The organism is Rhizobium sp. Root1334, assembly GCF_001426665.1.
Classification (GTDB): domain Bacteria; phylum Pseudomonadota; class Alphaproteobacteria; order Rhizobiales; family Rhizobiaceae; genus Pararhizobium.
In genome coordinates, this window is record NZ_LMEY01000006.1 from 57,672 (window position 1) to 115,342 (window position 57,671).

Annotated in this window: 44 protein-coding genes (2 of these 44 cut by a window edge); 25 read left to right on the forward strand and 19 right to left on the reverse strand. The window is 56.7% G+C overall.

Annotated elements, in window-relative coordinates; genetic code table 11:
- The 6 genes from ASD36_RS11015 to ASD36_RS11040 form a co-directional block, all read right to left on the reverse strand.
- On the reverse strand, positions 1 to 2,242 hold the 5' portion of the coding sequence (locus ASD36_RS11015) for an exopolysaccharide transport family protein (RefSeq protein ID WP_060510267.1). The gene continues 17 nt to the left of window position 1, outside the view; the window shows 2,242 of its 2,259 coding nt (coding positions 1-2,242); its start codon is at positions 2,240 to 2,242; the stop codon falls past the left edge of the window.
- Positions 2,243 to 2,550: 308 nt separating this feature from the next.
- Positions 2,551 to 3,777: a glycosyltransferase family 4 protein gene (locus ASD36_RS11020; protein ID WP_082562743.1), complete on the reverse strand. Its 1,227-nt coding sequence runs from the start codon at positions 3,775 to 3,777 to the stop codon at positions 2,551 to 2,553.
- A 38-nt stretch (positions 3,778 to 3,815) separates the two neighbouring features.
- A complete protein-coding gene (locus ASD36_RS11025; RefSeq protein ID WP_082562760.1) occupies positions 3,816 to 5,921 on the reverse strand; it encodes a nucleoside-diphosphate sugar epimerase/dehydratase in 2,106 nt (701 codons plus the stop codon).
- A 739-nt stretch (positions 5,922 to 6,660) separates the two neighbouring features.
- Positions 6,661 to 7,779: an acyltransferase gene (locus tag ASD36_RS11030; RefSeq protein ID WP_060510271.1), complete on the reverse strand. Its 1,119-nt coding sequence runs from the start codon at positions 7,777 to 7,779 to the stop codon at positions 6,661 to 6,663.
- Between the two features lie 75 nt (positions 7,780 to 7,854).
- A complete protein-coding gene (locus ASD36_RS11035; protein WP_060510273.1) occupies positions 7,855 to 9,177 on the reverse strand; it encodes an O-antigen ligase family protein in 1,323 nt (440 codons plus the stop codon).
- A 447-nt stretch (positions 9,178 to 9,624) separates the two neighbouring features.
- Positions 9,625 to 10,212 carry a sugar transferase gene (locus ASD36_RS11040; RefSeq protein ID WP_060510676.1) on the reverse strand — a complete coding sequence of 196 codons (588 nt, stop codon included), beginning with the start codon at positions 10,210 to 10,212 and terminating at the stop codon, positions 9,625 to 9,627.
- A 428-nt stretch (positions 10,213 to 10,640) separates the two neighbouring features.
- Here ASD36_RS11040 and asnB point away from each other — a divergent pair, with 428 nt between their 5' ends.
- Positions 10,641 to 12,605, forward strand: a complete 1,965-nt coding sequence (gene asnB / locus ASD36_RS11045) for an asparagine synthase (glutamine-hydrolyzing) (protein ID WP_060510678.1) — start codon at positions 10,641 to 10,643, stop codon at positions 12,603 to 12,605.
- Positions 12,606 to 12,778: 173 nt separating this feature from the next.
- Here the strand turns inward: asnB and ASD36_RS11050 are convergent, their stop codons facing one another.
- Together ASD36_RS11050 and ASD36_RS11055 are read right to left on the reverse strand one after the other, a co-directional pair.
- Positions 12,779 to 13,969 (reverse strand): calcium-binding protein, encoded by a 1,191-nt coding sequence (locus ASD36_RS11050; protein ID WP_060510275.1) that lies wholly within the window; start codon positions 13,967 to 13,969, stop codon positions 12,779 to 12,781.
- A 287-nt stretch (positions 13,970 to 14,256) separates the two neighbouring features.
- A complete protein-coding gene (locus tag ASD36_RS11055) occupies positions 14,257 to 15,342 on the reverse strand; it encodes a glycosyltransferase (RefSeq protein ID WP_060510680.1) in 1,086 nt (361 codons plus the stop codon).
- 453 nt (positions 15,343 to 15,795) lie between these two features.
- Between ASD36_RS11055 and ASD36_RS11060 the strand changes: the two genes are divergently transcribed.
- The gene (locus ASD36_RS11060) at positions 15,796 to 16,701 is read left to right on the forward strand and encodes a formyltransferase family protein (protein ID WP_060510681.1); all 906 of its coding nucleotides are present in this window, start codon (positions 15,796 to 15,798) and stop codon (positions 16,699 to 16,701) included.
- A gap of 131 nt (positions 16,702 to 16,832) precedes the next feature.
- Here the strand turns inward: ASD36_RS11060 and ASD36_RS11065 are convergent, their stop codons facing one another.
- From ASD36_RS11065 to ASD36_RS11085, 5 genes are all read right to left on the reverse strand, one after another.
- Positions 16,833 to 18,203: an FAD/NAD(P)-binding protein gene (locus ASD36_RS11065; RefSeq protein ID WP_060510277.1), complete on the reverse strand. Its 1,371-nt coding sequence runs from the start codon at positions 18,201 to 18,203 to the stop codon at positions 16,833 to 16,835.
- Positions 18,204 to 18,364: 161 nt separating this feature from the next.
- Positions 18,365 to 19,555: a calcium-binding protein gene (locus ASD36_RS11070; protein ID WP_060510279.1), complete on the reverse strand. Its 1,191-nt coding sequence runs from the start codon at positions 19,553 to 19,555 to the stop codon at positions 18,365 to 18,367.
- A 436-nt stretch (positions 19,556 to 19,991) separates the two neighbouring features.
- Positions 19,992 to 20,195 carry a hypothetical protein gene (locus tag ASD36_RS11075; protein WP_060510281.1) on the reverse strand — a complete coding sequence of 68 codons (204 nt, stop codon included), beginning with the start codon at positions 20,193 to 20,195 and terminating at the stop codon, positions 19,992 to 19,994.
- Between the two features lie 64 nt (positions 20,196 to 20,259).
- Positions 20,260 to 21,201: a sulfotransferase domain-containing protein gene (locus tag ASD36_RS11080; protein WP_244489789.1), complete on the reverse strand. Its 942-nt coding sequence runs from the start codon at positions 21,199 to 21,201 to the stop codon at positions 20,260 to 20,262.
- A gap of 487 nt (positions 21,202 to 21,688) precedes the next feature.
- Positions 21,689 to 22,777 (reverse strand): glycosyltransferase, encoded by a 1,089-nt coding sequence (locus ASD36_RS11085; protein WP_060510283.1) that lies wholly within the window; start codon positions 22,775 to 22,777, stop codon positions 21,689 to 21,691.
- Positions 22,778 to 23,376: 599 nt separating this feature from the next.
- Between ASD36_RS11085 and ASD36_RS11095 the strand changes: the two genes are divergently transcribed.
- From ASD36_RS11095 to ASD36_RS11120, 6 genes are all read left to right on the forward strand, one after another.
- Positions 23,377 to 24,330, forward strand: a complete 954-nt coding sequence (locus ASD36_RS11095; RefSeq protein WP_060510288.1) for a thiamine pyrophosphate-dependent dehydrogenase E1 component subunit alpha — start codon at positions 23,377 to 23,379, stop codon at positions 24,328 to 24,330.
- A 3-nt stretch (positions 24,331 to 24,333) separates the two neighbouring features.
- Entirely contained in the window at positions 24,334 to 25,266 is a 933-nt protein-coding gene (locus tag ASD36_RS11100; RefSeq protein WP_060510291.1) for a transketolase C-terminal domain-containing protein, read from the forward strand.
- Positions 25,267 to 25,272: 6 nt separating this feature from the next.
- Entirely contained in the window at positions 25,273 to 26,376 is a 1,104-nt protein-coding gene (locus tag ASD36_RS11105; protein ID WP_112834504.1) for a NeuD/PglB/VioB family sugar acetyltransferase, read from the forward strand.
- Between the two features lie 199 nt (positions 26,377 to 26,575).
- Positions 26,576 to 28,138: a glycosyltransferase family 39 protein gene (locus ASD36_RS11110; RefSeq protein WP_060510295.1), complete on the forward strand. Its 1,563-nt coding sequence runs from the start codon at positions 26,576 to 26,578 to the stop codon at positions 28,136 to 28,138.
- Between the two features lie 30 nt (positions 28,139 to 28,168).
- Complete coding sequence (locus ASD36_RS11115) at positions 28,169 to 29,176, forward strand: UbiA family prenyltransferase (protein WP_082562744.1); 1,008 nt, start codon at positions 28,169 to 28,171, stop codon at positions 29,174 to 29,176.
- On the forward strand, positions 29,173 to 29,892 hold the full coding sequence (locus tag ASD36_RS11120) for an HAD family hydrolase (protein WP_060510297.1): 720 nt from the start codon (positions 29,173 to 29,175) through the stop codon (positions 29,890 to 29,892). Before ASD36_RS11115 ends, ASD36_RS11120 begins: the two co-directional genes overlap by 4 nt.
- Here the strand turns inward: ASD36_RS11120 and ASD36_RS11125 are convergent, their stop codons facing one another.
- The gene (locus ASD36_RS11125) at positions 29,893 to 30,921 is read right to left on the reverse strand and encodes an NAD(P)-dependent oxidoreductase (protein ID WP_060510299.1); all 1,029 of its coding nucleotides are present in this window, start codon (positions 30,919 to 30,921) and stop codon (positions 29,893 to 29,895) included.
- A gap of 32 nt (positions 30,922 to 30,953) precedes the next feature.
- Positions 30,954 to 32,426 (reverse strand): GMC family oxidoreductase, encoded by a 1,473-nt coding sequence (locus ASD36_RS11130; RefSeq protein ID WP_060510302.1) that lies wholly within the window; start codon positions 32,424 to 32,426, stop codon positions 30,954 to 30,956.
- A gap of 503 nt (positions 32,427 to 32,929) precedes the next feature.
- Here ASD36_RS11130 and ASD36_RS11140 point away from each other — a divergent pair.
- The 3 genes from ASD36_RS11140 (at position 32,930) to ASD36_RS11150 (ending at position 36,866) form a co-directional block, all read left to right on the forward strand.
- On the forward strand, positions 32,930 to 33,334 hold the full coding sequence (locus ASD36_RS11140) for a GtrA family protein (protein WP_060510303.1): 405 nt from the start codon (positions 32,930 to 32,932) through the stop codon (positions 33,332 to 33,334).
- A 578-nt stretch (positions 33,335 to 33,912) separates the two neighbouring features.
- On the forward strand, positions 33,913 to 35,262 hold the full coding sequence (locus ASD36_RS11145) for an aspartate aminotransferase family protein (RefSeq protein ID WP_060510305.1): 1,350 nt from the start codon (positions 33,913 to 33,915) through the stop codon (positions 35,260 to 35,262).
- A 35-nt stretch (positions 35,263 to 35,297) separates the two neighbouring features.
- The gene (locus ASD36_RS11150) at positions 35,298 to 36,866 is read left to right on the forward strand and encodes a glycosyltransferase family 39 protein (protein ID WP_060510307.1); all 1,569 of its coding nucleotides are present in this window, start codon (positions 35,298 to 35,300) and stop codon (positions 36,864 to 36,866) included.
- A 103-nt stretch (positions 36,867 to 36,969) separates the two neighbouring features.
- Here ASD36_RS11150 and ASD36_RS11155 read toward each other — a convergent pair whose 3' ends face one another.
- Genes ASD36_RS11155 through ASD36_RS11165 form a run of 3 tightly spaced genes read right to left on the reverse strand, consistent with a single transcriptional unit; the run spans position 36,970 to position 40,326 of the window.
- Complete coding sequence (locus ASD36_RS11155; RefSeq protein ID WP_060510308.1) at positions 36,970 to 38,019, reverse strand: lysylphosphatidylglycerol synthase transmembrane domain-containing protein; 1,050 nt, start codon at positions 38,017 to 38,019, stop codon at positions 36,970 to 36,972.
- Positions 37,988 to 38,623, reverse strand: coding sequence for a response regulator transcription factor (locus ASD36_RS11160; protein ID WP_060510310.1), 636 nt, complete (start codon positions 38,621 to 38,623; stop codon positions 37,988 to 37,990). Before ASD36_RS11160 ends, ASD36_RS11155 begins: the two co-directional genes overlap by 32 nt.
- Positions 38,623 to 40,326, reverse strand: a complete 1,704-nt coding sequence (locus ASD36_RS11165; RefSeq protein WP_060510312.1) for a histidine kinase — start codon at positions 40,324 to 40,326, stop codon at positions 38,623 to 38,625. Before ASD36_RS11165 ends, ASD36_RS11160 begins: the two co-directional genes overlap by 1 nt.
- A 997-nt stretch (positions 40,327 to 41,323) precedes the next feature.
- Here ASD36_RS11165 and ASD36_RS11170 point away from each other — a divergent pair.
- The 14 genes from ASD36_RS11170 to ASD36_RS11235 all read left to right on the forward strand — a co-directional run bounded on the left by ASD36_RS11170 (position 41,324) and on the right by ASD36_RS11235 (position 56,411).
- Positions 41,324 to 42,025 (forward strand): peroxiredoxin-like family protein, encoded by a 702-nt coding sequence (locus ASD36_RS11170; protein ID WP_060510314.1) that lies wholly within the window; start codon positions 41,324 to 41,326, stop codon positions 42,023 to 42,025.
- Positions 42,026 to 42,676: 651 nt separating this feature from the next.
- The gene (locus ASD36_RS11175) at positions 42,677 to 43,384 is read left to right on the forward strand and encodes a hypothetical protein (protein ID WP_156393830.1); all 708 of its coding nucleotides are present in this window, start codon (positions 42,677 to 42,679) and stop codon (positions 43,382 to 43,384) included.
- A 27-nt stretch (positions 43,385 to 43,411) separates the two neighbouring features.
- Positions 43,412 to 43,921: a hypothetical protein gene (locus tag ASD36_RS11180; protein WP_244489790.1), complete on the forward strand. Its 510-nt coding sequence runs from the start codon at positions 43,412 to 43,414 to the stop codon at positions 43,919 to 43,921.
- A gap of 7 nt (positions 43,922 to 43,928) precedes the next feature.
- Positions 43,929 to 44,594 carry a response regulator transcription factor gene (locus ASD36_RS11185; RefSeq protein ID WP_060503262.1) on the forward strand — a complete coding sequence of 222 codons (666 nt, stop codon included), beginning with the start codon at positions 43,929 to 43,931 and terminating at the stop codon, positions 44,592 to 44,594.
- On the forward strand, positions 44,591 to 45,958 hold the full coding sequence (locus tag ASD36_RS11190; protein WP_060510320.1) for a HAMP domain-containing sensor histidine kinase: 1,368 nt from the start codon (positions 44,591 to 44,593) through the stop codon (positions 45,956 to 45,958). The genes ASD36_RS11185 and ASD36_RS11190 overlap by 4 nt, the downstream gene beginning before the upstream one ends.
- Before the next feature lie 121 nt (positions 45,959 to 46,079).
- Positions 46,080 to 46,424: a metalloregulator ArsR/SmtB family transcription factor gene (locus ASD36_RS11195; RefSeq protein WP_060503260.1), complete on the forward strand. Its 345-nt coding sequence runs from the start codon at positions 46,080 to 46,082 to the stop codon at positions 46,422 to 46,424.
- Positions 46,425 to 46,465: 41 nt separating this feature from the next.
- A complete protein-coding gene (locus ASD36_RS11200; protein ID WP_060510322.1) occupies positions 46,466 to 46,999 on the forward strand; it encodes an SRPBCC family protein in 534 nt (177 codons plus the stop codon).
- A 26-nt stretch (positions 47,000 to 47,025) separates the two neighbouring features.
- Entirely contained in the window at positions 47,026 to 47,505 is a 480-nt protein-coding gene (locus tag ASD36_RS11205) for an SRPBCC domain-containing protein (protein WP_060510324.1), read from the forward strand.
- Positions 47,506 to 47,693: 188 nt separating this feature from the next.
- Positions 47,694 to 48,911 carry an MFS transporter gene (locus tag ASD36_RS11210; protein WP_060510326.1) on the forward strand — a complete coding sequence of 406 codons (1,218 nt, stop codon included), beginning with the start codon at positions 47,694 to 47,696 and terminating at the stop codon, positions 48,909 to 48,911.
- 153 nt (positions 48,912 to 49,064) lie between these two features.
- Positions 49,065 to 50,936 carry a sigma-54-dependent Fis family transcriptional regulator gene (locus ASD36_RS11215; protein ID WP_060510328.1) on the forward strand — a complete coding sequence of 624 codons (1,872 nt, stop codon included), beginning with the start codon at positions 49,065 to 49,067 and terminating at the stop codon, positions 50,934 to 50,936.
- 161 nt (positions 50,937 to 51,097) lie between these two features.
- On the forward strand, positions 51,098 to 52,171 hold the full coding sequence (locus ASD36_RS11220; protein WP_060510330.1) for a 2,3-butanediol dehydrogenase: 1,074 nt from the start codon (positions 51,098 to 51,100) through the stop codon (positions 52,169 to 52,171).
- Between the two features lie 68 nt (positions 52,172 to 52,239).
- Positions 52,240 to 54,039 carry an NAD(P)/FAD-dependent oxidoreductase gene (locus ASD36_RS11225; protein WP_060510332.1) on the forward strand — a complete coding sequence of 600 codons (1,800 nt, stop codon included), beginning with the start codon at positions 52,240 to 52,242 and terminating at the stop codon, positions 54,037 to 54,039.
- A gap of 418 nt (positions 54,040 to 54,457) precedes the next feature.
- Positions 54,458 to 55,483: a YeiH family protein gene (locus ASD36_RS11230; RefSeq protein WP_244489791.1), complete on the forward strand. Its 1,026-nt coding sequence runs from the start codon at positions 54,458 to 54,460 to the stop codon at positions 55,481 to 55,483.
- Between the two features lie 49 nt (positions 55,484 to 55,532).
- Positions 55,533 to 56,411, forward strand: coding sequence for a LysR substrate-binding domain-containing protein (locus ASD36_RS11235; RefSeq protein WP_060510334.1), 879 nt, complete (start codon positions 55,533 to 55,535; stop codon positions 56,409 to 56,411).
- A gap of 94 nt (positions 56,412 to 56,505) precedes the next feature.
- Here ASD36_RS11235 and metB read toward each other — a convergent pair whose 3' ends face one another.
- Positions 56,506 to 57,671, reverse strand: the 3' portion of a protein-coding gene (gene metB, locus ASD36_RS11240; protein WP_060510336.1) for a cystathionine gamma-synthase. 13 nt of this gene lie beyond the right edge of the window; 1,166 of the gene's 1,179 nt are visible here — the last part of the coding sequence; the start codon falls outside the window, past its right edge; it ends in the stop codon at positions 56,506 to 56,508.

The window sequence follows — 57,671 nt, forward strand, 5'->3', positions numbered from 1 at the left end:
ATCCCGACGCCTTGTAACGCCGCCTCGAAAACCACGAGAACCAGGAGGGGCGATCTTGATTTTCGGGTTTCCCGAAGAAATTCACCACGCTGCCCAAAATGACAGGATGATTGACCGATAGCCTGTTCAGCGCGTCAACGAGGTTTCGTTCCTTGGTGCGCACGGCTGCAACAACCATGATGATGGAATCGACCCGGGATGCCAGCCAGACAGAATCCTCTTCGTTCTGCAGCGCGGGTGAATCGATGATGATCAGGTCGTATAGTCCCCGCAATTCCGTGTAGAGAACTTCAACGCCGTACAAATTCGGCCTGGAGGAGATGACCTCCAGGAACGGGTACGAGGGGGAGGCAAAGATAACGCTCTTCAGATCCCCCTTGTTCTCGAGGAAGTTGGAAAGTGCCGTGTCTGCTTGTGGCGCACCCAAAAGGAAGCCGGCCCCCTTCGAGTTCGGGTCGAAGTCCAGAATAAGTGCACGCAATCCCTGCGCTCTCGCAGCCGCGGCCAGACCAAGCGCTATGGTCGTCTTTCCGTCGCCATTTGATGGCGAGCAGATCATGACGATCTTGCCTCCTGCAGAACGGTCTATCGCCTCCCAGGCCATACACAAGTTTCGCATCGCCTTGGAAAACACCGAGCCGGGGCTACTCACTACAAGCTGATGGGGCATCTGCAACGAATGTAACGGTGCCTTCAAATTTGGGATGGTGACGAGGTTCGGCCGGTTGAGCACCTCTTCGACATCACGTGGCCCATGAAGCCTGTTATCAAGAGCCTCAGCAACCATCAGGCCGATGATAGCCAGAATAAAGACACCGAAAGAACCGGTTGCGATGACAAAGCTCGGGGTTGGAAAAGAGGGGCTGGTTGGAACTTCTGCGTAGGAGGCGACAGTCGCCGACGCCTTGCGCTCGCCGCGCTCAGGATCTAGGTCCCCCAATCGCAATACGATCTGATCATAGCGCTTCTGTTCAGCCAGCAAATCCCGCTCAAGCTCCCGCCTGCGGATTTCAGCCAAATTGCGGCCTTCCATCCTCTTTTGCAGAAGGGCCACTTCAGTGCTGAACTTCTCGGTCCGGATTGAAGCAACCTTGGAATTGTTTGCCAATTCCTGAACAATTCTCTGAGCTTCATCCCCTATCATGGCGCGAGTGGCCTGAAGCTCGGCATCTGCATCGATGACGAGCGGGTGATTTTTACCAAACTTTGAACTGAGTTGCGCGCGGACCCGTTCGAGACGCGATTGCTCGGTCCTCAGGCGGTCAAGCTGGTCTGACGTCAGAACACGGCCCAATGCTTGTTCGTCCGTCGACGCAAGAAGCCCTTTTGCCTCATTATATCGCGCGACCGCCCCAGCCTCATCAACACGCGCAATCGTCAATTGCTCGTTCAACTGCTCCATGCGCGCCCGCAAGAGGTCGTCCTGTGGATCAAAAGTGAGATCACTGTTCGTGGCGAAGTTGGCGATCTCCCGCTCCATGTTCGCAATCCGGCCAGCAAGCTCCGCTTGCTGGCTGCGCAAATATGCGATGGTGTTCTTGGTGGCCTCGTCAGTAAGTTTGGCAGTCCATTCGACATAGCGCTCCGCAATGGCATCAGCGATCGTGGCTGCCTTCAATGGGTTGGGCTGCCTCACGCGAATGCTCATCGCAAGGCTGTCGCCGCGGCGATCCACGGTATAAGAATTCAGGAGCGTAGAAATCGCACGGTTACGCTGCACACTTTCTGAAATAAGACGACGGCGAACCATTTCCGGACCGCTTCCTTCGTTGGAAAACAATACGCCGACGATGGGCGCGAACATTGATCCGATAAGGCTATTCCCCTCCGTCCGTATTGGGTGCAGGTAGGTATTGTAGTCGGGGTCCTCGACAAGATTGAGCGCATCAACAACGGTTCCGGCAAACACACGCGACTGAATGACATCGAGTTCTGTTTCCATTACCGACTTATCGCGCTCCTGCTTGCGCAGCTCGACCACCGCTTCATAAGGGCGGGCATCATTGCGATCGAACACAATAGCAGAGGTAGCGGTGTAGATTTTTGTATAGAGAAGCGATGCCAGAATCGTCAGCGCCAGGCCCGTCAATATAAAAATACCAAAGAAGACAATGTACCTGCGTAGCAACTCAGCGATGTCCTGCAGACCGTAGGTGTACGGCCGGCGCGGAGGCATCTGATATATCGTCGTGCTTTGAATTTTATTTGTAGAATGGTCAACTGCGCGATCGGTGGTCAGCATTTAACCTCCAGACAACTTCCCCAAGATTTCCTTGCTGCAGCGCACAATATACGCCAAATTTAGCAACCCAATTTAAATAGAAACAATAATTGAAATCGCAAAGATATTAAACAACTAAATTATCATTTAACATTAACAACGTCGCTTATATGAAAATACAACTCGAATATTGCGGTCTATAAAATGCTATTACTCGCAACGATACATTCGCATTTGCCCGAAAATGGCAGGCTGCGTCAAAATTATACATAAATTTCACCGTCTAATGTGTGGCCATAGCTTGCCAACCATCAGATAAAATCCATCACCTATGGGCTTGCCAATGCCATCCGCTCGATGAGAATGTCATTGACCACGTGAACGTCGAATTTTGCTTGCGCCAACTCTCGCGACTTCATCCCCATATCGGCAGCGAGAGGAAGATTGCCCGCAAGCGTCACCATGGCACGCGCCAGGTCATCAACATTCCTGGGCTCGACCAGATAACCGTTAATGCCAGGCTGGACCGTATCGCTACACCCAGCAAGGCTGGTGGTAATAACAGCGCGCCCGACGGACATAGCCTCAAGGATGCTGCGCGGAATACCCTCCCGATAGTAGCTCGGCAGTACGAAAACATTGCATCCTGCGAGGTAAGGCCGGACGTCCAATGTGTCGCCGAGAAAGTTCAGAAGCCCCTCATCAACCCATTTCTGGATATCGTCACGGGACACGCCAGTGACGGGATTGGGATCAAAATGTCCCAAAATTTGAAATTCCGCATTGGGGTAGAGATGCCGCACCCTCCGCGCCGCCTCAATATATTCAAGGATACCCTTGTCCTTGAGCAAGCGCGCGATCAACAGGAAAACCGGTCGATCGGAAGGGGGCGGTGCAAAGGCATAATGATCAAGATCCACACCCGACCCGGGCACAATCCTGATCAAGGATTCGTCCCTGACCATACGATGCTCGCGAATGTCCGCGGCATCAGCCTCGTTGTAGGCGAAGACAACGTTCGCGCCGGCAAAGGCGCGACGGTAAAGCCAAACGCTGATCTGCTTGACCACCCGGCCTTTAAAAGTTGCCGACCCGTTTTGTGAAAAGACGTGGCCAAGCCCTGTTACCAAGAAGCAACGGGAACGCACTCCAGCAAGCCGCGCGGCAATCCCACCGTAGATTATCGGTTTCATCGTGTATGGAACGACCAGGTTCGGCTTCAACTTTCGCAGCAGGCGCCAGAGCGACCATATGGTGGCGAGATCGGCAACTGGGTTAAGCCCTACGCGCGCCATTGGTATCTGTGCAAAATCGACGCCTATTCGTGACAACGCACTCCTGGTTCTTGCGTCATCTTCTGGACCAACGGCTGTGACAATGTGCCCGGCATCCACCATCCGCTTAAGCAGTTCCAGCCGAAAATTGGTCAATGACTGGCTATAGCTGGACAGAACGACAATGCGTTGTCTGCGATGCGCCGGCATCGTCTGCGGCAGCGGACGGATAGCGTCCTCATAAACAGCGTGTGTCGCTAAATACTCGCTAAAGACCGCCATAATAACTCCCAAGGAAACGAACCGGCAATGCAGGCGCGTTAGTTGATCTGCGATCCCGCTGCAGGGTTCCGGCCGATATCGCTGACGAGCGCGTTGAACAGCGCTTCAGGAAGCTCCGAAAGCTGATCCCGCGCACCATCCTCGTCTGTGTCGGCACTTTGGGGATGTACATCCTTCAAATGTGTGGCCGCACATTGCTGCTTCACATAGCCGGGAATGAGGCTGCTCATTAATGCAAGGACCATGGCTTCGTCTCCCAGTTCGGCGAAGCGCTCCAGTCGTGCAAACGTCACCATGAGCTTGGAGAGGTCCACCGGATGAGGGATAGCGCCCAGAACCCCAGGCACCGGCGACGCTACCCGCATTTCTTTGCTGTCGAAGAGTTCCTCAAATCGCTTTTCGCCGGGGCGTAGGCCGATGATCTTAATTGCAATATCTTTTTCGGGCGTAAATCCGGCCAGACGGATCATCCTGCGGGCTATCTCGATGATTTTTATGGGCTCGCCCATATCCAGCACGAATATCTCGCCTTTGCCGATATCGCCCTCCAAGCCATAAGCGGATGCCTGCAACGTCAGTTCCACGGCTTCGCGAATGGTCATGAAGAACCGCGTCATCTCGAGATCCGTTACGGTCAGCGGGCCGCCACAGGCAATCTGCTTCTTGAAGAGCGGGATAAGTGATCCGCTCGAACCAAGGACATTGCCGAACCGAACCGTCATGAAGCGGGGCCCTGACCCCGTCTTGAACCTGTTCAGGTCAAGAGCCTGGCAGTAAAGCTCGGCAAGGCGTTTGGTGCCTCCCATGACACTGGTTGGGTTGACAGCCTTGTCCGTTGAAATTTGAACCATCGCCAACGCGCCGCACTGCCGCGCCGCGTTGGCGACGTTCATCGTGCCGATAACGTTGGTAAGCGCTCCTTCACAAGGATTGAGCTCCACCATCGGCACATGCTTAAGCGCCGCTGCGTGAAAAACCAGCTCGGGCCGATGCAGTGAAAACATATCGTTGACCCGGTTTGCCCGCCGCACATTGCACAAATGTGCCGAACGCGGAACGCTCTGGAAACGCTCGTTCAACTCCATATCGATCGCATAGAGATTATATTCGCAGTTCTCCAGGAGCACGAGTTCCGCGGGCTCGCACGCTGCGATTTGCAACGCCAATTCGCTACCGATCGAGCCTCCAGCACCGGTGATGAGCACCCGCCGACCCTTGACCAGGCGCGAGATCGCTTCCCGGTCCAACGAGGCCTGCGGTCTTTCGAGCAGATCGGTCAGTTCGATAGACTTGAGTTCGAAGCGGTTTTCCCGCTTGGTATTTTTAAGCTCCGTCATCTGAGACAGGCGGGAAACGGTCATGCCAAACGCCTCAGCCGCCGCGATCAACCGCTCCGACGCATCCTCCCCGAATACGGATGGCGCTTCCGTAAATATGAGGTGGCGCGGAGAAATCCTTTCGCCTTTGAGCTGCGCAACAATATCCCGGAAATCTTCCACAGCCCCAAGGATAGGGACGTTACGAAGCATCATGTTTTGATGCTCATTTGTTTTTTCCAGGCATCCGACGGGCCAATGCGTGCAGTTGCGATCGCGGCTCAGTGCGCGCAGGTAAAGGTCGGCAGCATCCCCTGCACCAACGAGGAGCGTGGGAATTTGCTTCTCGGTATTTCGGGGGCCTTTGAGCCCCATCCCGCGGCGTGTCAAAGGGAACTCGTCCAGCCGGAAACTCAACCTGGAAGCAGACAGAAAAGCCAGGAGCAGAAGAGCCTCCAGCAACAACGTGCTGCGCGGCATATCTGTAAGCCTGGTTGCGAAGAATAAAACGCAGACAAGCATCAGTGTGGTTATGAAAACCGCACGGATGATCGTCCACAAATCAGACACGGATCCATACCGCCAGTTTCGGCTATACAATCCGGCGAGTGGGAACACGACAGCGCAAACGAGCAGATATTGGGGACCAGCGATCAACAATGCCCTTAGCAACTCGGGCCGTGCTTGCACCGTGTCGAACCCGTAACGGGTCACGTAAGCAATACCCAGAGCTGAACCTGCAGAGAGCATATCCGCCAAAAAAAGCCCGAGCGACTGCCGGACTTTTCGCACCTGCGAATATACTATCCTTTTCGCAAGGCCCAACATCCAATTGGCGGCAGAAAGCACAACCGTGACGGCGGTAGCGAGCGTTATGCCGGATAGCCGCTTCTTGGCGGAAGAATTGTTGGTGTTTAAAACGACGTCACCGCGATCCATTATAGCCCCCGCCAACTACTCGCACGGAATCATATCGTCGAACCCCAGCGGTTCGAGCGCTCAAATTAATCTATAAGAAATATATACTATTCTCCCAGAGGCATCGCATGAGCGAAATACCTCCGCATCGCCGCAGCACAAAGCTACGTCGAAGAAATCCCCGATATGTAAGAGCTTTCTTTCGTTAGAAGGTTTGCATAAAATGAATAATCTGTAAAGCTTATTTTAGCCTCAGCTATTCTAACGCATTAAATTGGCAATCTATACCTTCTTCGTTGCATCCATCGAAAACATATACTTAATGCCATAAATCCCAGTGCTAAATCGTTTGAAACTTCCATTCTCAAAACGAAAAACATCAACGATCTGAAAAAAGAGGCCACACTTTCCAGCAACAGTTCATACTGTGCAACGCTGGTTCAGCAGAACAATTCCACCTGGCCGAAGTGGCCATTTTGCTGGGCGCACCAACATTCGACCAGCGTCGACGAAAACCGCAGGCTTCAAAGATTGAAAGTGCTCACCCCATATCGATCAAACAAGCAACGCGGTTGCGCAGTAGGCTCAGCATCATCGGCCTCCAGATGCCCCGCCAAAGAGTACCGTTTAAGGCTCTGCTGAATAGGTGCTATTCAACGGAATTGGTCCGATAAACTCGTTGATGGAAATACCAGTTGTAGGGCCATCGCTCAAGCAAGATATGCGCAACGTGACTGAGGCCGGCAGACGCAACGAAAACCGCCGCTCCAAAGATTGCGATCGAAAGCCAAATATCACTGGTGAAAAGCTGCAACTGGATGAAAACTCGCCTTACAAAGTAATAGGCGTAAGGATGCACGAGATACAAGCTATAGCTTATGGCGCCTATGTATTTTGAAAATCTATTATTAAATATAATACTGGTTAGGCTGCGTGGATCTACCGCAAGACAAAAGTAGGACACGGTAAAAACCAAAGCTCCCAGAGCGGCCGGATTAGAGAAATCGGAGAGTGTATAGTCAAAAACCCCCCGGCTTGCTGAATAGACAGTGGCAAAAAACAGAGTTGCCTCGAGCGTCCGCAACAAGGCTGTCCCCATCGCTATCCGTGAGCCAAAGAGGCGGATCAAGGCGCCTGCCAGGAAGAAAATCGATATGGGAAAAACGGCGAGAAAAACCAGCGATACCGCCCACGCCAACGCAGCCGCTACCGCGCTTGGTCGTTTAACCGACGTATAGACGACCCAGCATGTAAGCGCATAGAAGATGACCTCGTAGCTCAGGCTCCATGCATTGGGGGTGAGTTGTTCAGTTCCAGTGAAGAGATTTATGAACAGGAGGCCAGAAACGATGCTTTCTACATTATTCGTTTTTGGATATTCGTTGGTTAGATAGTTCAATGTTATAAATACTACGGAGGCCACAAAGAATAACGGATAGATACGCAGAAACCGACGCTGCGCGAACTCGTGAATGGAGTATCTCAGGGCGCTTGGAAGGATCACATAGCCGCTGATCACAAAAAACAATTTAACACCAAAGACACCCAGAAACCATGGCGCCTCTATGGCATGCACGTAGCTCTCGTTCGCCGGGTAGATATGGCGAGCTGTCCCGCCGAGAATATGCGCCCCAAGCACCATGATTGAGGCCAAACCACGCAAACCATGCGCAGCAACGTTGAATTCGCCTGCCTTTTCAACCGAGTTTAAGGCAACACGCCTGACAGGCTCGCTTGCCGACGGTCGCGCTAGTATTTCATCAACCATTGGAGGCCCCGCCAAGTTGCTCAAGGGCAGAAGCCGTCTGCCGCCGGTCAAAAGACATCTAAATAGTAGCGTGGCTTAGCCCAGCGCCCCGAGTGGGATGGGCGCTCGATCAGTATCGGCCCTCCCTCGCAGCAAGCCACGCTCCTTGTCTGCAAAAGTCGAGGCAAGGAATATCGGGAGAAGAACCGGCAAAACCCAGAACCGGCTATAAATATGCGGAAGAGCATTAGCTGCCAGTAAGAACACCGTGACATTTGCAAGGATTGCCGCAGCAAACGGGCGCCCGCCCGGCACTTTTAAAACCGAAATAGCCGGACCCAGCCCGCCCAACACCATCACAAGGAACCCGATCGCGCTTATCAATCCGCCTTCTATCCACAAAAGCAGATAGACGTTGTGAACAGGCGCATGATATTGGCTGCCCACGCGATACTGATCAGCTCCGACGCCGATAAAGATAGTGTCTGACGTCATCTCCAAGGCTTCGTTTATCAGCTCGACCCGCCCGTCAAAACTGCCGGCTTTCCCGAGGTCACCAGTTTCCAGCGCGCCAAGAACTCTTTTCTGGAAGGTGGCAGGAAGATATTCGGTCACAAGACCGCCACTGAGAGCCAAGATCGTCACGCCGATGGCTAACGGCAGCAGCATACGCTTCCAGCTCACCCCGAGAAGCGCAAAAATCCCTACTCCACACACAAGCGACATAAGGCCGGAATTGGAGCCTGTCAGCAAAATACCATAGGTCATGATTGCTACCGCCAGAAATCCGGTTGTCTTTCTCATGTGACCTGTCGTGCAGAGTACGAGGACAATTGGTACACACAGCGCTATGACGGTCGCGCATTCATTTGTGCGCTCCATTAGACCGGTGAGGCGTCCGCTGCCGGTTACGAACACCGTATCCCTCTGCCCGTCATAATGGATGAGATACACTCCATGGAGGCAGATCACCGAAATTGACAGGATATAAACTTTAGCAAAGGTGACGATGTTTTTTGCGGATTGACTGCTGAAAATCAACATTATTGCCAAGTATGCATAGGCATATTGCGCAACGACAGCCATCGCGCGCATTGGATCGGGAGATTTCATGCTGCTTATCGTCAGGCCCGCGAGCAATGTGGAGAGCCCCACCAACCAGACCGCCGCACTCATTCTTCCGAAGGGATAAAATGAAATCCGCCCACTCAATAAAAGTACAACCAGGGCGGCCGCGAACATAATATCAGAAAATGTAATGTTTCCTGCGGTGGGCCGTATATAAACCATAGAGCACAGAAAAACTCCGCCGACGACAAGCGGATAATCAAAGAACATGATGATCTTTGATCTTCTCATTTCGGCGGAGTAGTTTCCCCCTCGCCATTCCTGATCAAGATCGTTCGGAATATCTGTCATATTGCGATCTCGCTGCGTCGATACAGCTGTGTTGAGATTTTTTGGTAGGGTGCGAACCTCCGCACTAAATTGTATTTCCTGGCAAACTATTCTGATGGCAGATCATTCGTCCGGGTTCTTACGCAAACACATTCCCATCCAGACCCAGACGTGACATCCTGCGTGATGCCGTCCTAAGGCCTGCGGCCGTCAACCGCGCCGGGCGTAGCCAATGCCCGATGCCTCGGCTATCTGGCGAAAGCTCACGATACACGGCAATGATCCTAAAATCGAGATAAACAAAATCAAATGTCACTCGCAACGGAACGCTGCTCGAAATAATCAGAAAGCAAGTTCGATCTGCTCTCGTCTGCAAAAGTATATTTTCCGGTCGAACACCAGAATGAGTGTGCAGCGCCGGTGTCTACGCACAATAGATTCCATGATGGCAACCATAGCCGGAACCCCTTACCCTACGTCTTTCCGCTTCGCTGCGGCCAGCCGGCTTTCACTTAGCCTTTCTCCAAAAATCATCACTGAAGCCGTCATGATCAGAATTTGAAGGTCAATCCAGAAGGATCTGTTTCGGATATACCATAAGTCGAGGTCTATCTTGTCATCATCCGTAAGGATGGCATTGCCGCTGATCTGCGCCCACCCCGTCAACCCCGGCTTGACCGAACAGCGCAAAACCCCACGCTCGCCAAGGCCGCGTATCGTTTCTGGGAGAATGGGACGGGGACCAATCAAGCTCATATCGCCGACAAGGATGTTCCAGAACTCAGGAAGTTCGTCCAGGCGGGATCGGCGCAGAATTCGGCCAAATGTGGTTGTACGTTTCTCGTCGCTGAGGAGTTTACCCTTGCTGTCCCGCGTATCCGACATGGACCGGAACTTGATCATTCTGAACGGGCGCTCGTCCTTGCCTGCCCTGGATTGAACGAAAATTGCCGGGCGGCCGAGAAGGATGATAACGGCAATTGCAACCAGTATCATGACAGGCAACATTAACAGCCCAGCGGAAAGTACGAATACGATGTCAAGAATACGGTTCATAATATTTGCCCCAGCAAACATTCGACCTTTTATTTTTATCCACACGGAAGAGATCCGGCAAGAAATTTCATCTTCTTATTTTCAATAACTTCGCATTGACGGCAACGGTCTGTTCGTTCCATCATCAAAGACGGAAGAGTATATGCTGTAAAGAAACTGCCATACTTCATATCGACATGATCACATGGCCAGCACTCCACCACCCATAGGCCTCGATCGTATTTGATGACAGCCCTGTTGAACGATGATTTTCCTGGTCACCAGTCGAGGGGGTGGCATCCGGGAAAACCAGATTTTTAAATGGTACATTTGAGGATCGGCTGGACCCGTGAGCAAGGCAGCGGACGACAAGCGCCTGCTCCCGATACATCTGCAAAGGGTCCTTCGACCGCCATCAGACGACAATCATTCGACCGAAGGGACCAATGATGTGTGGAATTGCCGGGCTTGTAAACTATGCGGGACGCCAACGCGAAGCATCGACTGCCACCCTGAAACTGATGGCCGGCGCACTTGCGCATCGCGGCCCAGACGCCGATGGAATATGGCTTGCCGACGATGGCCATGTCGGCCTTTGCCATCGCAGGTTGTCGATCATTGACCTGTCTCCGGGAGGTGCGCAGCCGATGCACTCCGCCAGCGGTCGCTACTCGATTGCCTACAATGGGGAGATTTATGGGTTCCTGGGATTGCGCGCCGAACTGGAAGCGCTCGGGCTACAATTTCGCGGCCATTCAGATACAGAAGTGCTTCTGGAAGCAATCGAAGCATATGGACTGGAAAAAGCGTTGGCGCGCTGCAACGGCATGTTCGCCTTCGCCCTATATGACAGTGTCGAACGCAAAGTCATATTCGCCCGGGATCGACTTGGTAAAAAGCCGCTTTATATCGGAGTGTCCGGTGATGCGATTGCTTTTGGTTCCGAACTAAAGAGCATCAGAAAACACCCGTCTTTTCACTCTCCCGAGATAGATCGCGACGCAGTTACGCTGTACCTGAGATACAACTACATCCCCACTCCTTATTCGATTTATCGTAATGTTTTCAAATTGCCGCACGGTTCGTGGGTCAGCATCTCGGTCGATCAGCCTCCCGCCTCTCTTGCGGTAGTTCTGGCCTCTGCAAGACCCTACTGGGACGCATTCGAAGTTGCCGAGCACGGATATGCGAACCGTATCGGATCCGAAGAGGAGGCTTTAGATCTTCTCGACAACGCGCTGAAAACAGCGGTCAGCGAGCGCCTGGTGTCGGATGTGCCTGTCGGTGCGCTTCTTTCCAGCGGCATTGATTCCTCCCTGGTTTCCGCCGTGATGCAGGAAGTCTCGGCAACGCCCGTCAAAACCTACACAGTCCGCTTTATGGAGGAACAGTACAATGAAGCGGATGCCGCCGCCGCCGTAGCTCTTCATCTGAAAACGGATCACACTGAAATCACGGCGGAACCCGAAATCGCTCTTGGGCTTATCTCCGATCTGCCTGATGTCTATGACGAGCCTTTTGCCGACCCATCACAAATCCCGACCTTGCTCGTTTCAAAACTCGCGCGAAGAACGGTAACCGTTGCTCTATCCGGCGACGGCGGCGACGAATTTTTCGGCGGCTACAAGCGCTATCAACGAATGATGACCTTTGACCGCCTGGAAAAAATGACCCCCGCATTCGCGCTGAAGGCAGCGAAATTCGCACCCGAATGGCTGCTTGACGCTGCAGCGCCGCTTGGCCGTCACGCCCTCCCCCCGGCTTTGCGCGACGAGGCCACCGGCAGCCGTGTGAAGCGGCTTGCAGAACTGCTCCAGATTCGCAACAGAGACGACCGATATCTGAATTTTGTCTCTCAATGGCCGGATGCGGCCGACATCGTCATCGGCGGACGCGAACCACCGTCTGCAATGTCATCCAAGCGAATTCCAGCCGTTCTGGAGCCAGTCGACAGGATGATGTACAGGGATATGATTGCCTATCTCCCCGACGATATTCTCGTCAAACTGGATCGTGCCTCAATGGCTGTCGGTCTTGAAATGCGCGCCCCCCTCCTCGACTACCGCTTCGTCGAACTGGCTTGGCGCTCGCCTCGCGCCTTATGTTTTTCCGAAGGTCAAGGCAAGCGCGCACTGCGCAAACTGCTAGCCCGCCGATTGCCCGAGAAACTCCTGACTCAATCAAAACGAGGGTTCGGCATCCCGCTTAATGCCTGGCTTCGCGGCCCCTTGCGTGCCTGGGCAGGCGACATGCTGTCTCCGTCTCGCTTGCGTCGAGACGGCATTTTCCGCGTAGAACCCATAGAGGCACGCTGGAAGGAACATCTTTCAGGCAAGCGAGATTGGGGCGCGCACCTTTGGACGATCCTCATGTTCAACTCCTGGCTGGACCGCTGGGCCAGCCAGGAACATTAACTGCGCCGGTAAGGCTATATGCCTCGCTGGCTCTTAATGTTGAAGCCTGCCTGGCCTCCTTCCCGCAACTCGCGAGAGAAGAACCAGATGGGATGATTGGGTGCAGATGTCTTAGGCGCGGGGCATCAGCATTGATTTTCCAAGCCTGCGACACAGCGCCAGGTGAGCCATGCCTATGACAGCATAAAGTCCGACTGACTGAAATTCGCTGCCGTAAGATTGCCCAACGGGTCATCGATGAGAACGGAGAATGCGTTGCCCGAAGAGTCATGCCCCTTGATGATGACATCGCCACTGGCATCGTCGTAGGCATAAATTGTTCCGTTGGCGCCCGAACTCGAATATTTGGTCAGTCCGAGCCGTTCGAAGCTCAGCGTATCGATACCGTCCTGGAAATCCTTGACGGTATCACGGCCGGTCAGGACACTGGCACCCTTGAAAGAGAACTGGTCGGCGCCTGCGCCACCCCAAAGCGTGTCAGCGCCGGAATCGCCAATCAGAACGTCATTTCCAGCGTCGCCGTAGAACGTGTCATTTCCATCGCCGCCATAGAAACGGTCGTTTCCGTCGCCACCTCTCAAGGTGTCCGCGCCGGCTTCACCGCTAATGGTATCGGCACCGGCATCTCCAAACGCCACGTCGTCTCCGCCGCCAAGTTCGATACTGTCGTTGCCATTGCCGCCATGTGCTTCATCCTTACCCCCCTCGGAATCGATCATGTCGTTACCATCGCCACCGCTGAGGTAGTTGTTGCCGTCTCCGCCATCGACCCGGTCATCACCGTTTCCGCCGAACACTTTATCGTCGCCCGACTGCCCCTTAAGCGCGTCGTTACCATCCTCGCCATAGATGGTGTCATTGCCAGCGGCTCCGCTTACGGCCTGCTGTGTCAATTTCCCCGTCGCGGGATCAATGCGGTTGGTGAAACCGTCATTTCCGCTACCCGCATAGATGATATCGTCTCCGTCACCGCCATCGATGTATTCCTCGCCAGCACCGCCATAAATCGTATCGTTTCCGGCACCGCCCAAAAAGTGGTCGTGACCGTCGCCGCCCTCCAGAATGTCGTCCCCGAGGCCGGCATCGAAAATATCGTTTCCAAGGCCTCCAAGAAATCTGTCATTTCCCGCGCCGCCGTCGAAAGTATCGTTACCGTCGCCGCCTTCGGCATAATCGTTGCCAGCCCCTGCCTTGAAAAAGTCGTTCCCCAGCCCGCCGTAGAGCTTGTCGTTGCCAACTCCGCCGTCGAGAAAGTCATCGCCTGCGTTGCCGTACAGGATGTCATCGCCATCATAGCCGTAGATTTTGTCTGTAGCGCTCGTTCCCGTCAGCTTATTTGCCAGGGTGGTTCCTTTGAGAATCATGATTACCTCTTCGCTTGGTAGGAGAGGCGCTGGTAGGAACGGAATGAGGCGCAAAGGAGGCTCGCAGCGATTTCACAACCATAAGAGGAAATAAAACCGGCCACTACTAATGTATATCTGTGGATAAAGATTGAAAATACATCGAATATAACAATACAAAATCATTAAATTTCAGCGATTTAATTCAAGCGTCGAGCAATATCCGTTCATGACAATATTTAAGCTTGAGACAAACTTTATAAATCTCACCATCATGCGATGTAATTCGATTACTCAACGACATATCCTCATTTTTTATTCAAAAAATCCAGATACTTGGCTTCTACAGCAGCCAGCGTATATTCATTCTCGATTCGCTCTCTGGCGTTGCGGGCATATCGCGCATAACCGCCTGGGCCTGCATCGAGCAGTGTACGCATAGCCCCCGCAAGTGCGTGCGGATCTCTCGCCGGCACGGCAATGCCACCATCGCCGACAACAATGGCGGCGTCACCGACATTGGTCGTGACCACCGGCTTGGCAAAGCTCATCGCCTCGGCGATGACATTGGGAAACCCCTCCGTCCGCGAAGACAGCGCCAGTATATCGATGCCTTGATAGAATCCGGCCATGTCTGCGACCTCCCCCTGCAACTCGATCCGGCCCGGCGGCAGCGCGGCGTCGGCAATCAGCCGCACGACGGCGGGATTGTCCCAGGACAGTCCATGCCCGGCGGCTGTAAACGTCACATCTGGATGTGTTTGAGAAACCAGCGTGGCTGCATGGAAGAACGTGGCGTGATCTTTTTGAGGATGAAAGCGGGCCGCTATGCCGATCCGTTTCGCGACGCGGGGCACCGGCGCGGAAAGAGGCGGAAGGTCAAAACCGTTCGGAATAACAACGGCATTATGATTGCTGTAGCCATAGGCACCGTGCATTTCGAGAGCGCGTGAGGAATTATAGATAAAGCCGGCAGCACGGCGCGACAGCAATTTGGAGACAGCAATGGCGATACGTGAGCTGCGCGACAATGACGATGGATCGTCCAGCGACTGACGGACATTCCAGAACACGCGCGTATGTTGGCGCGAAAGGCACGCAGCGATCGTGCCGGCAATCATTGCATGATACATCCAGCACAACACGACCGTGGGCTGCTCCTGGCGGATCAACTTGGTCAATGTGAAGATCGCCCCGACCAGCGCCGTCGGCACTCCGGCTTCCAGCGCGACATAGGTAACTCGGGGATTATTAGCGAGGGCGCGATTACGCCCCGATATCCCCATAAGAGATACAACAACGATCCGTTGGCTGTCTGAAATCCGCAACAACCGAGTGAGCATAGTCTCGGCACCGGCGCTCGCAGTGAAATTGGTAATGACATGCATGATCATCATGGCGGTCCGTTTAATACTCAAGCGCGTCGTTTGGCTGCGATAACCCCGATTTGCAATTGCCAGAACCGTTAGCTTTGCTTCAGTGGAAGCCAACCAGATACCGCCGGCGAAAGCCATTGTCATCCAAACAAAGCCACCGGTCCACTCGATCGCACAGCCGGTTGTTTCTCACACTGGCCGGTATGCGAATGGCATTCTGTTTTAGTTGGAGTTGATATCGTAGCATATTGAAATATTCGTTGGCGGCCCGGCATTGTTAACTGCTGGACAGTGTCCCGCACGTGGTGTTCTATATCTCTAAATTACAGATATTTTAAATCTGGAACCTTTTGTATCGTTGTCAAGTCTGCCCCACCGAAGCTTTCGCGGTGATGCGTTCAGAAGACGAATTTGTCTCTGCTGATTGGGAGACGGATTGAAGCGCCTGGAAACTTTTCGGGATGAGAAATGATGCGTATTGTTCTTGTTGGCGCCGTTGAAAGTTCGAACGTCGCATTTAATGCGCTCGTGAAAGCCGGAAAACCTCCAGTTCTCGTGGTGACCCTCCCGCAAGACGCCGCTGATCGGCATTCGGATTTCACCGACATCGGTTCACCGGCCGCCGCGATCGGAAGCGCAGTGTTCCGCACGACGAATACAAACGCGCCGGAAACGATAGAGGCGATAGAAAATGCAGAACCGGATGTCACTTTCGTCGTTGGCTGGTCCCAGATCTGCAAAGCGCCTTTTCGCGCCATTGCTCGTATCGGGAGCATCGGTTTTCACCCAGCCGCCTTGCCTCGATTGCGGGGGCGAGGCGTCATTCCCTGGACAATCCTGCTTGGCGAAAAGACGGCGGGATCTACATTGTTCTGGCTCGACGAAGGCACGGATTCCGGCCCTGTCCTACTGCAGAAGATCTTTCACGTCGGAGAAGAGGAGACAGCGCGCAGCCTCTATCTCAAACATATGCGCAATATCGAAGAGATGATCCCGGAAGCCGTGCACCGGCTTGAGACGGGCGACGCCCCGAGAATAGAGCAGGATCACCGCCAGGCATCCTATTGTGCGAAACGTACGCCTGAAGATGGCTTGATCGATTGGCGCATGCCGGCTGCGCAGATACTGACCCTCATTCGAGCCGTGGGCGATCCGTATCCTGGCGCTTACACAAGCTGCAACGGGCTCAAACTTCATATTGACACTGCTGCGCCAGCTTCCCCCATACCCCGTTATATTGGCATTACCGGTCAGGTTCAGGCACACACTCCACGCGGCTTTGTCGTCATGTGCGGTGATGGCCTTTGCATTGAAGCCCATAATTGGCGCTCACCGAGTGGCAAGCCACCCCCTGTGCACAGCAAGCTGCAGGGGTAAAGCCCAACACGCAAGCGCCTTTACTTGCACTTGACGTTCCGAGCCTTTCCCGCACCGTGGAAACCCGCAACCAAGAGCCAACGGCGCTCACCTGACGGAATTTAGCCCGAGACGGCCGATAAAATCCGCCGCTACACTGCAGACGTAGGGCAGGACGCGATGGCTGCTGCAACCAGCTTCGCCTGGACCCGGATATCGGGAACCGCCGTGATTTCCCAGAATTGTCCCGCCGTCAGAGCGCCAACGGCAAACATACGTGGCTGGGCGTGGCCGTTTGAATCAAGCACGCGGGATGCCTTGTCGATCGCAATCCCGAGACCAAGCGCGTCGGCGCTGATCATACCTGCCTTCAACATCTCCTTCAGGAGCGGGGAGTGGTTGACGCCAGCCCGCTCCATCCCCGTACAGTTCACGATCCAGTCCGTCTCGAACGACGCCGATCGATCACATAAGCGCGGGCGATAGGTGACTGCGACACCATTTTGGCTCTCCAAGATGGATTTCACAAATCCGGCATGCAGCTGGACAGTGCCATTTTTGATCAAGGAATCGAACCCTTCGAACACCGCCGGTGAAATGCGATGACGGTGGACGTTCCACCAGGGCAGAGCATGCCGAAGAAAACGTGCACGCTGCTCGCGAGACAACTCCTGCCATAATGCCTGAGTGTCCGGCCTCAGGCCGTCCATCACAGCGCGCCAGTCTGCTCCCTCCCTAATCTGCCGGCGCAGGGCACCGAGAATTGCACTGATCTGCCGTTGGCCAGCCGGCAATGCAGGCTTGATGGGAGACACCCGGTGCGAGTGATGGGGATGCGGCACGAGGCCCCTTCGCGACAAGACGCGAATCTCGCCTCGATGGCCGCGAGCGCGCAATGCCAGGACTTGATCGATCATCGTCAAACCTGAGCCCAGAACGCAAACCCGGTCCCTCTCCCCTACCCTCAGCAACCAGTTCAAGCGCCAGGGATTCTTGATGATGTGGCGTTTGGCGCCGGCCGCTAACCCATCAGGCGAGACCGGCAGTTGCGCGTTACCGACACCGAGACAGAACACGACCGTCTGTGCAATCAGTTCCGCAGCATTGTCCAGTTGAAAGACCGTGCCGACCCGGTACTGCTCAACGCAGCCTGTTGCCTTGGCCTTGATGAAGCTGACTTTCGCTCTGTCGTGACCGCGCAGCAGGGACGCCAGCGTGTCTCTCAAATACAGCCCGTAATCGCCGCGGGAGGCAAAATCGTCGCCAGATTTCCCCTTGCCCTTTGCTTCCAGCCACATCAGGAAATCGTCTGGCTTATCTGGAAAGACACTCATGCGACCAGCGGGCACATTCAAGCGATGAAGATGGAATTCGGTCCGATAGGCCGTACCGCGGCCAAATCCGCGGTTGTCGCCAATGATTGCGATCGAACTCGACGTTGGAAGCAGTTGTAGAAGATTGATTGTCACGGCTATTGCCGAGAAACCGGAGCCAACAACAACGATATCGTAAACCAACCACATCTCCGATCAATCGTCTGTCATGCGTACTGACATGGCACGAACGGAAAATTCGATGAAGTTCAATCTCTGCCGAGCCTATCCTATCAATTAAGAAAGGCAATCAGCGACAGCATGTGACGCGCGCGTTCAAGGATTCATATAGCCTCCTCGCGGCACCATAGCTAAGCGAACAAGAAATCAGCACTGCTGAAATTGGACGCGCTCAAACTATTGGCTGGATCATCGACAAGCACCGAGAACACTTTCCCAGCGGCATCGTAGCCTTTAATCAGAACACCTCCGGTTGGATCATCGTAGGCATAAACCGTACCGGCCGCACCCGAGCTCGAATATTGCCGGATGCCAATTTTTTCCAGAACAAGAATATCGACGCCATCTTGAAAATCCATAATGGTATCCTGCCCAAGAAAAGCGCCGGCGCCCTTGAATACAAACCTGTCGGCATCTGCACCGCCCCACAGCACATCCACCCCTGAATCGCCGATGAGAGTATCCTGGCCCGCATCGCCGTTTAGAACGTCATCTCCGTCACCGCCGTAGAACAGGTCATTGCCGGCGCCGCCATTCAGGACGTCATTGCCGCCCTCACCGCTTAAACTATCTGCGCCGGCATCCCCGAATGCAATGTCGGCCCCGCCGCCCAGTTCGATCCTGTCGTTGCCATCGCCGCCGCGCGCCTCGTCGATGCCGCCTTCGGAATCGATGATATCATTTCCATCACCACCGGAGAGAAAGTTGTCACCATCTCCACCATCAACCTTGTCGTCGCCGTCACCGCCGAACATCCGGTCGTTACCGGCCTGCCCTTTCAAGAGATCCTTTCCGCCTTCGCCGTAGATCAGATCGTTACCAGCTCCGCCGCTCACTGCTTGCTGCGTCATCAGGCCGGTGGCTGGGTCGATACGTTCACCAAATCCATCATTTCCTGAACCGGCATAGATCACATCATCGCCATCGGCCGCGTCGATATATTCCTCACCGGCTCCACCATAAATCGTGTCGTTACCAGCGCCACCGAGAATATGGTCATGACCATCGCCTCCATCGATGAAGTCGTCGCCCTGACCGCCCTCGAAAATGTCGTTACCTAGGCCGCCGATAAAATGGTCGTCGCCCGCGCCACCATCGAAACTATCTTTCCCGTCGCCCCCTTCGGCGTAGTCGTTTCCGGGGCCAGCCTTGAAGAAATCGTCTCCGAGGCCTCCGTAAAGCCTGTCGTTACCATCGCCGCCATCGAGGTAGTCGTTGCCGTCATATCCCCACAACACGTCGTCGCCGGCGTAGCCATAAATCGTATCTGCGTCATTGGCGCCGAACAACACGTCTGCCAGCAGAGTTCCCTTGAGAATCATTGCTTCATCCCCCTGATATTTTAGGACGGAAGGCGCCACGATGGCGGTTCAAGCCCCGTCTAGGCTTTCAATCGGCGAAAAAATGCTTCGAGAAATCACGGCGCTGAGTGCTGAATTCGAAAAATATGAGAGGAGCCTAAAATAACACTGTGGACCTGGTTTTACAACGTGGAACGGTAATCGCACATTCCTGGATGTTGAAGAGAATATGAGATAGGACGCGCCCTGCCAAATTGGGCCTTCACCAAATAACCGATCAGTTTACAGGCGAGCGGGATACCGTCGGGCAAGTCAACGCGCATGAGCATCATTGCATAAACAGTAGCAATACCTACATTAGGTCTTTATTAATCTCTGGCCATTAAACTTGCCACCGCCTAGATAAATCAGGCGTGGGGAGGGCATGATGCCATGCGACCTTTGGACCGTCGCGCAATCACTCGCAGACGATAGAGGGATTGCTGATTTCGAACTCGCGATAGCGATTGAATATATCGACCGGAATCTTCAGGTAGCCCAAAGAAGCGGTAGGCGGACATCGCCAGATATTGACCGCTTGAAGCGGGTGCTTGAGTTGGCGATCCAGCATCGCCGCCACGAACTGTAAATGGCCGATCGCAAAATGAACATCGCATGCCAAGTGCGAGCGGTCGACAGAACTCCGGGAAATTCCAGTTCGCGCCAGCCAAAAATCGGAGAGCCAATCAAGCAGGCAGCCGGAAATTGGGCGTATTGAAATCTGCGCTGGTCGCAGCCAAGAGTTTCTTGGCATCAGGTGTCAGATCGCGGCGGCAGTATTCTTCAATGCGCGCAATCTCGTCATCGCTCAGATAATCGTGAAATCCGCCCACAAGGCCTTTGCGCATGCGCATGCTCTGCAGGTCAGTACGATCGTATTCGTGTGCTGGGATGCCTTCGGCGACTTCCATTTCCTGCATCTTTTCGAACTGGCCCGCATCTACGGCAGCTTTAAGAACGGCAGGCTTGACCTCACATCCCAGGAAATTGAGTATCCCTTCGATCTCCTTCAGCGGGACGGCCGAAAGGTTTTCGTAGCTCACAATGTGGTGACGTCTGCCGGAGAGACCGCCGGCCCATCCGTTCAGATAGGAGATCATCTTGGGCATTCCGTAGTCGGCATCGTCGATGAAGTCCGACAACGAACCCGAAAAACGCCCCTTGTGCCGCGTGGCATGGAAAAAGCCCGAGACGAGGACATCCCTCGGATCGCGAACCATGATGATAATCGGCAGCTTGGGCGGGACCTGTGATCTGGCTTCGTGGCTGACAACCACCATTGGCATCTTGCCATGTGCACCTTGGGATATAAAGGCAGGAATCCCGCGTATCGCGTCCAAGTCGAAATTCGGCACAAGCGCAAACATATTATGCAAGTTGGTTTTGGCGTTGTCGCCAAAGGCCGCCGCGAAATAAAACGACAATATATAGCGCAGCCAAGTTCGCCCAGATTTCGGAAAAGAAACCAGACAAGCATCTGCTTTTTCCGCATGCCGCGTGAGAGCGGCCCCCTTGCGCCGCTTGCGTAGAAATTTCCAGAAATATCGCAATGTCTCGTACGGTTCCTTCAACCCTCTCCAAATCCCATGTGGTTTCTTTCCGTTGGATTCATATGAAACGGGCATCATGGATGGAACCCTTGTTGATTGGCAAAGCCATATCCGCAACTGATAGTTTTACACCGCAATTCTACAGAATTTAAAAATCAACTCCCATAACGGAAGTATTTACATTCAACGACGACGATGTTTCTAATATAAGAGAGGTTATATTTCATAACATCCTGGAATGCATCGCATCGATGCTGCATTCCCTGCATTTTATATATTACTAAATGTACAAAGTGCCCACAAGTGATAATTTCACTTCTCTCTGGCGCTAGTCTGCCCCCGAAATGAAACCACACTCAGGCATTGAGCGGAAGGTAATCCGACGCCTGCAGTTGCTTCGCCGCAGGTCAATTTCGCGCGGCTTCAGAACCCACGTGGACGGTTCAGTTCTCATGGCCGGCCCTTCTGCAAGGGAGAACGCCAAATCGCCGATGCTCAGGATTTTCTGAGATGAGCATCCAAAAGCAGGCGCGCGCAACGCGCACTCTCAAAATGGAAAGTGCGCCTACAAAAGAACTTCCTTGCGAATCCTGTCATGTTCCAGCTGCACCGCGGAAGTTCCAGCTTTTTGCTGGACAATGGCCTGACCTGCTTTCCTGCGAGCGTAAATTATATGCGGCCGCGTGTGGATGAGCTCCATTATAGCTTGAGCCACCGAACGGGGTGTCGTGTCCATCAAGACGATCGCATTGCTGTCATTTGCGTAGCCCGGTATTCCACCGACAGGTGCCAATATTGCCGGAATCCCCTTCCACAGCGCCTCCAGCGCAACAAAGCAAAGCCCCTCATGCTTACTTGTCAGGAGGAAACAGTTAAAATCCGGCTGGTCATACCAGTTCTCTACGAAGCCGGGAAAGAACACCCGATCCGCCACGCCCAGATTTTTACACCGCTCCATCAGCGAGGCTTTTAAATAGCCCTCCCCGTAGATGTGGAGTTCAACATAAATTTCCCGTTGCTTTAATGCCGAGATCGCTTCGATTGCCACTACATGGTTTTTAACGTGCGTAAACCGTCCAGCCATCACGATCCTGAGCTTCGAATAGTCCGAAACCATTTCAAGTTCAGGGGATGCTTCGAAAGAAATGAGCGGAACGACATAGTGCCGAGCTGGCTTCTTTAAATAGTAATTTTCCAATGAAGAGCGGCCCGTCTCAATACAATCGAAGAACGCCACATCGACGAGCGGCGATGTGGCCAAAAACAGGTACTTATATGCCAGCTTCGCGAGCTTGGTGTTGTGCTCGAAAGATATAATCGTGCGAACGCCACACAGCGACCCAACGATCCTTCCAATAATGTTGGCTTGAGGCAGCGAGAGGATCAAAATATCCGGCGCTTTGAGCCTGACCAGCTGGAGCAGCCGGACGCTTGCTACAGCCATACTGAACATTGACGGCTTTTGTCTCGGGACCAGCACGGTTGTCCGAATGTTCAACAGCTTGAGTTCTTCCAGAAGCTCGCCGCTTCCCGCAACAAGGGAAATTACATACAGAACGCAGCCATTGTAAAATCCGCTTTCGATCAGCTTCTTCAGACCAATCTCGGCACCGCCGCGGTTCAACGCCGTGATTACGTAGAATATCGTCTTCAATATCCACCTCTACTGACGCTATGCGACCATCTCGCGATGAACAATTTTGGAAAAAACAAGAACAAACCAAAAATTTTTCGCCTGCAAAAAACACATCGCAACAGTGAAGGTTACAATCCGGAAAACATATGAAACCAATTCCATTTCCAGCAAAATCATTTCAATTTCGCTGTGCCGGATGTGGCTTGACGGGGACATCGTCGGTATTCTCGAGGACGATAGTCTATCACACGCGCAATTCAACGGTAAAGCTGCGCTTCCACAAGGCACAAGATCAGCGGCAACAGAGTTGCAATCCAAGCGGTCGGCGGAGATGGTTTTCCAAGACTGCTGCATTCGGCAACTGAATTGAAGCTGTCGCTTGAAGGGCCAAGCCTAACATCCTTTGCCCTCTCTCGGGAAATGTCGCCCTCCCCAAAATGGTGTCTTCACTGTCAAAATCAGCTCCAACACCCCGGGGCCAAAGTTACCAAAAGGAGTACTAACAGCCGCTGGTATCGCAGTTTCCTTCCCCCTTTCGAAGTCTATTGCCGCTCGAGATGAGAGGGTGTAGCTTGATATCCACCAGACGTTCTAATCTTCTTTGGGGAGCTGAAGTAGTGGCGTCGTCAACAGCACCTGATTTTGCGTTTTCGCAACTGGAAGTTCATAAGGGAACTTCGTCTCTCGGGCTCGAGCTACCGACTGTTGTCCGGTTTTATCAGCAAATGATGCTGATACGCCTCGTGGAAGAGCGTTTGCTTGATCTCTTTTCCCAGGGTCTTCTGTTTGGCACGACACACACCTCAATCGGCCAGGAGGCAAATGCTGTGGGCGTGGTCAACGCGCTCGATCGGGAACGGGACATCGTGTGGAGCAACCATCGCTGCCATGGGCATTTCATTGCGTACTCGGGTGAAGTCGAAGGCTTGATAGCCGAAATCATGGGACGTGTAACCGGCGTCTGCGGAGGACGCGGCGGCAGCCAGCACCTGTGCTTCCGCAATTTCCACTCAAATGGCATCCAGGGGGGCTTAACCCCCGTGGCCGTTGGCGCCGCTCTGGCACGCAAGCACGAGGGCGCTGTTGCCGTCGCTTTCCTCGGCGACGGCACGATGGGCGAGGGCGCCGTCTACGAGAGCCTGAACCTCGCGTCCGTTTTCCGCGCTCCCGTTATCTTTGTGATCGAGGACAACGAAATCGCCCAAACGACTCCCAAAGCGATGACTGTCTCGGGTTCGATCGTTGCCAGGGCCGAACCTTTCGGCATCCGTACGTTTGCATACGATGGTAACGATCCCGTTGAGATATTTGAACTTACCCGGGAAGCCGTAAGCTATGCCCGCGCTGAATCCCGCCCCTGCTGGCTCTATTTGCGAACCGAGCGAATAGGCCCTCACAGCAAGGGAGACGACACGCGGCCGGCCTTGCGCCTTGAGCAGGCGCGGGCGCGCGATCCTATCCCCCCAATGCAGCGGCGCGTTGCGAATTTCGAGGAGATCGACGCCTTTTGCCGATCCGTTGTGGACCGCGCCGTGGAATCTGCGAGTTCCGCTCTTCTGGCGCGAGGGTGACCCATGCGCGTCGTCGAATCCATTAATCGCGCGCTTCACGACCTCATGGAAGCCAATCCCCGCCTCATGATCCTGGGAGAGGACATTCTCGATCCGTATGGCGGCGCCTTCAAGGTCACCAAGGGGCTTTCCTCAGCCCATCCGGATCGCGTCTGGACAACACCGATTAGCGAGGGGGGCATCGTCGGCATGGCCACGGGCCTCGCCCTCAAGGGTAGTCCCGTAATTGTCGAACTCATGTTCGGAGACTTCATTGCCCTGGCTGCCGACCAGATCATCAACCATGCGGCCAAGTTCCGCTGGATGTACAACGATCAGGTTGAGGTCCCCATCATTATTCGCGCTCCCATGGGCGGGCGTCGTGGCTACGGGCCTACACACTCGCAAAGCCTGGAAAAGCACTTTTGCGGCGTGCCCGGTCTTACCGTGCTTGCCACGCATGAATATGCGGATCCTGGCGCGCTACTGCACCGGGCTTTTGCTGCCCGGTCCCCTCACCTGATCATCGAGAACAAGGTCATGTATGCCAGGCCCGTCTTGGGCACACCAGCTCTTCCTCGGCCGCCGGATGCGGACATCGTGATCCTGACCTATGGTGGCTGCGTCGAGCACGCGGTCGCTGCTGCAAGCAAACTCGCCACGGAAGAGGAGATCGCGACCCGTGTTGTGGCTATCGAACAGCTATCCCCCTTTCCTTACGAGGATGTCCGCGACCAGGTCGGAAATTGCACCCGCGTGCTCAGCGTAGAGGAAGGCTCTCCCGGCTGGGGTTTTGGGTCGGAGTGCGCGCGTGCGCTGATTGGCCGGGTCAAGCACTTCAGCGGATTGACCGGTCCTGACCACCCCATTCCATCGAGCCGGGAATGGGAAGATGATGTGCTACCAGGCGTTAGCGCCATCCAGGCGGCGTGTATCGATCTTTACAAGAAGGGCTAGGTGTTCATGAGCGTGCTTGTCGAAGCCCCACGGGTTAACGCCAACGAGGACCACCTTCAAATTATCGACATTCGGGCTGTGCAAGGCCAAAGGGTGGAACAAGGGGTTATTCTTTTTGTGCTGGAGACCACGAAGGCTGCCGTCGAAGTTTATGCGCCGGAGGCCGGGGTTATCAGCCGGCTCGACGTCAAGGTTGGCGACTTTATCCCCGTCGGTGCCATGCTGTGCGAACTCCTCGATGAACATGCGGACGCCGCATCCGGAAAACCTGGCGCTGATGATGGCACGATCAAGGAGGTCGCGATAACGGCCAAAGCCCGCAAGATCGCTTCCGAACTCGGGATCGATCTTGCGGATGTCAGTCCCCTCGATGGCCGCATCGGCGAAGCTGAAGTGCGCGCTGCAGCCAGCCGTCGGCCGAACAGCACAGGGGCCGAACCAGGCACGTTGCCGTCTGCCGTATCCGCCAGCGCAGCGCGGCGGGCGGTCATCATCGGCGGCGGCGGCCATGCCGCATGCCTGATCGACGCCCTCGATGGGTCGGGATATGAAATCCTTGGCTGTACCGATCAGGCGCTTCCAGTCGGCCATCACGTCTGCGGCGGCATCTCGGTCATCGGCACGGAACAACACTTGCAGCGTTTGCTTGATGAAGGAACGCTTTACGCCTTTATCGGCATCGGCGGCGCCCAATCAAACGACCTGCGGCAGACGATGTTTGAACGGGCTTTGGCCATGGGCTTTATCCTGCCACCGGTGATCCACCCATCGGCGATCGTTTCAAAGGCTGTGACGATAGGGCACGGCTGTCACGTTCTCGCTGGCGCCAGCATCGGACCGCGTTGCACGATCGGGAACAACGTCATCGTCAACCAGGGAAGCATCGTCTGCCATGACAGCAGCGTGCAGGATCATGCGCACCTGACACCGGGCGCTATCCTCGCTGGCGGGGTGAGCATCGGACCTATGACAGTCGTGGGAATGGGAACAACGGTGCTGCTGGGTATCCGGATCGGCGCCGGCTGCCTGATCCACAATGGCGCGCATATCAGTGCCGACGTGGGGGATGGCATCATCGTGGACGCACAGGGCCGACGGCATCTCCGCTAGAACGTTTGGTGTTCTGGGAAAAGCATTGCGAATTCGCTGAAACTACATTCTTTTCGCTGGTAGCGGCGGCACAAAAAACGCCCCAACCCGCGCCGCTGCGCATGCAGGACAGCGCTTGTATATTCACTTCATTTTATTTAGACTAAGCTAAATTATAAGTTGAGCGTCCAATACCAAGCAAGCACGCATAGGGGCTTACATGGCCAATCCGCGCAGTGCAAAAAGCGGCAACCCGTTGGGGCTTTTGGCTACCGATGCCATGGCATGGGCCTTCGTTATTCTTGTTGCAACTCTTTTCGTGGCCAATACACAACACGGCATTGGCGTGCTGCCTGACACGACACGCTACATGCAGATTGTCAGCACCCCTTATGATGCGCCTCTCTATCCCTGGATATTGAGCGCAGGACATCTGGCCGGCCTTGATCTGGAGCATGTCGCCTTATTCGCGGGGTTTGTCCTATACATTGCAAATGCGCTGCTCATTCTTCACCTTTTCAGATATGCCCTGCCTGACCAGCCGCTGTTTGTGGCAATAGGAACACTCCTGGTCATCATCAGCCCGACCTACCTCTGGGCGAACACCATAGCGATGTCAGAGTCGCTCTTCATGGCACTCATGCTGCTTTCGGTAGCCTTTTTTCTATCCTACCTGGAAAAGCAGGATCGCCGGTTATTGGCGGCATCCTCCTTGTCGGTTGGTATGGCCATGCTCGCCCGTTTCGTGGCGCCAGCAATAGGCGCATCGTTTGCTACCGTCATCCTTTTCTACAACCGCCAGCGGACAATGGCGGAGCGCGTCTACGACACCGCCATGCTGTTTCTTCTTAGTGCGGGGGTTTTCATAACCTGGGCAGTGGGTAGCAAACTGCTTGTCGGCCGCGCGGTGGGGCGCCAACTGACGTTCTATGGCAATGCGGACAGCGACCGCTGGCTTAGCGGGTTGTCCGCGCTAGCAAGCTTTCTGCTTCCATCCCAAGTTCCGCAGTTTGTTCGCCTCGCATTGCTTGCGCTGGTGGTGAGTATCGCAGTCTTCGTCGTGATAAGCGCGGCATGGCGCAATTGGGGTCTGGAGCGGCCGTTGCGGCAGGACGTTCTTATTCTCGTCTTTGGTTTCTTCAATTTTTTCTACCTCATCTTCATAATTCTTTCTGTCCTCATCGAAGCAAATCTGCAGCTCAACAACCGCTACTCCATGCCATTTTACGTTGGCCTCGTGTTCGTGTTGGTCATCGCTGCGGCGAACTTCAGTGGTCGCTTGAACCGCGCTCCGGTCCGTCGCAGCGTCGTGATCACGGGCTTGGCTATGTTGCTGGCCATCAACGCTCTTCGCAGTGCTGTGCAAACCGCGGAGGCCTACGACCAAGGCATTGGCTTTCAAAGTCTCACCTGGAGGACGTCACCGACGGTGGCGGCTGTTCGCGCTCTACCCGAAGACGCAATTGTCTTCACCAATGGCTCCGATGCGTTGAATTTCCTGACGGGACGCAGGACAAATTGGATTCCGGCTCACAGCCAGAGGCGCACCGGACTGGAAAACGAAGAAAATCCGTTCGAGGAGCAAGTCCAACGGCTTCGGCAAGCTTTGGTGGAACAGAAAGCGTATGTGGTGATCCTCGATGCGATTGACTGGCGCTTTTATTTCCCAAGCGAGGACGAGCTTGTGAAGCGGGCAGACCTCAAGCTGGTAAAGTCCGAGGCGGACGGCCGCATCTATCAAGCTGACGTGAAACCCAACGGAAAATTGCAGTCTTCAAACTGAACGTGTGGTTCCAGACGAAGGGGGCGGTCCATGCCTACGAACCAGCAGAGCATTCCAGTCGTTGGCAACTTAGAAGCCGCTCCACAGGGGCGATTAACCGACTATCTTTCCCTCGCCAGATTCGATCACGTGACAAAACATGTCTTCGTTCTGCCTGGTCTCATTCTCGCCTACGCTTTGCAGTCGCCTGCTCTATCGTCGCTGTACTTCAATGTACCGATCGGCCTCCTGAGCGCGATCTGCATCGCGTCAGCGAACTACGTCATCAACGAATGGCTTGACCGCGAACACGACGCGGCCCATCCGACCAAATCGATGCGCCGCGCCGTGGTCGTGGCGCTGCGGCCAAGTATTGTCTACGCTGAGTACTCCCTTTTCGCGATCACCGGACTTTTACTAGGTTATCTTATCGGAACGCTTTTCTTTCTCACGTCGATAGCATTTCTGGCATCCGGGGTTCTCTACAACGTTCGTCCGATGCGCGTGAAGGACAAACCTTACCTCGACGTGCTGATGGAGTGCCTGAACAATCCTATCCGGTTCCTGTTGGGATGGGCGATCGTCGATGGCCTGACATTGCCGCCTGTCAGCGTGCTTGCCGCATACTGGATGGCTGGCGCATTCCTTATGGCCGCAAAGCGGCTCGGTGAATATCGGGACATTTCCGCCACAGCCGGCGTGGCGGTGCTCAGCAAATACCGGCGATCCTTCCATTACTACTCCGAAGAGAGCCTGCTGGTTTCCTGCTTCGTGTATGCAATGATGACTGCTTTTCTAAGCGGAATATTTCTGGTCAAATACCGGGTCGAGTACATTCTTGTCTTTCCATTCATAAGCGGCTTATTCGCAGCCTATATCTGGCTTGCCGCCCGTCCCGGCTCTGTTGTCCAGCGCCCGGAGAGGCTTTTTTACTCCCGCCGGCTCGACGTGATGTTGGCGGCGTGTATTGCGGTCTTCGTTCTCGCGACCTTCGTCGATATGCCCTTCCTTCATTTCGTGGCGACCCCGTCCTTCATATCGATCCCCGTGCTGCAATGACCGTGCCTGACCTCCCGCACGGGCCTGTGCATTGGGATACTATCCGCCTGGTGGTCTTTGACCTGGACGGCACGCTCTACGACCAGAGACGCCTTCGTTTACAGGTGCTTTTTCGCCTCGCAGGCAACGCCATATCTTCCCTGAGCTTCGAAACAATTCGGATTTTACGTGAGTTTCGCCGTTACCGCGAAGAACTCGGTGAAACTCAGGCAACCGATTTTGCCGTTCTCCAGTACCAGTCTGTCGCGTCGCGTATGGGACACCCGCCGGAATACGTGCGGTCGGTCGTTGAAGAGTGGATGGAACGACGGCCGCTCAACGTCCTGCGAAACTGCCGCTATTCCGGAATTGCGCAACTGTTCGACGGCCTGAGTGCCAAAGGCAAAACAATTGCTGTTCTTTCCGATTATCCGGCTCGCGAAAAGCTTCGTGTTCTCGGCTTGAACGCTGACTTTGTCGTGTATGCGGGCGACCCCGATGTCGGTTTCTTAAAGCCTCATCCAGCAGGCCTGCAGAATGTCCTGAACAAAGCCAATGTTCCGGCACAAGCGGCAATCATGATCGGAGACAGGGTCGATCGTGACTGGGAAGTCGCACGGCGGAACGGCATGCGGGCGCTGATCAAGAGCCGCAAGCCTCTCGCCGACATTGACACGTTCCGCAACTTTGACGATGCAGTCTTCAGCCCAGTCGTGGCAGGAGAAAAGCAACCCTGATCAGGACACAACTTTCAACAGCCATAAAGCCCCTTGCCGTATCGGAGACCGATGCGGACTTCCACCTGCGCTGAGCTTCGTGGATCTCAGGCTCTCGCAATACCAGTCATAGCTTTCTCTGAGCATGTCCTGATTGGAATATGTTGGACGCCAACCCAATTGCAGCAGCGGCTCGACGTCAAAATAGCATTCCTTGTGATAGGTCAGATAGTGCCATGGCACCAGCGGCGAAACCCTCATCCAATGCAATGCCCGCAACGTGTTTATGGTCAGGCCGGTTGGCAGACTTTTTACTTTTGAGCGGCTGCCCGCATAGGAAATGAGCGCCTCCAGATCGCCTCGCAAAGTGCCGAAACGATCCGTCCCGACATTATAGGTCGCACTTTTGCCGACATTCAACGCAAGCATGTAAAAGTCCATGAGATCGTGCGCGTGGATGAACTGGAATTTGATATCCCCGCTTCCGATCACATAGACGGAGCGGCTCTCCCGGATCCATTCGAACAGGATCTGGAAGATACCGAGCCGCCCGCCACCGAGGGTGGCTCGGGGACGGATGGTGATCAGAGTGATGCCATTCGCCTTGCAGATATCCTCCGCCAACAGTTCGCCGGCACGCTTAGACTTGCCGTAGGGCTCAACGGGGTGAAGTGGCGTTTGTGCAGTGATCGGCCCGGAGGGCGGAATACCGTAGGCGGCGGTCGAGCTGACATGGATCAACGATTTCACGCCCGCCTTCGCGGCTTCCTCGGTGACAATGCGTGTTCCTTCGACATTGACCTGCCAGTAATCACGCCCGGCATCGGTCTGCGCCACCAGCGCGGCATTGTGGTGCACGACATCGACGTCCCGCATAGCGGCGCGCACACCGTCGCGGTCAAGTACGGAGCACTTGACGAATTCGATGTCCCTTGGTCGGGACTCATCGTCCCATATATCGAGTACGCGAACGTCATCACCCCGGTCGCGCAGCCGCCGCGCAGCCAGGTTGCCGATAAAGCCTGATCCCCCAGTAATAAGGTGTCGCATATCTTCCCTCCGACCCACTGTGAATTGCGCGCTCAGATCGCGCCAGCACTGATGGCATGCATCACGTTCCGGCGCGCGACGGCCATAACGGTGCCCTGCGGATTAACGACAGTCGGGCCGCAAAGCAGCGACGCATCGGCGATATAAAGCCCATCCAGACCATGCACGCGGCCGAATGAATCCGCTGCACACTTCTGTTCGTCTTCACCCATCGGACAGGATGAGAACAGGTGCAATGCCGTCGCGTTCGCCTGCTTTGGCGAAATCGTCTCCGGCAGCTTGGCGATGTCGGCTGGCGAACGGAGCACGGGATAGCCGGGAATGCTCGGGTAGACCGCCTCCGCGCCTGCGGCAAAGAGAACCTCGGCCAACCGGGCAAGTCCGTCGGCCAATTCCTTCAGATCTGGCGGATGAAGACTGACCCGCACAAGCGGATCCCGGAAGCCGGGCAGGCTCCTGACCTGCCCGGTCCCTCCAGTACTCTGCACGTAGTATATTGCCATGCGACGCCAGTCACGGTCGACCGCCTCGGTCATTTCCGGATGAACCGCCATGGCGAGAGCGAGTGCGGGGCGCTTGCTCATCGAGCAGCCCATGCTGAAACGTGGATCGAACTCCTTGATCTGGTGGACGGGCTCAAGTTCGTCGGGTGTGTTTATTTCGTCCCGAAACATCGCGACCGCCTTGAGCATCGGATGAAATCTCAGGCTGTTGCCGACATTCGTTTTTATTCCGGAGCGGCGCAGCAGCCACGGGGTCTGTATCGCGCCTGCGGCGACGAACACGGTCTTCGCGCTCAGTTCAAGTTGCCGCCAGTTCTTGCCGTCCTTTGAAAGCGCGGTGACAATCCAGCTTCCGGAGCCCCGCGAGATCCGTGTCGCGCGGGTGCCGGCCATGAGAGTACCCCCGGCCTTCATGAAACGAGGCACAAACGTTTCCGACATGGATTGTTTTCGGCCAGGAGAACCCGTCACGAGATCGGTGGCGTATGCGTACAGGCGGGGGACCTCAAGACATGCCCAACCGAGGTTGCTGGCACCGGACGCGAGCTTTGCCGACAACTGCGGCGCTGGGCCAGGCAGGTACTGTACCTTGGCAACCTCTTCGCACGCCGCAAAATGCGGTTCGAGGTCGGATGCCGTCAGCGCATCGACCCGGTAGTCGCGCCGCCAATTCTCCAGAACCTCCGCAGAAATGCGGTGGTAAAGACCCCGATTGATCTCGCTCCCGCCCCCGACGCAGCATCCTTCAACATAGGCAAGTTTCGTTGAGCCGAACCCTATGTTGACGCCTGCATTCCGGTACTTCTGCAATATTTCTTCACGCGAAAAATGGGGCGCGGATTCTAATGGTAGATGTTCACCCTCTTCCAGCATGACAACGAATTTGCCTGCCTCCGCGCATATGGATGCTGTCACAGCTCCGCCGGGGCCGGACCCGATCACTATGACGTCCGCGACGATTTTATCGAGACTGAGCCCGTTTCCCCGTGGGAAGCTGATCATGTGTATAGTCCGTCCCGTAAAGATCTGAATACAGGCCAAAGACACCGAGTGAACCATAGAATTCCACGAAGCGGCGCCGGACTTCAATCCGGGACCGACGCCACGTGTCGAGTTCACTCAAGCGGTCACCAAGCGACAATTGGTGAAAGAACTTTCCCTTCCGCAGAAGGGGTGAAGCATTAAAAATGAGAACAAGGACGTAAAACAACGGACTAAGATAGTCAGGCATCCGAGCGTGTACGGACATTAGAAACTGCGCTACACTTTTTCCCAGCATACCGGAGGTGTCTCCCCCCGGCTGCCTTTCCGCCACCACAGTCTCCGCCAGCGCCGAAATAGCACGTTCAAAATGACGCAACATGACCTTTGACACCCACCCTCTCGTTACATTGAGTGACGATGGTAACTATAAATAACTTCTAGCCAGAATTATTAGAAAAAGCTACTGAAAGATTAGCGCAACGCTGGGCGCACTGCATTCCTGGCCTGATCTGCGAGTTCACATGAACCATGTTTTGCAGTCGAGATTTGTGCGCTATTTCCTCTTCGGTTCGATCGCAGCGAGCTTGCAAGTTGCAATGCTCGTTGCAATCGTGGAGATTGCAGGACTGAACAAGACGCTGGGATCGACAGTGGCTTTCTATGGCGCCGTCATCGTCAACTATTTCCTTCAGCGGCACTTCACTTTTCGCTCTGCCGATCCGCACTGGATCGCGATGCCAAAGTTCGTGGGTGTGTCGACCCTCGGGGCGTTGATCAACATCCTTGCTTTCAGCGTCCTGCTCGGAATGATGCACTACGTCGCTGCACAATGCGCGTCACTTCTACTCGTTTTCCTGTTCAACTTCAGCATGAGCAAGGCGCTTGTGTTCAAGAACCCGCAAAACGGGTCTGCCGCTCAAGATTGACGGCCGCGCTGACACCGGTCTTCGGGGTCCGGCTTTCATTTCCCATGCTTGAGATCGAGGTTACAACAGTGCCGAGAGTTCTGCCGAAGACCAAAGATGTCCATCGTTTTGGTGCCCGCGGCTGCTGCAGGCCCTGCGACGGTAACCGACGAACTCACATCGGAGCCTCTCGCGAAGGTCTCGCCTCAATCCGCCAAACCCAAAATAGAGCAGGCATGGCTAAAGCCTTTGAATTCGACGGCTGACGTTTTGGGATCGTTGAGAGGAACGGCGCTCGGCTCAGCTAAGGCTTGGCGAGGCTACCATCGCCCTCCCCCTTTCCCAGTTTCCGGCGGCGGTTCAGGGATATAGATCATTGCGTCTATATAGTTCGTTAGATGGCGCGGCACTGCTGCTCATGTTAGAAAATACTTCAACCCAGTGATCGGTTGGGAGTATAACAGGTGACTGTAATACCAATAACGGCCCCACCAGAAAACATAAGAGGTTTCGATCGATCGCTGCTTTCGCTCGATCAATGCCTTGACCTCGACAATCCTGCGGCAAACAGGCTTTATTCGCAGCATTTGAACAAGTACATGCTGCAGTTGTTCGATATCCTCGGCTTGAAGGATATGGATATCAAAGGTGCACAGGGCGTTGAAATCTGGCTGAATGACGGCCGCACGCTGCTCGATTTTTCCGCAGGTCTTGGCGTCCTGGGGCTCGGCCACAATCATCCGCGCATCATCGAGGCGGAACAGAAATGCCACGAGCGCAAGATAATCGACTGCATCAAGGTAGCGCCCCATAAATTGCAGGGCGCACTTGCTTACAATCTCTCACTGTTCCTGCCCGAGCCTCTGAAGGTTTCCTTCCTTGCCGTGTCTGGCGCCGAAGCCAACGAAGCTGCGATGAAACTCAGTGAGCGTGTGCAGACGCCCAAAGGTAAGAAAAAATTCCTTTGCATGCAGGGCGCATTTCACGGCAAGACGCATGGGGCCCTGTCCCTCACTACGGCAACGGACGTACAATCAGGTTTCCTTCTTGGTGTGCCCAAGGAAAACGTCGTTTACGTGACCTACGGAAACATCGAAGCACTGCGAGACGCGATCAAGGCAGAGACTGACGAGCGCGGCAACAATCCCATTATTGCCGCAATCGTTGAGACGATCCGGGGCACGTCATGCGAAATCCCTCCCGCTGGTTACTTGACGGAATTCGCGCAACTGTGCCGGGCCAACGATATTCTTTCGATCTTCGACGAAGTCAAAGTCGGCATGGGACGCAGCGGCAAGTTCTGCGCCTTTCAGCATGAGAATGTCGTTCCCGACATCGTGACTCTTGCAAAGACGTTGGGCGGCGGCAAGCGCGAGGTCGCGGCGATGGTGACTTCACAGGACTTGTTTGATCGCGCCTACGGAAACAAACAGGACTGCAATCTACACAGTTCGAGCTTCAGCGGACTTGGCGAGAGCTGCGCGGTCGCAATCGAGACCTTGAATATCCTGCAGGACGAACGGCTGATCGAAAAAGCCGAAAGCATGGGCGGCTATCTGTCCAAAGAGCTTCACGGCCTGAAGGCGAAGCATCCGAAACAGATTCTCGACGTGCGCGGACGCGGCATGTTTCAAGCAATCCGCTTGAATTTCCGGCAGGATCTTGCCGAAAAGTTGGTGGATATCAGCAAGAACCCGCTATTTCAGACCTATCAGACCGTGCTGATCGGCGCGCTCGTGCGCGAATTGTATGATGGACACGATATCCTGGTGCACTTCCAGCCGGGTGCACGGGACATCCTGCACTTCATGCCGCCCTTCATCGTGAAGAAAGAACAGATCGACAGGCTTATCGCAGCGCTGGATGAGATCCTTTCGCGCGGTCTGGGCGAGGCAACTGTTCGCTTCATCGCGAAAAACATCACGCGGGTCTTTCGCGGCATCATCTGAAATGCGTCGATACAGTCTGAGATAAGGGCCTGGCAATGCAGTTTCCTATCCTCGATTCGACAGACAACGCCCGGCCATCAGTCATTGATCCGAGCAGCCGGCGCTATTGGATTGGCGGCACAGTCTTTGTGCTGCTGTCCATGCTTTTGTTCCTGATCAACACCCGCCACGGCATCGGAATATATCCGGACAGTTTACGGTACATGCGCATCAGCGAGCGGCCTTATGATGCGCCGCTCTATCCGTGGATGTTGATGCTCGCTTCATTGAACGGGATTGATATCACTGCCGGCGCAAAGGCAATCGGGTTGTTTTTCGTGTGTGCGAATACGGCATTGATTTGGCATTTGCTGATGCGAGCCACCGGTCAATTGGTATATGCCGCTGCCGGTACCGCGCTCGTGACCCTTTCGCCTCAGTTCGTGACGCTGCATTCGTTGGCAATGTCGGAGCCCCCGTTCCTGTTTTTTCTTCTGGCGACCGTGCTTGCCTTTCTTTTGTATCTCGAAACCGAGGACAGGACTTGGTTGAAGGTAAGTGCAGTTGTGCTCGGTGTCGCGACGCTTGCCCGCTTCACCGCGCCGCCGCTTGGTGCGGCGATTGCGGCATGCCTCCTTCTCAATCCCCGGCACGCACCAGCGCGCCGCTTCGGCGACGTTGTGCTGTTCGCGGTCGTGAGCGCGTCGATCTTCTTATGCTGGGCTGTCATGAGCCATATCATCAGCGGCCGCTCGGTCGGGCGCGCGCTGTGGTTCTATGGCAACATGGGATCCAAGGAGTGGATAACGAGCCTGACCGCGCTGACGGCTTGGCTTCTGCCTGACCAGGTACCCGTCGCGGGGCGTATCGCCCTGCTCGGTGCATTTGTCGTGGCGGTGGCCAGCCTTACTTTCCTTCATGCCCGCAGAACACTGCAACAGGCGCAGAAGGCAAAAGTGGTTGACGATATGCTTCCCACCCTCTTTGGGCTGTTTTTCATCTTCTACATGGGCTTCATCGTTCTTTCGACATCGGCTGAGGCCAATCTGGCTTTGAATGGCCGGTACGCCTTTCCGGTCTATGTGACCACGGTCCTGATGACGACGATCATCCTCGCTCATCTCAGGGATGAAGAAAATACGAGGATAAAACTCCTCCATCGCGGGCTTGTGTGCCTCGCCGTTCTGGTCATCGGCAGCCATGTAATCCGTACCGCCGTACGATCCACTGAGGCCTTTCGTTCTGGGGTCGGCTACGCCAGCCGTGAATGGGTGAATTCGCCGACTATAAAAGTACTTCGTGGCCTGCCAGCGGATGCGGAAATCTACAGCAACGGCGGCGATGTCATCGCATATTTGCTGAGGCGGGACGCCCATTTCGTTCCGGATCGCGTGAAATTGCGGACCGGCCTCGACGACCCCGCCAATCCCTTCGAGACGCAACTGGAGACGTTGGGGACGAAGCTGACACAGGAAAACTCCTACGTTGCCTACTTCGACCGCATCGACTGGCGCTTCTATGCCGTCAGCGAAGCGGAACTGAAGCAACGTCTTTCACTCGTCAACATCGCTACCGAGGCCGACGGCCGCGTCTATGTGATGCGCAAAACCGCTCAGCACGATTGAGGCCCGGCGCGATCAAGATCGGCGCCCCGGTGAATGATATGTTCCCGCCCGGACCTGACGCGTTGAAACTCTGAGAACGCGTTCGGGTGCATCGCAACGGCGTTCACTCTGCATTCTGAGCCCGGCGCGTGGCATCCGGTGCTCGTGACGCCGCAAACATCAGCCAGCCCACCCCAAAGAGGGCGGTCGGCGCCCACAGGATGAGATGCGCCAGCAACACGACAGCTGCTGCGATCCCTGTCTCCACCCCGGCCAACGCAAAAGCCTGAAGTCCGAAAAATTCAAACGGGCCGAAATGACCGGGAAGACTAGGCACCAATGTCCCCAGCGTGCTGAAGGCGAACGCCAGAAACGGTTTCAATAGGACATCGATTGCCCCACCCAAACTCACCCAGGCTCCGAGGAAGACGACGCTTTCCAAGAGCCACAAGGCAATCGACATGACCGTCAGTGTGACCAGGCTGCGCCAGGAACTGATTTGCGTGACAGCCTGGGATGCAGCCCTCAACGCGGCAATCACGACGACAACAGGAGCGAATTTTACGCGGTTGAAGAATCTTTCGAGCAGGCGGCATAATAGTGCCGGGGCGAACAACAACGCCGAACCGCCGGCAAGGGCGATGACGAGCAATAGCTGGCAATTCCACACCAGTGCGGGCGGAGACTTCAGGTCCACCATAGCCAGTGCCACACCGCCCAAAAAGGCGATGGTAACCAGATCGAGAATGCGCTCAACCAGCATGGTGCCCATGACCGTCCCTGCCGGAATGGAGAACTGGCGACTGAACCACAAAATCCGAAAGGCGTCACCCACCCGCAAGGGAAGAACATCGCTCATTCCAAAACTGGCAATAAAAGGGCCGATCGTCAGCCGCAACGGAAGATGGCGCCCGCTCGTCGACTGCAACATCATCCAGAATCGGACTGCCCTCAAGAAGAAGTCGGCGACAAAAGCAAGGACTGCAAGCAGGAGTGGCGCAAGGGTCGCACCAGCAAGCAGGGTGACAACCTCATCGAAGCTGACATTGCGCATAGCAAGGTAGACGAAGCCCACCCCAACGATCACCCCAAGTCCGACCCGGATAGTTCTGCCTGCGCGACCCTGTGTGACGGCGGTTTGATCAGCCACTTTGATTGGCCGTATATTGGACATGGAGCGCGGCAAGCGTGGTGCGATTGGTGATCTCCAATTTGCGATAAATGTTGTGCAGATGGATGCTGATCGTTCCTTCCGTTGTTCCCAGTTTCTGTGCAATCGCCCTGTTTGACAATCCGCCGCAGATCAATACCGCCACCTCCCGCTCGCGCGTGGTCAGCAGATTGAGTTTTTCAGGGGTGTTGGACGGCAGCGCGCTCGTTGCCCTGGTCACCAACTCCGGAGGCAGCCATTTCTCTCCGCCGGCCACTTGCCGCATGCAATCCAGGAGCGCTTCGGGGGCATATTCCTTCAAAAGGATACCCCATGCTCCCATGGAGATTGCATCCGCGATCTGGCGGCCCGTCAGGCTCGCGGCGAGGAAAATCACCTTCACGGCCAACCGCCTCTCGACAATGGCCCGCTGAATTTCCAGCCCGCCGGTATCCGGCATCGAAACATCGAGCACTGCCAGATCGGGCCTGAGATCACATATGAGCGACAGAGCCTTTGTCCCGCTCGCGGTTGCCGCCAGCACCTCAAACTCAGTTGCTGCATTTAGCATGCCCTGCAGTCCGCGAAGCAGCAACGGATGATCGTCGGCGAGCACCACGGAATACATCAATGGGCTCCCTGCTTCAGAGGTAATGCAATCAGAAGATTAAGCCCCGGCGAAGCGCGGCCGATCGTCAGGTTCCCCTTGAGTTCGCTGACGCGCGCGGACAATGACGAAGGCCGTTTCGATACGGCGTCGGTTTCCATCCCCAATCCATTGTCCGAGATTTCGAGTTCAAGCCTTCCGCCGACCAGAACGAGCGCGATCCGCACCTGTGTCGCCTTGCCGTGCCGGATGGAATTGGCAGTCGCTTCAGACACAAGCTGCATGACTTCATGCAGCATCGTTTTGGGCAAGTCTATGTCCGGCGGGTCCAGGGAGATCTCGATCTGGCAATCCCATTGCTGTTGTAGAAGCTTGATCAAGCCCGGCAGTGTCTGGTTAAGTGGCGCGTCAGCATACTGGTCGATCGATCGCTGACCTTCGACATACCGCCTGATGCGCTGTTGCAGGTGGAAGACAAGTGCGTTGACATCAGCCACATTCGCCTTCGTTTCGTCGGGTGCCGATTTGGCGATGAGCTTGAGCTTTAAGCTTGCCGCTGTAAGGTCCTGCAGAATACTGTCATGCAGGTCCCGGGCAAGGCGGGCGCGCTCCTCCGACCGCGCGGCTTCGGTTGCTTGCTGCATCAGTGCCAGGCGCTCCAGCTCTGACCTGAACCTCATGGCAACGATTTCGGTGAGCGAGAGACACTCGTCTGAACGGCACGCCGGATCAATGACGAAGACCCGGCCGCGATATCGAACACTGGAGAACATTGCCGAGCAGATATATCTGACCGGCCTACCCGCCTCGCCTGCCAACTCCGGCAGGTCACGGAGAATGGCCGCCAACGCTTCCGCGTTGACCACGGATGCTTCGCTGCGGCCGAAATCAGGCAAATGCTCCGGATCGTGCCGATCCCAAAATGCAGCACCGCTAACGTCTATGAGCCGCAGTTCCCTATTCAGCCAGTAGGCGACACTACCAATATCCTGTTCTTGATCCCGCCAGACGACCACCACGCAAGATGCGCCCAAAACTCCAGCTGCGTGTCGAAACAATCCGCCGAGCCATGATGCCCGATCGCCGGTAATGGCATCGAATGGCCAGTCGGCGAGCTGCGTCAAACGTTGCCGGTTATGCTCGCGATAAGCCCCGAAATAGCCAAGCATCACGGCCGCTACCATGAAGTAGGTCGCACGCATAATGAACACATTGAGCTCGGATTCGCCATCTTCCAGATCGGGTAAACCGACAATGATGAGAACGATCTGCATGGTGAGCGCGCCGAGTATCGCCCCCCTCAAGCCCCAGCGGATGGTCATCGCCAGCAGGATAAACGGTAGAAAGGAAAAAAACGGGCTGGTGAGTTCGTTTGTTAAAAAGGCGAGCCAACCAAGCACCGCGGCATCGACTATGTGAACGATGAGGTGGATCGGGCTGTCGAGCGGCATGCGCAACGGGAACACGACCAGGAGCAGGGAGAAAACCACATACAGACCAAGGCTTGTCTGCGATTCATCCAGAAATACCGCCGGCTGCGTGGGATCCAGATAGACGGCCAGGACAGCAAAGAGCGCCGTGACGAAACGCCCGATGCTGATCAACCATTCGGGGTCGGCTGCGAGCAGAAAATTCCTGGTTAACCCTCCCACCCTTCTTGCCGGGCCGCTGCTGGAACTGGAGCGGTTCGCCTGCGCCACGGGGCCGGAAACAAGCCTTGCCATGCGAAACTCCTTCTCGAAGCACCGTTAGCAGCCGCGGCCGGCAGGATCCATTATATTAAGTACTGCTAAATTCTCGTTGTTTCCGGGTCCTGTGTCAATGATGGGATGCGTTTCAGTCCATAATGCCCCGCAGATCGGCACGCGCGCACCCATCCGAATTATGAACGCGTTATAGGCGTTGTAAGACCGGCCTTACGCCTTACGGATGGCCCGGATGCCGACAGTGCATTTATCGCATGCCGGAGGCGTAGCAAGGATCTGCGCAGCATCAAGCGCGTTTGCCGGCCAATGCTCAGGAGGATGACGATCCACTATATTGTGCTAATTTCAGGAAGTGCTAAAATTAAAGTTGGCTGGCTGGAAAAGCCCCATTCTGGTCGGCTGGGGTTTTGGCTGTCCCCAAGGTCAAGCCTCTGAAAATCGCCACCATTATTAATGGGAGGAGCGATAAGAGGCCTGGGTGGCGACCTTGCACGCTACCCAGGCCTTTTCCTTCTAGATCCACCGACCTTCCGTCGTTTCGCGCCAAGCCTGTAAGGCCTGGATCTCGTCCATACCTTCGTTTGATGGCAGACCGCCATTCAAATGGCTCAGGTGATCAGACCGTTGTTCGCCGCAGCGAAGACGTCGGTATATCCTGTACGCAGCCACCAAAGTCTTGGATGTCCCGAAGCTGGAACTTGTTTGCGCCGGCTTTCTTTTTGACGTTGGACTGGAAGCCGCCAGGGCGCCGATGCTCACCTGCTTTTGAGGTGATCACCCATGGTGAGGTAAGGCCCAAGCAGGGTTGGACAGGATATGCTCAAAATTGCAATCCCTATACCTCTGTGAAGAACACAGTATTCCCGTTTTCATTCCGGCAAAGACCGGTCAGATAGCGAGTCAATATTGTCTAGAATTTCTATAGACTATAAGGTAGAGTTTGTGATCTGAACTCTGGCAATGGCAACGAGGCTACTCGCAAAAACGTCACTCCGTTTTGTAAAGGAAGCAAAGCATGGCTCCGCAAATATGCCTCAATCAGACACTCGCCGATTTCCACGACAAGCGGGCAACAACCATGCCGGCCGATCAGCTGAAGGCGAATGTGGATCAGCGACGTTTGCTTGCAGAAACGGCCGACCGCTCGCTTTTTGTCAAGCGGGGAGACAGTGTGCAAGCCTTTACCCTGGCAGAGGTTGATGAGGGCGACCTCACTCTGGATGTGCTTCTGGAAAACGGGCCCCTCGTGCTGATCTTTTTCCGTTTCGCCAAATCGCCAACGTGCAATGTCACCCTCTCCTACTATAATCGGTACTTAGCCCCCGACTTGGCAAGGATAGGTGCAACACTGGTTGGCGTCAGCCCTCAAGCGCCGCAAAATCTGCGGGAGATCAAGGAGCAGCAAGCGCTGGACTTCCGGATTGCCACGGACAGAAACAACGTACTCGGCCGCCGCTTCGGCATACTGTATTGGTTGGACGAGCCTTCGCGGCGCGTAGCGTCCGGCAGCGTGGCCCAACTGGAGGCAACGACAGAGGCCGGAAAATGGGAGCTGCCAATGCCAGCGGCAATCGTCATTGACCGAAACCACACCGTGCAATTTTCCGACGTTAGTCCAGATTGGCTCGTGCGCACGGAGCCGGCCGATATTATCGCTGCCGTTCAAGACCTTGTCGACCTTCCCGCCGCGCAGCAACGGATGCAAGTCCTCGTGTAAATGGCACCGGTCGGATGAGGGCCGCTCAGCCAACAATCGTTCCCCATCCGTCATAGCGTCCAGCGCAAGATTGGCGAAACGATTAGGCTGCCTCCCGCGCCCAGCGTGGCAATCGAGCCATAAATCATAAATGATGACTTCGAAGACACCCCTCGCCCACGTAGTTGGCCTGGGAGTGCGAATGCGCTTGGACAAGCATGCCGTATGGGTGAGATGTCAGTTGCTGGCGTGTCCACGGCGAGAGGCACCACCGCTACTCGAGGTAAATCATCACCCATGCAATCCAGCTAAAGTTCAGATAGCCTTTGAGCCCGCGCCTCGAAGGGCAAGCCTTTCCCCGCGGCTTTTTCCGTTTCAGCTAAGTGCCACAGGCGCGTGCACTATACCTGACAGAATGCTGACAACCACGCTCAGTGGCCTGTCAGTTGCCGAATGCCAGTCTCCGCCCGTCCCGAAACAAGGAAAAGGATAAAGACATGCATAGCGCATTCAAGAAGATGTTGCTCGTTTCGACAATCGGCCTTCTCAGCGTGACTGGAGGGCCGGTCGTGACCTCGGTACTGGCACTTGGCCCGAGCCATCCCCTGGCAGCGACGGCGCTCGCAGATAGCGGAACCACCAGCAGCTTCGAAGCCGGCCCGAATGGTGGCTATGACACCAGTTCTAGCGGCGGCAACGACAACGGCACCGGCGGTACCGGAAGTGACACAGGCTCTGGTGGTTCGAGTAACGACACAGGTGCTGGCGGTGCGAGCAGCGACACAGGTGCTGGTGGCGCGAGCAGCGACACAGGTGTTGGTGGCGCGAGCAGCGACACAGGTGCTGGTGGCGCGAGCAGTGACACAGGTGCTGGTGGCGCGAGCAGTGACACAGGTGCTGGTGGCGCGAGCAGTGACACAGGTGCTGGTGGCGCGAGCAGTGACACAGGTGCTGGTGGCGCGAGCAGTGACACAGGTGCTGGTGGCGCGAGCAGCGACACAGGTGCTGGCGGTGCAAGCAGTGACACAGGTGCTGGCGGCGCGAGCAGCGACACAGGTGCTGGCGGCGCGAGCAGCGAYACAGGTGCTGGTGGCGCGAGCAGCGATACAGGTGCTGGTGGCGCGAGCAGCGATACAGGTGCTGGTGGCGCGAGCAGCGATACAGGTGCTGGTGGCTCAAGCGGTGAGACAGGTTCTGGCACAGGTGGCGCCGGCTAATCGAGCAATGCTGACTGCACGGAGGCGGCAGCTTCGTCGCCTCCCTATGCCGGCCGCGTTAGTCGGCCATGAATCCAGGCGCCCCGCATCAGAACTGATGCGGGGCGCCTGGATTTGGTCGAAAATTATCTGCCGGCCCGTGTTTCGTCACTTTTATGGTTAATTCTGCCGGGCAACTTGTCGAGGGGTAATGAAAATTCGTGTTCGGCTGGATCTGATGGGATTGCGCGATGCCGTGCCGCGGAGGCGACGGCATCTTGGCGTTATTCTGTCGTGGTCCCTTGCCTTGTCCCTCGCACAGATGACGGGGGGCAGCGAGGCATTCGCGGATGGTGGCGCGGCGGGCAGCGAGGCAAATTCCGGCTCGAACGGCGACCGCGATGCACGCAACCCGTCCACGGCGGACACAAGTGATGACGATAGCCGTGATGGGCAGCCGACCCAAAGGCAATCGGAAGTCCGGGAAAGTACGGACCAGGAGAACGCGCGTGCAGCCGTAGCTCAAGGGCGGGTCCTGCCTTTGAAGGATGTGCTCGCTGGGGTTGATCCAGATAGATACGGCACTGTCATTGCCGTCGATCTCCGGCAGTACATGGGTAAAGATGTCTATCGGTTGAAAACACGAGACGGTTTGGGCGTGATCCACGAACTCAGAATCAATGCACATACCGGCAAATTCATAAACGTCTTCGGATTTTGAGGCACACATGCGCATACTTCTGGCAGAGGACGATCTCAATATCGCCGGTCATGTGCGTGGAAAACTGGAAGCCGAAGGCTATGCGGTCGATACGCTGGCGCATGGGCCCGATATCTGGGAGCGGGGTGAGGATGGCAGCTATGCGGCGATCATCCTTGACCTTGGCCTGCCGGGCCTGGATGGACTATCGATTTTGAAGCGATGGCGGCAGGATGGGGTTGAAACACCGGTCGTGGTGTTGACGGCCCGTGGGTCGTGGATGGAGCGGGTCGACGGTTTCGACGCCGGAGCAGACGACTACATACCAAAACCATTTCGCGCGGAAGAATTGGTGGCCCGGTTGAGGGCGCTTCTGCGCCGCGCCGGACCAAGGTTTCAAGTCGTCAAGTCGGCGGGCCGCTTTACCCTCGACGAGACAACCCGTCGTGTTACTTTCGATGGCGGGGTGCTCGAACTCAGTCCCTTGGAATACCGTATGGTCGCGTATTTCATCGAAAGAAAGGGCGAAGTCCTCACCCAGTTCGAACTGGCAAGCCATGTTCAGGGCCGGGACGATGACTCAGCGAAAAATGCGGTCGAGGCGATGATTGGGCGATTGCGCCGCAAAACCGAAAACGCCGCCATCGAGACACGGCGCGGCTTCGGATATCTGTTGCCGGAAACGCCTTCATGATGCGCTCGCTGCGGCTGCGACTGGCGGTCGGGGCGGTGATCGCGATCGGTCTGGTAGTGCTCGTGGTTTGGCTGTCGCTTGGCCGGTTCTTCACCGACTATGTTGTTGCCCGGTATCGCGGTGAAATGGCCACGATAATCGACACGCTCGCTGCCGAACTTGCAGTGCGAGACGGCGAGCTCGCATTGGGCCGCGGACCTGCGGATCCGCGTTTCGACCTTCCGACAGGCGGGCGATACTGGCAGATTTCGCCCTTGAAGGGCAAAGCCATGCGGTCACGCTCGCTGTGGGACACAACGATCGACGTCAGCACGTCGACCGACTCTCCCTATGAAGGATTTTCCATCAGCGAAGGTCCGGATGGGCAACCATTGCTCGTCCAAAGCCAGGTTCTGTCACTCGGCGCAAATGCGCCCTCGGTGCGCTTCGTCGCATCTGCGGCGTTCCCGCAAAAGGAGCTTGATGCCGCGCTCGGTGATTTTCAGGGACGTTTGAGGCTGATGCTGGTTGCGACCGCCGGCGTTTTGGCCGCCGGCGCATTTTTTCAAGGCGCCCTCGGGTTGGTGCCACTTCGCCGCCTCAGCGAGAGGGCGGCGGCGGTGCGAGCCGGCCGCGCCCGGGACTTTGGAACGGCGGGCCCAAGCGAAATGCAGCCGCTGGTCAGCGAGATCAACCTGCTTCTGGAGGAGCGGGAAGTCGCTGTGGAACGCGCCAGGGCACGGGCCAGCGACCTTGCCCATGGGCTCAAGACGCCGCTGACGGTTCTTGCGCAGCTTGCCGAACACCTTCCACCCGAAGAACGGAAGTTGGCACTCCGCCAGGTTGAGCTGGCCCGCCAGCGTGCCGACCGTCAATTGCAGGCGGCACGCATGGGCGTCGAACGAATGGCGACGACGTCCATCATGGGCCTCGGCGGCAAGCTTGTCAGCGTCTTGAGGCCTGTCACCGCCGAGCGGGATATCGCCTGGCGGGTCTCCATCGACAGCTCGCTCTCGCTTGACGTCGATCCGGCCGACCTGGCTGAGTGCCTCGGCAACCTGCTCGACAACGCGGCAAAATGGGCGCGATCGTTTATTCGCTTCTCCGCTCATCGATCAAAGGACGAGATTGCGATCCTTATCGAGGACGACGGGCCCGGGATCGCCGAACAAGATCGTGAATCCATCCTGCAAAGGGGGGCGCGGCTTGACAACGCAGACGACAGGGAGCCGGACGGAACCGGGCTCGGCCTGGCAATCAGTGCGGATATCGCCGACGCCTATGGAGCCTCTTTGACCCTCGGGCAATCCGATCTCGGCGGGCTGAAGGCAATGTTGACCTTTCCGGTAAAGGTCGCCCGACGGCCACTGCGCGATCCTGTTTGACGGCATAGCACCCGACCTCATCGGTTATCAGCGGGCGTTTTGGAGACAACTTGTCACCAATTGCGAAAAACATTCAACCAATGCGTTGACTATACGGAGTGACGCGCATATATTCAACCACATGATTGAACAACACGCATTGCAAATGAATTCCGTCTTTCATGCCCTTGGTGATGCCACGCGCCGGCAGATGCTCCGCGACCTGGCTGGGGGAGAGCGGACGGTGAGCGAACTGGCCGGGCCGTTTTCGATTTCGTTGGCCGCGGCGTCAAAGCATATCAAGGTTCTGGAGGGTGCGGGCATGATCCGCCGCGAAGTGCGCGGACGCACCCACCATTGCCGCCTTGAGCCTGCGCCGCTTGCCAGCGCCCATGAGTGGCTAGGATTCTACGAACGCTTCTGGACCGACCGCCTGGATGCCCTCGAACAATTGCTGCGCGAGGAAGACGAAAAAACCAAGCCTTGATCACAGAGGCTCCCACTGTTTGCAGCAGAAGGAGACGACCGATGAACACGCTTGCCCCAACGAATTCCTATGGCGTGCTGATCGAGCCCGCCACGCTGAAGATGGAACGCCTGCTACCCGGCCCCATCGACCGGGTCTGGGCCTACCTGACCCAGAGCGACCTGCGCAGCCAGTGGATGGCGGCGGGCGAGATGCCGATGAAGATCGATGCATCCTTCGAGCTCGTCTGGCGCAACGACACCCTATCCGATCCGCCGGGCAAGCGGCCAGAAGGCTTTGCCGAGGTTCAGCGCATGCAGAGCCGGATTACTGCGCTCGATCCGCCCCACAGGCTCGCCATCACCTGGGACGGCAGCGGCAGCGTCTCCTTCGAACTGGAGCCGAGAGGCAAGGACGTGCTCCTGACCGTCATCCACCGCCGCGTGCCGGACCGCGCCGCGGCCCTGATGTTCGGTGCTGGCTGGCACATGCATCTCGACACGTTGGCCGCCCGCCTGAGGGGCGAGGCAACGGAACCGTTCTGGGATGGCTGGAGCCGCCTAAGGACCGAATATGACCGGATCATCCCGGCCTGAACATAACCCATGAAACGGAGACAACCATGACAAGTCACAGTTTCACCACCAGCTTTACCGTCGATCAAACACCGGAGACTGCCTTTGCCGCCATCAACAATGTTCGCGGCTGGTGGTCACAGGCCATCGAAGGCCCGACCGACGTGGCCGGCAGCACGTTCGACTATCACTTCCAGGATATTCATCGCTGCACGATCAAGGTGACCGAACTGATCCCTGGCCGAAAGGTCGTCTGGCAGGTCATCGACAACTATTTCAGCTTCACCGAAGACGAAACCGAGTGGAAGGGCACTCAGATCATCTTCGATATCTCGCGAGCCGGCGGCCTGACAGAAGTTCGCTTTACCCACGAAGGCCTTGTTCCTGAATACGAATGCTACGACGCCTGCTCCGATGGATGGAGCACTTATATCAACGGCAGTCTGCGAAACCTGATCGCGACAGGCAAGGGTGACCCCAATCTCGGTGACCCGATGACCAATACGGAACAGAAGCTGACGGCCTAAGCCGGCCTACGGCGCTGCTGCGGGCTCAGCCGGATGCAGCGCTGCAGGTTGCCGCGGCCATGCATCGCTTTCGATTTCGGCTAAGAGGCGCAATTCGCCCGGCGATTAAACGCGACCTCCGACCGCAGCCCGGTGATGACCCGGCTGGTTCTCAGGCAAGCATCGCATTCCATGAAATGGAGATCAGCATGAACGCTTCTTCCTATCGCTGGATCATTGTTGCAGCCGGCGGCCTGCTCGGCTGTCTCGCAATAGGTGCGATGTTTTCCCTACCCGTCTTCCTTTTACCGATCGCGCGCGATACCGGCTGGTCTGTCACCGGCATTTCCAGCGCCATGACCATCGGCTTCCTGGCGATGGCGCTCGCGAGCATGGTCTGGGGCTCCCTGTCGGATCGCTGGGGCTCCCGCATCGTCGTACTGACCGGGTCGATCATCCTGACGGCCAGCCTCGCGCTTGCCAGCAGGGCAACATCACTGATTGAATTCCAATTGGTCTTCGGCCTTGTCGTTGGCGGTGCCACCGCAGCCATCTTTGCGCCGCTGATGGCCTGTGTCACCGGGTGGTTCGACACCCATCGCAGCCTTGCGGTTTCCCTCGTCTCAGCCGGCATGGGCATGGCTCCGATGACCATGTCTCCGCTCGCAGCTTGGCTCGTCACCGTCTATGACTGGCGACAATCGATGCTGATTATCGCAGCCCTCGCCGCCGCCATCATGATCCCGGCATCGTTCCTGATCCGCAACCCGCCAGTATCGAAGCAGGAAGGTGACGGTATCCCTGGCGAAGAGGGGCCACAGGCGGGGATGACCACGGGACAAGCACTGCGCTCGCCGCAATTCATCGTCCTGATGCTGACCAACTTCTTCTGCTGCGCCACCCATTCCGGCCCGATCTTCCACACGGTCAGCTACGCCATCAGCTGCGGCATCCCGATGATCGCCGCCGTCTCGATCTACAGCATCGAGGGCTTGGCCGGCATGGGCGGCCGTGTCGCCTTCGGCCTCCTTGGAGACCGTTATGGCGCCAAGCGCATCCTGGTCATCGGTCTGTTGATCCAGGCATTTGGCGCACTCGCCTATGTGTTCGTGCGCGAGCTCTCGGGCTTCTATGCCGTGGCCGCCCTATTCGGTTTCATCTATGCCGGTGTCATGCCGCTCTACGCGGTTCTGGCGCGCGAAAACTTCCCCCAGCGGATGATGGGCACCGTCATTGGCGGAACGGCCATGGCCGGCAGTCTCGGTATGGCAACTGGCCCGATGGCCGGAGGTCTCATCTACGATACATTCGCCACCTATAGCTGGCTCTATATTGGAGCCTGGGGCATCGGCATCGGTGCATTCCTGATCGCCATGACCTTCCGGCCGTTCCCGAAAACAGGCCAGCCGCAACTGGCGCAGGCCTGAAACTACTGGCCGGCTCCGGTTCCTGTGCATCGGTCTGAAAACCGGGAGGCGGCTTGAAGGACCCGGACAACCGAGCCACCCCAACAGCTGGCCCAACAACTGGATTGTGACCCGGCGCCGATTATGCGACCATCCGCGCGGGAGGATGTCTGCATGGTGTCGATGCTGTCGCACATACGGGAGATCGAGCGCGTGGGCATGGGCGTCGTCAGCCCGCGTGATACGCCGGTCATTCAGTCCTGGCTGCGTTGCCTGAACGACTATAAGCTTGATCCGGCGATCGCGCAGGAAGCTTACATCGTGCCCGAACTCAAGCTGCGTGAACATCGGGAGCAGGCCGAGGAACTGATCCGCATCGGCCGTTCGGGCCTCGAAGCTCTTTTCACGCAGATCGCTGAGCAGAACTATGTACTGCTGCTGTCTGATGCGCGCGGCGTTACGGTCGATTTCATGGGTGACCCGACCTTTGACAATCAGCTGCGCAAGGCAGGGCTCTATCTCGGCTCCGAGTGGTCGGAAAACCGTGCCGGGACCTGCGCAGTCGGAGCGTGCATCGTCTCCGGTGAGCCTGTCATCATCCATCAGGACGATCATTTCGACACCAGCCATATCGGGCTGACCTGCACTGCCGCCCCCGTCTTCGATACGCTGGGAGACCTCACCGCAGTGCTCGACATTTCGCAACTCCGCTCGCCGACGGCTAAAGCCAGCCAGCAACTGGCGCTGCATTTGGTCGCGTCCACCGCGCGGCGCATCGAGCTTGCCAACCTGATGACCCGCACGCGCAATGACTGGGTGCTGCGCCTTGCCCGCTCTCCAGAGTTTCTCGACGTCGATCCCGATGCCGCGATCGCGCTCGACGGAAGCGGCCGTATCACCGGCCTGACGCATGGCGGCTTCGGCGCGCTCGCCCGCTCCATGAATATGCGTGGCCTTGCGACACGCGATTTCCTCGGCCAGCAGATATCCAACGTCTTCGACATCGATATTGACGATCTGCCGCGTTTCATGCGCGGCAGGCCGAACGGCGAGCGGCTGCTCCGGGCGCGCAACGGCCTGGTGCTGTTCGCCAGTGCCATCGCTCCTGCTGTCAATATCCGCGCACCTGCCGTGCCGGAGCCGCGCCTGCCCGGTGCACTTCGGGACCTCAGCAACGGGGACGCCGCCATGGAGCGATTGCAAATTCGCGCGGCCAAACTGGCAGCGCGCGATATCCCGGTCCTCATTCAGGGCGAGACGGGCAGCGGCAAGGAATATCTAGCGCGAGCAATCCACGACAGCTGTGGGAGCAGCGGAAATTTCGTTGCCGTCAATTGTGCCGCCATTCCGGAGCACCTGATCGAATCCGAGCTGTTTGGTTATGCGCCGGGCGCGTTTACGGGGGCCAACCAGAAGGGAAAGCGCGGGCTGATTGAGGAGGCAAGCGGCGGCACGCTTTTCCTCGACGAAATCGGCGACATGCCGCTACCTCTCCAGAGCAGGCTATTACGGGCGCTTTCGGAAAACGAAGTCCAGCCGGTCGGCGCATTGAAGGGAAAGCCGGTTCGTCTTCGGGTACTGTCCGCCTCACACCGCGACCTTGCCGATCTCGTCAAGGAAGGCCGCTTCCGGCAGGATCTCTACTACCGGCTGAACGCTGCGACTGTAAATCTCCCTGCACTGCGCGAACGCGAGGATCTTGGCTGGCTGGTCGATCAGCTACTGCGGCGCATTCAGAAGGAAAATGGTGCGGCCTACCACATCGACAAGGCAGCGCGGGCGGCGCTGCTCGCGCACGACTGGCCGGGCAATCTGCGCGAACTCTCCAATGCATTGCGCGTGGCGGCGGCGCTGTCGGACGCTGGTGTCATCGATCTCGACTGCCTGCCGGAACACCTCTTTACCGGGAGCGCGACGATCTCGTCCAAGACAGAGGGCGACCTGCGCCAGGCGCTCCACGACTGTGGCGAAAACATCTCGGCGCTGGCGCGAAAACTGGGCGTCAACCGGTCCACGATTCACCGCCGCCTGAAGCGTCTGAACTGACGCAACCGTTGCAACACCTGTTGCGCCCAAGGTGTTGCATCTATCTGGCTGATCAATAACGTATCTTCACAACATATTGAGAACGCGAGGGAAATAGGCCTCAGCCCATTCTGGCACGCCGCTTGCTGACCTTCTGTACAAGAACAACAGGAGGAAATTCAATGAAGGCACTGCGCTTTCACGCCGCCAAGGATCTGCGCATCGAAGAGGTGAATGCGCCCGCCGCGCCGGGGCCGGGCGAAGTACTTGTCGAAAACAGGTTCTGCGGCATCTGCGGCACGGATTTGCACGAATATGCCTATGGCCCAATCTTCGTGCCGAAGGAACCACACCCGTTCACCGGCGCGCATGGGCCGCAAATTCTCGGCCATGAATTCGGTGGCTCGGTCAAAGCTGTTGGCGAAGGCGTCAGCCATGTACAGCCCGGCGACCGCGTATCGATCCAGCCTCTCATCATGCCACGCCATCGCGACTACTATGCCGATCGCGGCCTCTTCCACCTGAGTGCCAATCTCGCGCTCGCCGGCCTCTCCTGGCATTCCGGCGGCATGGCCCAACAGGCCCTTCTCAACGACTACAACGTCCAGCCGATCCCCGATGCGCTCTCCGATCAGGAAGCGGCACTCATCGAGCCGACGGCCGTTGCCGTCTATGCCTGCGACCGGGGCGGCGTGACGGCCGGCCACAGCGTGCTCGTCACCGGCGCCGGGCCGATCGGCATTCTTGTCGCCATGGCAGCGCGCGCGGCCGGTGCCTCGCAAATCTTCCTTTCCGATCTCAATGACACACGGCTGTCACTGGCAAGGGAGGCGCTCGGTGAGGTTCGCACCATCAATCCGAAAACAGAAAAGGTAGGCGATGTCATCCGGGCCGAGACCGAAGGCAATGCCGGTTGCGATGTCGCGATCGAGTGTGTCGGCAACGAACATGCGCTCAAGAACTGCGCCGACGCCGTCCGCAAGCAAGGCGTCGTTGTGCAGACAGGGCTCCATGCCGGCGAAAACCCGCTGAACTGGTTCGACGTCACCTTCAAGGACATCGATATCCGCGGCTCCTGGGCTTATCCGACCCACTATTGGCCGCGCGTCGCACGGCTGATCGCCAGCGGCCAGATTCCCGCGAGCCGGATCGTCACGAAATATGTTTCGCTCGACGAGGCCGTCACGGAAGGGTTCGAGCAATTGCTCGACCCTGGTGGCAAACACCTGAAAATCCTGATCGACCTGTCACGATAGGCCGATCCGTCTTGCGGGGCGGTTGAGGAGCCGTCCCGTTTTGCAAACTGAGCTGGAGGAGAAACACGATGCTCGACAAGACCCCCACCACCCGCCTTCAGGCGCTTCTCGATACGTTCGGGGCAGCGCTCGAAGCTGGCCGGATCGACGATGCCGTCAATCAGTTCGCCGAGGACTGCTACTGGCGCGACCTCGTCGCCTTCACCTGGAACCTGAAAACCGTCGAAGGCCGCGATCAGGTGCGCGATATGCTACAAGCGCAGCTTTCAACGGCCAAGCCATCGAACTGGCGCGTTGCTGCGGGAGAGGAGGCGACGGAGGCAGACGGCGTCCTCGAAAGCTGGATCACCTTTGAGACGGCAACCGGGCGCGGCTACGGCCTGGTGCGTTTCAAAAACGGGCAGATCTGGACGCTGTTGACGGCGCTTGCCGAGTTGAAGGGCCATGAGGAGAAATCTGGCTTCACGCGTCCGCTTGGTGCTAAGCATGGCCAGGACCTCGGCGCCAAGACATGGGCCGAGGAGCGCGAGGAGGAAGCCCGCACCCTCGGCTACGAAAAGCAGCCCTACACCGTCATCATCGGCGGCGGCCAGGGTGGTATCGCCCTTGGCGCCCGGCTGCGGCAGCTCGGCGTACCGACCATCATCCTCGAAAAGAACGAGCGGGCCGGTGATAGCTGGCGCAAACGCTACAAGTCGCTCTGCCTGCACGACCCTGTCTGGTACGACCACCTGCCCTATATCGACTTTCCGAAGAACTGGCCGGTTTTTGCGCCGAAGGACAAGATCGGGGACTGGCTGGAATTCTACAGCAAGGTGATGGAGCTGAACTACTGGACCCGTTCCGCCGCCAAATCGGCGAAATGGGATGAGGTGACCAAGGAGTGGACGATCGTCGTCGATCGTGACGGCGAGGAAGTTGTGCTCCGGCCCAAACAACTGGTGTTTGCGACCGGCATGTCCGGCAAGGCGAACATTCCGGATTTCGAAGGACGGGACCAGTTCGAAGGCGAGCAGCACCATTCCTCCCAACATCCAGGCCCAGACGGCTACAAGGGCAAGAAGGTCGTGGTCATCGGCTCGAACAACTCGGCCCACGACATCTGCGCGGCACTTTACGAGGCGGGTATCGACGTCACGATGATCCAGCGTTCGACGACGCATATCGTGAAGTCCGACACACTGATGGATATCGGATTGGGCTCGCTCTATTCGGAGCAGGCGCTTGCCAACGGTGTCACGACGGCCAAGGCCGACCTCATTTTCGCCTCCCTGCCCTACCGGATCATGCATGAGTTCCAGATCCCGCTCTACGACAAGATGCGCGAGCGCGACGCGGCCTTTTATACGGCGCTTGAAAAGGCCGGATTCCAGCTCGACTGGGGTGCCGACGGCTCCGGTCTTTTCATGAAATATCTGCGCCGTGGCTCCGGCTACTACATCGATATCGGCGCCTCGCAGCTCATCATCGACGGCAAGGTCAAGCTTGCAGCAGGCCAGGTGGAAGAGATTACCAGGAACTCCATCAAGCTTTCGGACGGAAAGGAAATCCCCGCTGATGTCATCGTCTACGCGACCGGCTACGGCTCGATGAACGGCTGGGTGGCCGATCTCATCGACCAGGAAACCGCAGACAAGGTCGGCAAGGTCTGGGGCCTCGGCTCGGATACGCCGAAGGATCCCGGCCCTTGGGAGGGTGAGCAGCGCAACATGTGGAAGCCGACTCAACAGGAAGCGCTGTGGTTCCATGGTGGCAACCTGCACCAGTCGCGCCATTATTCACAGTATCTGGCACTGCAACTGAAGGCGCGGATGGAGGGCCTGCCTGTCCCGGTCTACGCTCTTCAAGCCGTTCATCACCGGCGCTGATTGGGCAACGCTCAAGCCGGACGCATTCCGTCAGCCAAACTACGATGTAAGGAGTGAGGGGTGTCGCCCCTCACTCATTGTCCTGAATTTTGGCCTGGGTATCGCAGACCGGCGACGCGACGGTCTCGCCTTCCGATCACGCTGACCGCCAAGACACAATTCGGCAGGTTTCCGCGCACGCCCCACAGCAAGACGCAACGCGCACGGCAATCCCGCTATCGCCACGCCGCCCGCCAGCCGCAGCCACGGAGAAATGAAACAGTCGCAGATTGCGCCCGAACTTCTTTTGATGTCAGGTCAGGCCATTCTTGAACCGATCGCGAATAACGATTGGAATGATCTTCCAATACAATTGGATTTTGCCGAAGATATTTCTCATTATGGCGCTCTACTGAGCTATATTTTCGAGACAATCCGCATGACCGATTTTTCTGCCGTTTCCTCTTCAAAACCCGGAGCCTTAGCGGGCTTCATTCCCGGTATCGTGCTGGTGGCGGTGATCACGGCGTCCGCCTACGGGCTGCGCAACCTGCCGTTTGTCTCGTCGCTCAGCCCGATGATCACGGCGATCTTTCTCGGGATGGTTTTTGCCAATCTCGTCGGTTTTTCCTCGTCCGCCGAAGCGGGCATCTCAATTGCCGGGAAAAAACTGCTGCGGCTGGCGGTTGCCCTGCTCGGCCTGCAGCTGACCTTCGCCCAATTGACTAGCATCGGGATCTCCGGCCTGGTGCTCACAGCGGTGGTCGTTGTCTCTACATTTCTTTTCACAGTCTGGATGGGCCGATTGCTGGGCGTCGACCGGAAACTGAGCCTGCTACTGGCAGCCGGTACTGCAATCTGCGGCGCCTCGGCGATTGCCGGCGCCAATGCCGTCACGCGTGCGAGGGACGAAGACGTCTCCTATGCGGTTGCCTGCGTCACTGTGTTCGGCACCATCGCGATGTTCCTCTATCCGTTTCTGAACATCCTCTTGGGCAACGACCCGCAATCCTACGGCCTGTGGGTTGGGCTGACGGTCCAGGAGGTCGCCCAGGTTGTCGGCGCCGGGTTCCAGGGCGGTGAGGCCGCCGGACAGGTCGCCATCGTATCGAAGCTTGCCCGCGTGATGATGCTGGCACCCATTGTGATTGCTCTTGCTCTCCACGTCGCCCGATCCGAACACAGTGCGGCCGGCCGGCCGGCCCTGACGCAGGTAGTTCCCTTCTTCATCGTCGGCTTCGTCTCGCTGGTTGTCCTGAATAGCTGTGGTGTGGTGCCGGAACAGGTGCGGGAGCCGATTGTCGCAATGACGCCTGTCCTCCTCACCGCCGCCATGGCAGCGCTTGGCCTGGGGACGAGTTTTACCAAATTAAAGCAGCGGGGCCTGCGGCCGTTGCTTCTTTCCTTCATCGCCTCATTGTACATTGCAACAGCGGGCCTGCTGCTGGTCAACCTGGCTCAGTAAGGTTGCCGGCCATTCCGCACAGCCGGTGGTATGATTTGAAAGGCGTGGTGTGACACTCGAACAGTTGCGGATATTTCTTGCTGTCGCGGAGCGAGAGCATGTAACCCGTGCGGCAGAGGCATTGAACTTGACGCAATCGACCGTCAGCGGCGCCATCAACGCGCTGGAAAACCGGCATGACGTCAAATTGTTTCATCGTATCGGCCGCCGGATAGAACTGACGGAAGCCGGCAAGATTCTTGCCGAGGAGGCGAAAGCAATCGTCGCCCGCGTCAACGCGGCCGAGGCTGCCATGGCCGATCTCAGCGGTACCCGGCGCGGAACCGTGACCATCTTTGCGAGCCAGACCATTGCCAGCTACTGGCTGCCGCAACGCCTGGTCCGCTTCTATGAGCGTTTCCCCCAGATTGAGTTGCGGCTACAGGTCGGGAACACGGCACAGTGCACAAAGGCAGTTCTGGCTGGCGATGCCGATCTCGGCTTCATCGAGGGAACGATCGACGAGCCGGCCGTCTCCGTCGAGCCCATTGCCAACGATCGTCTCGTCGTCATCGTCAGTCACGACCATCCGTGGGTCAGCCAGCCTCCAGTCCTGCCGCATGACCTTGACGGCACAGAATGGGTTTTGCGCGAACCTGGTTCGGGCACACGATCCTCCTTCGAACAGGCTGTGCGTGAGCTGGGGCTGAACCCCGGCAGCCTGCGTGTCCCGATCGAGCTCCCTTCGAACGAGGCAATCTGTGCGGCGGTCGAGGCCGGACACCTGGCCACTGCGGTCTCCGAAATGGTCGCCCAAGCGGGTGTCAACGCCGGACGGTTGCGCATCATGTCGCTCGAACTGCCATCGCGCGAATTCAGCCTCATCCGCCATCGCGAAAGGCATCGTACGCGTGCAAGCGACGCCTTTCGCGAGCTTGTTATAACCTGATAGAGCGGCATGTGTGGCGGCACAGCACGCGGCCAAAGGCCACCGCAGCTGAGCCCACAGCCAGTTCGACCGGCTCACCGCAGTTTGATCGACGTTACGGTACCGTAGCCGACAGCGAGCCGATGGCCGACAGGCTGGATGCAAGGTCCCAAAGAAGATCTTCCTCGGCCTCCAACCCAACCGAAACTCTGAGCAAGCCGTCGGTGATGCCGGCGGCCGATCGCGCCTCGGCCCCCATTCCGGCATGCGTCATGGTTGCCGGATGCGCGATCAGGCTTTCAACACCACCGAGCGATTCAGCCAGCGTGAATACCTGCAACGGCTTGACGAAAGACCGCACGGCCTCAAGCCCGCCAGCCAACTCGAAGCTTAACATGGCGCCAAAGCCTGACTGTTGCCGTTTGGCGAGTTCGTGTCCGGGATGCGTCTCAAGCCCAGGATAGTAAACAATGCCAACCTCCGGCCTCCCCGCCAAAAAATTCGCCACCGCGACAGCGGTTTTCTGCTGGCGCTCGAGCCGGGGAAAGAGAGTACGGACACCGCGAAGCGTAAGATACGAATCAAACGGCGCCCCTGTCACTCCGCTCAGATTTGCCCAGTCCTTTAACGCCTCCGCATCACTCGAACGGGCCGCGACAACCGCGCCACCGACAACATCGGAATGGCCGTTCAGGTATTTTGTCGTCGAGTGAATGACAAAATCCGCTCCAAGAGAAATGGGCTGCTGCAGCGCCGGCGACAGGAAGGTATTGTCGACAACGACGCGTGCACCGGCGGCATGCGCTTGCTGCGCAATGCCACTGATGTCAACGATGCGCATCAGCGGGTTGCTTGGGGTTTCGATGAAAACCAGGGATGGCGAGCGCTGAAGACCACTTCTGAGCGCTGTGGCATTTTGCTGGTCGATGAACTCCACGTCGAAATGTTCCTTGTCCCGGAGAGAACAAAGCAACCGGTATGTCCCGCCATAACAATCATGCGGTGCAATGACGCGGTCTCCGCTTTTCAGCAGGCTGAGAACCAAGTTGACGGCAGCCATTCCGGAGGCCGTCATCACGGCTCCGGCACCACCCTCCAGCTTTGCCAAGGTGTCACCCAAAAGGTCGCGTGTCGGATTGGCCATCCTCGAATATTCGTAATCCTGCGTCTGTTCGAATTGCCGAAACGCAAAATTGCTTGAGAGATAGAGAGGCGGAGTGACGGCGCCAAAGGCGCTATCGGTAGCGATACCGTTTGCTGCAGCAATGGTTTTGACGTCTT

Excerpts from the sequence above, each read along its gene's own strand:
- ASD36_RS11020 (WP_082562743.1), bottom strand. The coding sequence starts at position 3,777 with ATGGCGGTCTTTAGCGAGTATTTAGCGACACACGCTGTTTATGAGGAC.
- ASD36_RS11025 (WP_082562760.1), bottom strand. The coding sequence starts at position 5,921 with ATGTTGGGCCTTGCGAAAAGGATAGTATATTCGCAGGTGCGAAAAGTC.
- ASD36_RS11030 (WP_060510271.1), bottom strand. The coding sequence starts at position 7,779 with ATGGTTGATGAAATACTAGCGCGACCGTCGGCAAGCGAGCCTGTCAGG.
- ASD36_RS11035 (WP_060510273.1), bottom strand. The coding sequence starts at position 9,177 with ATGACAGATATTCCGAACGATCTTGATCAGGAATGGCGAGGGGGAAAC.
- ASD36_RS11040 (WP_060510676.1), bottom strand. The coding sequence starts at position 10,212 with ATGAACCGTATTCTTGACATCGTATTCGTACTTTCCGCTGGGCTGTTA.
- asnB (WP_060510678.1), top strand. The coding sequence starts at position 10,641 with ATGTGTGGAATTGCCGGGCTTGTAAACTATGCGGGACGCCAACGCGAA.
- ASD36_RS11050 (WP_060510275.1), bottom strand. The coding sequence starts at position 13,969 with ATGATTCTCAAAGGAACCACCCTGGCAAATAAGCTGACGGGAACGAGC.
- ASD36_RS11055 (WP_060510680.1), bottom strand. The coding sequence starts at position 15,342 with ATGATCATGCATGTCATTACCAATTTCACTGCGAGCGCCGGTGCCGAG.
- ASD36_RS11060 (WP_060510681.1), top strand. The coding sequence starts at position 15,796 with ATGCGTATTGTTCTTGTTGGCGCCGTTGAAAGTTCGAACGTCGCATTT.
- ASD36_RS11065 (WP_060510277.1), bottom strand. The coding sequence starts at position 18,203 with ATGTGGTTGGTTTACGATATCGTTGTTGTTGGCTCCGGTTTCTCGGCA.
- ASD36_RS11070 (WP_060510279.1), bottom strand. The coding sequence starts at position 19,555 with ATGATTCTCAAGGGAACTCTGCTGGCAGACGTGTTGTTCGGCGCCAAT.
- ASD36_RS11080 (WP_244489789.1), bottom strand. The coding sequence starts at position 21,201 with ATGATGCCCGTTTCATATGAATCCAACGGAAAGAAACCACATGGGATT.
- ASD36_RS11100 (WP_060510291.1), top strand. The coding sequence starts at position 24,334 with ATGCGCGTCGTCGAATCCATTAATCGCGCGCTTCACGACCTCATGGAA.
- ASD36_RS11105 (WP_112834504.1), top strand. The coding sequence starts at position 25,273 with ATGAGCGTGCTTGTCGAAGCCCCACGGGTTAACGCCAACGAGGACCAC.
- ASD36_RS11110 (WP_060510295.1), top strand. The coding sequence starts at position 26,576 with ATGGCCAATCCGCGCAGTGCAAAAAGCGGCAACCCGTTGGGGCTTTTG.
- ASD36_RS11115 (WP_082562744.1), top strand. The coding sequence starts at position 28,169 with ATGCCTACGAACCAGCAGAGCATTCCAGTCGTTGGCAACTTAGAAGCC.
- ASD36_RS11120 (WP_060510297.1), top strand. The coding sequence starts at position 29,173 with ATGACCGTGCCTGACCTCCCGCACGGGCCTGTGCATTGGGATACTATC.
- ASD36_RS11125 (WP_060510299.1), bottom strand. The coding sequence starts at position 30,921 with ATGCGACACCTTATTACTGGGGGATCAGGCTTTATCGGCAACCTGGCT.
- ASD36_RS11130 (WP_060510302.1), bottom strand. The coding sequence starts at position 32,426 with ATGATCAGCTTCCCACGGGGAAACGGGCTCAGTCTCGATAAAATCGTC.
- ASD36_RS11140 (WP_060510303.1), top strand. The coding sequence starts at position 32,930 with ATGAACCATGTTTTGCAGTCGAGATTTGTGCGCTATTTCCTCTTCGGT.
- ASD36_RS11145 (WP_060510305.1), top strand. The coding sequence starts at position 33,913 with ATGCTGCAGTTGTTCGATATCCTCGGCTTGAAGGATATGGATATCAAA.
- ASD36_RS11150 (WP_060510307.1), top strand. The coding sequence starts at position 35,298 with ATGCAGTTTCCTATCCTCGATTCGACAGACAACGCCCGGCCATCAGTC.
- ASD36_RS11155 (WP_060510308.1), bottom strand. The coding sequence starts at position 38,019 with ATGTCCAATATACGGCCAATCAAAGTGGCTGATCAAACCGCCGTCACA.
- ASD36_RS11160 (WP_060510310.1), bottom strand. The coding sequence starts at position 38,623 with ATGTATTCCGTGGTGCTCGCCGACGATCATCCGTTGCTGCTTCGCGGA.
- ASD36_RS11165 (WP_060510312.1), bottom strand. The coding sequence starts at position 40,326 with ATGGCAAGGCTTGTTTCCGGCCCCGTGGCGCAGGCGAACCGCTCCAGT.
- ASD36_RS11170 (WP_060510314.1), top strand. The coding sequence starts at position 41,324 with ATGGCTCCGCAAATATGCCTCAATCAGACACTCGCCGATTTCCACGAC.
- ASD36_RS11180 (WP_244489790.1), top strand. The coding sequence starts at position 43,412 with ATGAAAATTCGTGTTCGGCTGGATCTGATGGGATTGCGCGATGCCGTG.
- ASD36_RS11185 (WP_060503262.1), top strand. The coding sequence starts at position 43,929 with ATGCGCATACTTCTGGCAGAGGACGATCTCAATATCGCCGGTCATGTG.
- ASD36_RS11190 (WP_060510320.1), top strand. The coding sequence starts at position 44,591 with ATGATGCGCTCGCTGCGGCTGCGACTGGCGGTCGGGGCGGTGATCGCG.
- ASD36_RS11195 (WP_060503260.1), top strand. The coding sequence starts at position 46,080 with ATGATTGAACAACACGCATTGCAAATGAATTCCGTCTTTCATGCCCTT.
- ASD36_RS11200 (WP_060510322.1), top strand. The coding sequence starts at position 46,466 with ATGAACACGCTTGCCCCAACGAATTCCTATGGCGTGCTGATCGAGCCC.
- ASD36_RS11205 (WP_060510324.1), top strand. The coding sequence starts at position 47,026 with ATGACAAGTCACAGTTTCACCACCAGCTTTACCGTCGATCAAACACCG.
- ASD36_RS11210 (WP_060510326.1), top strand. The coding sequence starts at position 47,694 with ATGAACGCTTCTTCCTATCGCTGGATCATTGTTGCAGCCGGCGGCCTG.
- ASD36_RS11215 (WP_060510328.1), top strand. The coding sequence starts at position 49,065 with ATGGTGTCGATGCTGTCGCACATACGGGAGATCGAGCGCGTGGGCATG.
- ASD36_RS11220 (WP_060510330.1), top strand. The coding sequence starts at position 51,098 with ATGAAGGCACTGCGCTTTCACGCCGCCAAGGATCTGCGCATCGAAGAG.
- ASD36_RS11225 (WP_060510332.1), top strand. The coding sequence starts at position 52,240 with ATGCTCGACAAGACCCCCACCACCCGCCTTCAGGCGCTTCTCGATACG.
- ASD36_RS11230 (WP_244489791.1), top strand. The coding sequence starts at position 54,458 with ATGACCGATTTTTCTGCCGTTTCCTCTTCAAAACCCGGAGCCTTAGCG.